This window comes from Paenibacillus sp. FSL R5-0636 (assembly GCF_037974255.1).
GTDB classification, from domain to species: domain Bacteria; phylum Bacillota; class Bacilli; order Paenibacillales; family Paenibacillaceae; genus Paenibacillus_AQ; species Paenibacillus_AQ odorifer.
The window spans coordinates 5,017,414-5,075,084 of the sequence record NZ_CP150232.1 but is presented as its reverse complement, the minus strand read 5'-3'; the positions used below and the strand labels follow the sequence as shown (position 1 = coordinate 5,075,084).

At 43.9% G+C, this 57,671-nt stretch carries 56 protein-coding genes and 1 riboswitch (2 of these 57 only partly in view); of the genes, 41 read left to right on the top strand and 15 right to left on the bottom strand.

Annotation, left to right across the window (positions count from 1 at the left end; all coding sequences use genetic code 11):
• On the bottom strand, positions 1–1,144 hold the 5' portion of the coding sequence (locus MKX34_RS23160; RefSeq protein WP_038572605.1) for a coenzyme F420-0:L-glutamate ligase. 47 nt of this gene lie to the left of the window's left edge; only the first 1,144 of its 1,191 coding nucleotides appear in the window; the start codon lies at positions 1,142–1,144; the stop codon falls past the left edge of the window.
• Positions 1,145–1,291: 147 nt separating this feature from the next.
• Here MKX34_RS23160 and MKX34_RS23155 point away from each other — a divergent pair, with 147 nt between their 5' ends.
• From MKX34_RS23155 to MKX34_RS23145, 3 genes are all read left to right on the top strand, one after another.
• On the top strand, positions 1,292–2,488 hold the full coding sequence (locus MKX34_RS23155; RefSeq protein ID WP_076296301.1) for a macrolide family glycosyltransferase: 1,197 nt from the start codon (positions 1,292–1,294) through the stop codon (positions 2,486–2,488).
• Positions 2,485–3,432, top strand: coding sequence for a YafY family protein (locus MKX34_RS23150; protein ID WP_076104346.1), 948 nt, complete (start codon positions 2,485–2,487; stop codon positions 3,430–3,432). The genes MKX34_RS23155 and MKX34_RS23150 overlap by 4 nt, the downstream gene beginning before the upstream one ends.
• Positions 3,433–3,499: 67 nt before the next feature.
• Entirely contained in the window at positions 3,500–4,033 is a 534-nt protein-coding gene (locus tag MKX34_RS23145) for a DinB family protein (RefSeq protein WP_076104476.1), read from the top strand.
• 101 nt (positions 4,034–4,134) lie between these two features.
• On the opposite strand, the gene MKX34_RS23140 is transcribed toward MKX34_RS23145, so the two are convergent.
• On the bottom strand, positions 4,135–5,742 hold the full coding sequence (locus MKX34_RS23140; protein WP_339203522.1) for a response regulator: 1,608 nt from the start codon (positions 5,740–5,742) through the stop codon (positions 4,135–4,137).
• Positions 5,743–5,755: 13 nt separating this feature from the next.
• A complete protein-coding gene (locus tag MKX34_RS23135) occupies positions 5,756–7,495 on the bottom strand; it encodes a sensor histidine kinase (protein WP_036683043.1) in 1,740 nt (579 codons plus the stop codon).
• A 347-nt stretch (positions 7,496–7,842) separates the two neighbouring features.
• Between MKX34_RS23135 and MKX34_RS23130 the strand changes: the two genes are divergently transcribed.
• The 4 genes from MKX34_RS23130 (at position 7,843) to gnpA (ending at position 13,400) form a co-directional block, all read left to right on the top strand.
• The gene (locus tag MKX34_RS23130) at positions 7,843–9,318 is read left to right on the top strand and encodes a carbohydrate ABC transporter substrate-binding protein (RefSeq protein ID WP_038572598.1); all 1,476 of its coding nucleotides are present in this window, start codon (positions 7,843–7,845) and stop codon (positions 9,316–9,318) included.
• Positions 9,319–9,408: 90 nt separating this feature from the next.
• Positions 9,409–10,350, top strand: coding sequence for a sugar ABC transporter permease (locus MKX34_RS23125; protein ID WP_235219487.1), 942 nt, complete (start codon positions 9,409–9,411; stop codon positions 10,348–10,350).
• A 9-nt stretch (positions 10,351–10,359) separates the two neighbouring features.
• A complete protein-coding gene (locus MKX34_RS23120; RefSeq protein ID WP_076134560.1) occupies positions 10,360–11,214 on the top strand; it encodes a carbohydrate ABC transporter permease in 855 nt (284 codons plus the stop codon).
• Positions 11,215–11,240: 26 nt separating this feature from the next.
• On the top strand, positions 11,241–13,400 hold the full coding sequence (gene gnpA, locus MKX34_RS23115) for a 1,3-beta-galactosyl-N-acetylhexosamine phosphorylase (RefSeq protein ID WP_218642111.1): 2,160 nt from the start codon (positions 11,241–11,243) through the stop codon (positions 13,398–13,400).
• A gap of 417 nt (positions 13,401–13,817) precedes the next feature.
• Here the strand turns inward: gnpA and MKX34_RS23110 are convergent, their stop codons facing one another.
• A complete protein-coding gene (locus tag MKX34_RS23110) occupies positions 13,818–14,723 on the bottom strand; it encodes an AraC family transcriptional regulator (protein WP_076296304.1) in 906 nt (301 codons plus the stop codon).
• A 182-nt stretch (positions 14,724–14,905) separates the two neighbouring features.
• On the opposite strand from MKX34_RS23110, the gene MKX34_RS23105 reads away from it, so the two are divergent.
• Genes MKX34_RS23105 through MKX34_RS23095 form a run of 3 tightly spaced genes read left to right on the top strand, consistent with a single transcriptional unit; the run spans position 14,906 to position 17,833 of the window.
• The gene (locus MKX34_RS23105) at positions 14,906–15,754 is read left to right on the top strand and encodes a sugar phosphate isomerase/epimerase family protein (RefSeq protein WP_076296305.1); all 849 of its coding nucleotides are present in this window, start codon (positions 14,906–14,908) and stop codon (positions 15,752–15,754) included.
• A gap of 20 nt (positions 15,755–15,774) precedes the next feature.
• Positions 15,775–16,788: a Gfo/Idh/MocA family oxidoreductase gene (locus tag MKX34_RS23100; RefSeq protein ID WP_076275081.1), complete on the top strand. Its 1,014-nt coding sequence runs from the start codon at positions 15,775–15,777 to the stop codon at positions 16,786–16,788.
• Positions 16,789–16,819: 31 nt separating this feature from the next.
• On the top strand, positions 16,820–17,833 hold the full coding sequence (locus MKX34_RS23095; RefSeq protein ID WP_076104354.1) for a Gfo/Idh/MocA family oxidoreductase: 1,014 nt from the start codon (positions 16,820–16,822) through the stop codon (positions 17,831–17,833).
• A 77-nt stretch (positions 17,834–17,910) separates the two neighbouring features.
• Here MKX34_RS23095 and MKX34_RS23090 read toward each other — a convergent pair whose 3' ends face one another.
• Positions 17,911–18,120: a hypothetical protein gene (locus MKX34_RS23090; protein ID WP_036683023.1), complete on the bottom strand. Its 210-nt coding sequence runs from the start codon at positions 18,118–18,120 to the stop codon at positions 17,911–17,913.
• 205 nt (positions 18,121–18,325) lie between these two features.
• Between MKX34_RS23090 and MKX34_RS23085 the strand changes: the two genes are divergently transcribed.
• The 4 genes from MKX34_RS23085 to MKX34_RS23070 all read left to right on the top strand — a co-directional run bounded on the left by MKX34_RS23085 (position 18,326) and on the right by MKX34_RS23070 (position 21,079).
• The gene (locus MKX34_RS23085) at positions 18,326–18,640 is read left to right on the top strand and encodes a hypothetical protein (protein ID WP_076273031.1); all 315 of its coding nucleotides are present in this window, start codon (positions 18,326–18,328) and stop codon (positions 18,638–18,640) included.
• A gap of 120 nt (positions 18,641–18,760) precedes the next feature.
• On the top strand, positions 18,761–19,294 hold the full coding sequence (locus MKX34_RS23080) for a hypothetical protein (protein ID WP_036683019.1): 534 nt from the start codon (positions 18,761–18,763) through the stop codon (positions 19,292–19,294).
• A 97-nt stretch (positions 19,295–19,391) separates the two neighbouring features.
• The gene (locus tag MKX34_RS23075) at positions 19,392–20,510 is read left to right on the top strand and encodes a hypothetical protein (RefSeq protein WP_036683017.1); all 1,119 of its coding nucleotides are present in this window, start codon (positions 19,392–19,394) and stop codon (positions 20,508–20,510) included.
• Positions 20,507–21,079: a type 1 glutamine amidotransferase family protein gene (locus tag MKX34_RS23070; protein ID WP_038572592.1), complete on the top strand. Its 573-nt coding sequence runs from the start codon at positions 20,507–20,509 to the stop codon at positions 21,077–21,079. Before MKX34_RS23075 ends, MKX34_RS23070 begins: the two co-directional genes overlap by 4 nt.
• Before the next feature lie 65 nt (positions 21,080–21,144).
• On the opposite strand, the gene MKX34_RS23065 is transcribed toward MKX34_RS23070, so the two are convergent.
• Complete coding sequence (locus MKX34_RS23065) at positions 21,145–21,738, bottom strand: hypothetical protein (protein WP_036683014.1); 594 nt, start codon at positions 21,736–21,738, stop codon at positions 21,145–21,147.
• A gap of 208 nt (positions 21,739–21,946) precedes the next feature.
• On the opposite strand from MKX34_RS23065, the gene MKX34_RS23060 reads away from it, so the two are divergent.
• The 3 genes from MKX34_RS23060 to MKX34_RS23050 are packed head-to-tail and all read left to right on the top strand — an operon-like array spanning position 21,947 to position 23,750.
• Entirely contained in the window at positions 21,947–22,603 is a 657-nt protein-coding gene (locus MKX34_RS23060; protein ID WP_038572590.1) for a ribonuclease H family protein, read from the top strand.
• A gap of 43 nt (positions 22,604–22,646) precedes the next feature.
• The gene (gene ung, locus MKX34_RS23055; RefSeq protein ID WP_036683009.1) at positions 22,647–23,315 is read left to right on the top strand and encodes a uracil-DNA glycosylase; all 669 of its coding nucleotides are present in this window, start codon (positions 22,647–22,649) and stop codon (positions 23,313–23,315) included.
• Positions 23,316–23,345: 30 nt separating this feature from the next.
• A complete protein-coding gene (locus MKX34_RS23050; RefSeq protein ID WP_036683006.1) occupies positions 23,346–23,750 on the top strand; it encodes a hypothetical protein in 405 nt (134 codons plus the stop codon).
• A gap of 110 nt (positions 23,751–23,860) precedes the next feature.
• On the opposite strand, the gene MKX34_RS23045 is transcribed toward MKX34_RS23050, so the two are convergent.
• Positions 23,861–24,970, bottom strand: coding sequence for an AI-2E family transporter (locus tag MKX34_RS23045; protein ID WP_036683003.1), 1,110 nt, complete (start codon positions 24,968–24,970; stop codon positions 23,861–23,863).
• Between the two features lie 191 nt (positions 24,971–25,161).
• Entirely contained in the window at positions 25,162–25,434 is a 273-nt protein-coding gene (locus tag MKX34_RS23040) for a hypothetical protein (RefSeq protein WP_036683002.1), read from the bottom strand.
• Positions 25,435–25,685: 251 nt separating this feature from the next.
• On the opposite strand from MKX34_RS23040, the gene MKX34_RS23035 reads away from it, so the two are divergent.
• From MKX34_RS23035 to MKX34_RS23015, 5 genes are all read left to right on the top strand, one after another.
• Entirely contained in the window at positions 25,686–26,450 is a 765-nt protein-coding gene (locus MKX34_RS23035; protein WP_305953507.1) for a DeoR/GlpR family DNA-binding transcription regulator, read from the top strand.
• Between the two features lie 117 nt (positions 26,451–26,567).
• Complete coding sequence (pfkB, locus tag MKX34_RS23030; protein ID WP_076104357.1) at positions 26,568–27,479, top strand: 1-phosphofructokinase; 912 nt, start codon at positions 26,568–26,570, stop codon at positions 27,477–27,479.
• 38 nt (positions 27,480–27,517) lie between these two features.
• Entirely contained in the window at positions 27,518–29,446 is a 1,929-nt protein-coding gene (locus MKX34_RS23025) for a fructose-specific PTS transporter subunit EIIC (RefSeq protein ID WP_038572586.1), read from the top strand.
• A 176-nt stretch (positions 29,447–29,622) separates the two neighbouring features.
• On the top strand, positions 29,623–30,123 hold the full coding sequence (locus MKX34_RS23020) for a Crp/Fnr family transcriptional regulator (RefSeq protein ID WP_036682996.1): 501 nt from the start codon (positions 29,623–29,625) through the stop codon (positions 30,121–30,123).
• A gap of 315 nt (positions 30,124–30,438) precedes the next feature.
• Positions 30,439–31,110, top strand: coding sequence for a YitT family protein (locus MKX34_RS23015; RefSeq protein ID WP_036682994.1), 672 nt, complete (start codon positions 30,439–30,441; stop codon positions 31,108–31,110).
• A gap of 252 nt (positions 31,111–31,362) precedes the next feature.
• On the opposite strand, the gene MKX34_RS23010 is transcribed toward MKX34_RS23015, so the two are convergent.
• Positions 31,363–32,259, bottom strand: a complete 897-nt coding sequence (locus MKX34_RS23010; protein WP_036682991.1) for a rhodanese-related sulfurtransferase — start codon at positions 32,257–32,259, stop codon at positions 31,363–31,365.
• A gap of 302 nt (positions 32,260–32,561) precedes the next feature.
• Here MKX34_RS23010 and MKX34_RS23005 point away from each other — a divergent pair, with 302 nt between their 5' ends.
• Positions 32,562–33,356, top strand: a complete 795-nt coding sequence (locus tag MKX34_RS23005; protein ID WP_038572584.1) for a TIGR00266 family protein — start codon at positions 32,562–32,564, stop codon at positions 33,354–33,356.
• A 515-nt stretch (positions 33,357–33,871) separates the two neighbouring features.
• Here the strand turns inward: MKX34_RS23005 and MKX34_RS23000 are convergent.
• Together MKX34_RS23000 and MKX34_RS22995 are read right to left on the bottom strand one after the other, a co-directional pair.
• Positions 33,872–34,741 carry a hypothetical protein gene (locus MKX34_RS23000; RefSeq protein ID WP_339203504.1) on the bottom strand — a complete coding sequence of 290 codons (870 nt, stop codon included), beginning with the start codon at positions 34,739–34,741 and terminating at the stop codon, positions 33,872–33,874.
• Positions 34,687–35,043, bottom strand: a complete 357-nt coding sequence (locus tag MKX34_RS22995; RefSeq protein WP_339203501.1) for a hypothetical protein — start codon at positions 35,041–35,043, stop codon at positions 34,687–34,689. Before MKX34_RS22995 ends, MKX34_RS23000 begins: the two co-directional genes overlap by 55 nt.
• A 223-nt stretch (positions 35,044–35,266) precedes the next feature.
• On the opposite strand from MKX34_RS22995, the gene MKX34_RS22990 reads away from it, so the two are divergent.
• From MKX34_RS22990 to metE, 8 genes are all read left to right on the top strand, one after another.
• Positions 35,267–35,677, top strand: coding sequence for an NlpC/P60 family protein (locus tag MKX34_RS22990; RefSeq protein WP_076297329.1), 411 nt, complete (start codon positions 35,267–35,269; stop codon positions 35,675–35,677).
• Between the two features lie 198 nt (positions 35,678–35,875).
• On the top strand, positions 35,876–36,577 hold the full coding sequence (locus MKX34_RS22985; protein WP_036682984.1) for a response regulator transcription factor: 702 nt from the start codon (positions 35,876–35,878) through the stop codon (positions 36,575–36,577).
• A complete protein-coding gene (locus MKX34_RS22980) occupies positions 36,574–37,581 on the top strand; it encodes a sensor histidine kinase (protein ID WP_036682982.1) in 1,008 nt (335 codons plus the stop codon). Before MKX34_RS22985 ends, MKX34_RS22980 begins: the two co-directional genes overlap by 4 nt.
• Before the next feature lie 85 nt (positions 37,582–37,666).
• Positions 37,667–38,437, top strand: coding sequence for an ABC transporter ATP-binding protein (locus tag MKX34_RS22975; protein WP_036682980.1), 771 nt, complete (start codon positions 37,667–37,669; stop codon positions 38,435–38,437).
• Positions 38,412–40,361 carry an FtsX-like permease family protein gene (locus MKX34_RS22970; RefSeq protein ID WP_036682977.1) on the top strand — a complete coding sequence of 650 codons (1,950 nt, stop codon included), beginning with the start codon at positions 38,412–38,414 and terminating at the stop codon, positions 40,359–40,361. The genes MKX34_RS22975 and MKX34_RS22970 overlap by 26 nt, the downstream gene beginning before the upstream one ends.
• 18 nt (positions 40,362–40,379) lie before the next feature.
• Positions 40,380–41,003 carry a DedA family protein gene (locus MKX34_RS22965; protein ID WP_036682974.1) on the top strand — a complete coding sequence of 208 codons (624 nt, stop codon included), beginning with the start codon at positions 40,380–40,382 and terminating at the stop codon, positions 41,001–41,003.
• Positions 41,004–41,053: 50 nt separating this feature from the next.
• The gene (locus MKX34_RS22960) at positions 41,054–41,914 is read left to right on the top strand and encodes an undecaprenyl-diphosphate phosphatase (protein WP_036682972.1); all 861 of its coding nucleotides are present in this window, start codon (positions 41,054–41,056) and stop codon (positions 41,912–41,914) included.
• Between the two features lie 99 nt (positions 41,915–42,013).
• A riboswitch (cobalamin riboswitch) is annotated at positions 42,014–42,220 on the top strand.
• A gap of 154 nt (positions 42,221–42,374) precedes the next feature.
• Positions 42,375–44,678: a 5-methyltetrahydropteroyltriglutamate--homocysteine S-methyltransferase gene (gene metE, locus MKX34_RS22955; protein ID WP_076146761.1), complete on the top strand. Its 2,304-nt coding sequence runs from the start codon at positions 42,375–42,377 to the stop codon at positions 44,676–44,678.
• Between the two features lie 146 nt (positions 44,679–44,824).
• On the opposite strand, the gene MKX34_RS22950 is transcribed toward metE, so the two are convergent.
• On the bottom strand, positions 44,825–44,977 hold the full coding sequence (locus tag MKX34_RS22950) for a DUF1540 domain-containing protein (RefSeq protein ID WP_076098619.1): 153 nt from the start codon (positions 44,975–44,977) through the stop codon (positions 44,825–44,827).
• Positions 44,978–45,405: 428 nt separating this feature from the next.
• Here MKX34_RS22950 and MKX34_RS22945 point away from each other — a divergent pair, with 428 nt between their 5' ends.
• A complete protein-coding gene (locus tag MKX34_RS22945; protein ID WP_076146763.1) occupies positions 45,406–46,521 on the top strand; it encodes a DUF4349 domain-containing protein in 1,116 nt (371 codons plus the stop codon).
• 91 nt (positions 46,522–46,612) lie between these two features.
• On the opposite strand, the gene msrA is transcribed toward MKX34_RS22945, so the two are convergent.
• Both msrA and MKX34_RS22935 read right to left on the bottom strand, forming a co-directional pair.
• Positions 46,613–47,599: a peptide-methionine (S)-S-oxide reductase MsrA gene (msrA, locus tag MKX34_RS22940; protein ID WP_036682967.1), complete on the bottom strand. Its 987-nt coding sequence runs from the start codon at positions 47,597–47,599 to the stop codon at positions 46,613–46,615.
• A gap of 102 nt (positions 47,600–47,701) precedes the next feature.
• Positions 47,702–48,319 carry a VTT domain-containing protein gene (locus tag MKX34_RS22935; protein ID WP_036682965.1) on the bottom strand — a complete coding sequence of 206 codons (618 nt, stop codon included), beginning with the start codon at positions 48,317–48,319 and terminating at the stop codon, positions 47,702–47,704.
• A 163-nt stretch (positions 48,320–48,482) separates the two neighbouring features.
• Between MKX34_RS22935 and MKX34_RS22930 the strand changes: the two genes are divergently transcribed.
• The 9 genes from MKX34_RS22930 to MKX34_RS22890 all read left to right on the top strand — a co-directional run bounded on the left by MKX34_RS22930 (position 48,483) and on the right by MKX34_RS22890 (position 56,850).
• The gene (locus MKX34_RS22930; protein ID WP_036682963.1) at positions 48,483–49,418 is read left to right on the top strand and encodes a Gfo/Idh/MocA family oxidoreductase; all 936 of its coding nucleotides are present in this window, start codon (positions 48,483–48,485) and stop codon (positions 49,416–49,418) included.
• A gap of 23 nt (positions 49,419–49,441) precedes the next feature.
• A complete protein-coding gene (locus tag MKX34_RS22925; protein ID WP_036682960.1) occupies positions 49,442–49,765 on the top strand; it encodes a hypothetical protein in 324 nt (107 codons plus the stop codon).
• 124 nt (positions 49,766–49,889) lie between these two features.
• Positions 49,890–50,207, top strand: a complete 318-nt coding sequence (locus tag MKX34_RS22920; protein ID WP_036682958.1) for a helix-turn-helix domain-containing protein — start codon at positions 49,890–49,892, stop codon at positions 50,205–50,207.
• 211 nt (positions 50,208–50,418) lie between these two features.
• Positions 50,419–51,144 (top strand): hypothetical protein, encoded by a 726-nt coding sequence (locus MKX34_RS22915; protein WP_076098623.1) that lies wholly within the window; start codon positions 50,419–50,421, stop codon positions 51,142–51,144.
• Between the two features lie 297 nt (positions 51,145–51,441).
• Positions 51,442–52,137 carry an iron-sulfur cluster repair di-iron protein gene (gene ric, locus MKX34_RS22910; protein ID WP_076297330.1) on the top strand — a complete coding sequence of 232 codons (696 nt, stop codon included), beginning with the start codon at positions 51,442–51,444 and terminating at the stop codon, positions 52,135–52,137.
• Positions 52,138–52,302: 165 nt separating this feature from the next.
• On the top strand, positions 52,303–52,998 hold the full coding sequence (locus MKX34_RS22905) for a hypothetical protein (protein ID WP_339203491.1): 696 nt from the start codon (positions 52,303–52,305) through the stop codon (positions 52,996–52,998).
• 231 nt (positions 52,999–53,229) lie between these two features.
• Positions 53,230–55,653, top strand: coding sequence for a nitrite reductase large subunit NirB (nirB, locus tag MKX34_RS22900; RefSeq protein WP_076297327.1), 2,424 nt, complete (start codon positions 53,230–53,232; stop codon positions 55,651–55,653).
• Between the two features lie 32 nt (positions 55,654–55,685).
• Positions 55,686–56,006 (top strand): nitrite reductase small subunit NirD, encoded by a 321-nt coding sequence (nirD, locus tag MKX34_RS22895; protein ID WP_076104367.1) that lies wholly within the window; start codon positions 55,686–55,688, stop codon positions 56,004–56,006.
• A 52-nt stretch (positions 56,007–56,058) separates the two neighbouring features.
• Positions 56,059–56,850: a formate/nitrite transporter family protein gene (locus tag MKX34_RS22890; protein WP_036682946.1), complete on the top strand. Its 792-nt coding sequence runs from the start codon at positions 56,059–56,061 to the stop codon at positions 56,848–56,850.
• A 178-nt stretch (positions 56,851–57,028) separates the two neighbouring features.
• Here the strand turns inward: MKX34_RS22890 and MKX34_RS22885 are convergent, their stop codons facing one another.
• Positions 57,029–57,671 carry the 3' portion of a Crp/Fnr family transcriptional regulator gene (locus MKX34_RS22885; protein ID WP_036682945.1) on the bottom strand. Its footprint extends 83 nt past the window's final position, so the window shows 643 of its 726 coding nt (coding positions 84–726); its start codon lies beyond the right edge, outside the window; it ends in the stop codon at positions 57,029–57,031.

The following is a 57,671-nucleotide window of genomic DNA, read 5'->3' as shown; positions in this document are numbered from 1 at the left end:
TTCCTTTATCGCCACTACCAGAAGTCAAATCAGATAATGATCCAATCAGGTCAGTTAATCTACGAGGTGTAGTCCCTTGGGCTTCCATCGCACCAACTAGATCATCATTTTTATTCTGGATGTATTTAGAAATGGCTTGTTTTAACTCTTCGCCACGAAGATGAGAGAAGTTGTTATCGGCCAAGTATTTCAATTTTACTTCATTTGGGGTTCCATCAAGTCCGGCGGTGTAAGCAGGGGAGACAACTGGATCTGCCAGCTCCCAGATTTTTCCGACTGGATCTTTGAATGCTCCATCGCCATAAACCATAACTTCTACAGTTTTACCTGTCATTTCTTTGATTTTTGCTTGGATACCATCCACGATAGGCTGGCAGTTATTTGGAAATAGCTTTACACTTTCTTCTGTTGCTTTATTTGATCCTAGCAGACCATAGGCTTCGTTAAAGCCGCTGCCATCGATTGATTGTGTAAGAATATCATCCAAGCCAAATACTTTTTCAGCACCGTTGTTTGTGAGAATACGTTTGGTTCTGAAGCGAGTGTGAATATCGCAAGTTAATACATTTTTTGTATAGTTTAAAATGGTTTTTGGGTTGTTGGAGAAGATGACTTCACAAGCCACACCTTCAGCTTCAATTAAACCTTTATAATATTCAATATAGTCAACCCCTGTGAATGGGTGCTTAATATAGCCGAAAAACTCACGGAACTGAGCTTCTGTTAATACATCCGTCCATGGATTGATACCTTTAGCATCTAGTTCGTCGATGTCTACAAGGTGGTTGCCTACTTCATCAGCTGGATAGCTTAACATTAGGACTACTTTTTGTGCCCCTTTGGCAATACCGCGTAAGCAGTTAGCAAACCGGTTACGGCTAAGGATTGGAAAAATAACACCTACGGTTTCTTCGCCGAATTTCCCCTTTATATCAGCAGCAATATTGTCAATCGTCGCATAGTTTCCTTGTGCCCGAGCAACAATGGATTCAGTTACGGTCACAATGTCACGATCTTCGATCGAAAAACCCTCGACTGTTGCTGCATTCAATACCGTCTGAACTACGATTTCTTCAATGTTATCCCCATTGTTAATGATAGGTCCGCGAAGTCCACGTACAACTGTTCCAACTACTCTTTCCAATATGATCTCTCCTCTAATAAGGGTATACTCTATATTATTAAAATGGTTTTAAAGCCTATATTACTATACCCTTTTAGAGCGATATAAGTAAAATTAATGTTTATAATATCTAATATAAAAATGATTTATAGTTAAGGAGGATTACAATTGGCGCGTGTGTTATTTATTAATGGTGGATCAGAGGGACATATCAATCCCACGATTGGCGTTGTGGAAGAGCTTATTTCGCGTGGCGAAGAGGTAGTGTACTTTTGTATAGAAGCTTACAGAGAGCGTATGGAAATGACGGGGGCTACAGTACGAACATTTGACGATCAGAAATTTATACAAGCTTTTATCTCAGGTGGAAGAAATTATGTACTGGAAAGAATCAACGGCCTTTTACTTACGGCAGATATAGTTATTCCAAGCGTTCTTGAACAGATCAAAGGGGAGCATTTTGATTACATCGTCCATGATTCTATGTTTGGTTGTGGACGTTTGCTAGCTCAAATTCTTAAGCTTCCGGCCATTAGCTCCTGTACTTCTTTTGCGCAGACAAAAGCAGCATTCGATGACATGTTAGAACGATTTTATACTACAGTCCCTGCAGAAGTAACTAATCCTATAAAGGATAAATTCCAAAGCTTGACGCAAATGGTGAAGGGCAAATATGATGTGGACATCCAATCCCCTTATGAAGTGTTTTGTAATCCTGCCCCACTTACTATCGTTTATACAACTAGGGAGTTTCAACCTGAGGGAGAAGCTTTTGACCCGTCTTATATCTTTGTAGGACCCTCCATCTCTTCAACATTAGCTCCAGAAAAATTCGATCTCATGGCAATTAAGGGGAAAAGTCTAATTTACATTTCACTCGGCACAGTTTTTAACCAAGCCATTGAATACTATAAACTTTGTTTTGAAGCATTGGGGAACACGGAGCACACTATTGTGATGTCAATTGGAGATAAAGTCCAAATCACTGATTTAGGGGAAATTCCGCAAAACTTTTTCGTGAAAAATTATGTTCCACAAACGGATATACTGCAATACACAAAGTTATTTATTACACATGGTGGAATGAACAGTATCAATGAAGGGCTTTATTACGGGGTTCCGCTAATTGTAATTCCACAAAGTGCGGATCAGCCAATAATTGCGAAGCAAGTCGTCCATGTCGGAGCAGGCATTAAGTTACAAATGCAAAGTTTAACTGCAAATCACCTACGAGAAGCCGTAGATCATGTATTAAGCGATTTATCTTATAAAAAAGCTGTCTCCAATATCAGTGAATCGTTTCGGAACTCGGGTGGGTATCGACGAGCTGTTGATGAGATTGTTCGGGGAGGGGGAGTCGTATGAACAAAATGGACCGGTTGTTAGCTATAGTGCTTGAACTGCAGCGTAACAAAATGTTGCGGGCGGAGGATTTGGCTGCTAGGTTTGAAACGAGCGTAAGAACGATCTATCGGGATATTCAGGCACTGAGTGAAGCGGGCGTATCCATTATAGGAGCGCCAGGGCAGGGTTACTCCTTAATCGAGGGGTATTTCCTGCCACCCGTTAGTTTCACGCTGGATGAAGCAGTGACATTGCTTATCGGAACTGATTTTATCGAGCAGCGGTTTGATGCACACTATGGTAATAAGGCTAGAAGTTCTAAAGCAAAGATAGAAGCTATCCTGCCGGAAGCTATCCGCAGTGAAGCATCACAGATTCGCAAAAGTTTTCGTTTATTTGCATCCGTAGAAGATATAGCACCCATACAAGAGAAGGCATGTTTGGAAGCCATTCGTGGAGCGATATTGGAGGGAAGGAAAATAAGATTTCGTTATTCCAAAAGAATCGCCGAAGCCGATGGGAACCGTCAAAGTATTCGTACGGTTGCTCCTTATGGACTTGTACTTCATCACGGGTCATGGGTACTCATCGCCTGGTGTGAATTACGTCAAGACATCCGTCATTTCCGGTTATCCCGAATGAGGGAGCTTATTAATCTGGAAGATGAATTTATACTGCCAGCAGATTTTCATCTGGAGGTATACCAACCTCCTGATGATCGCAACGTTCATGTGCTTATCTTAGTCCAAGCTGACATAGCCGATAAGGTAAGGGAATCAAATAATTTCTATATGGAAACTATTGAGGAGCATGCGGAGGGGTTACTTGTTACTTTTCGCGTTCGCGAGCCAGGGGAATTGCTGCAATGGGTGCTTGGCTGGGGAGGCGGTATGGTTGTGCTGGAGCCCGAATCTTTCCGTGATCAGGTTAGAAATGAAATAGAAATAATGTTAAAACGCTACTGACATAACGCTGTCAGTAGCGTTTTTGTATACTTGGATAATCAATGACTACAGGAGCTGATATATGATGATTACAACAAAAGAAGCCTTACAACGATTTGAAGAAACTGCGACATACTATATTCAAGAATTGGAGCGATTCAATCTGGAGCAGTTGAAGCAAAAGCCGAGTGAAAACGAGTGGTCCATCGGACAGATGTTTCAGCATCTCATTAACTCGGCGCTGTATATGCAGCTTCGTAATATTGATCAATGCCTTGTGCTCGACCAAGATCCCTTAGTAGCTCATGTGGGGAAAACTGAGGATGGTGCGGCTATATTTGCGCGAGGAAGCTTTCCGCCCATTCGTATTCAGGTTCCGCCTTCCGCCCAATATACGCCGGAGCAGCCGGAGAGCAAAGAACAATTAATTCAAGGGTTACGTACAGTCATCCAAAGAATGAGAGAGATCGAACCCTCTCTTGAAAAAGCGTCCAAACAAAATACCGTATCTCACCCGCGATTCGGTGGACTATGCGCGGAGGAATGGTTCCTACTTATTGAAATGCACTATCGTCATCATCTTCTGCAGCTGGAGCGGTTAAACAAAAGAATTGTTGTTTAATTCCATATTTGCACCTAAAGAAGGGTTCATTAATAACATCCAGGTTGTAAAAGGATCATAAAATCAGGAACCGCGTTCCAATAAAAAGAGTTGGAATGGTCTTAATTTCCTGAGCCAAGCGTGACCTGAACGTGATTCTTATATTCACTAGGATTAACACCAAAGTGTTTTTTGAATAACCGGGTGAAATAAAATTGATCGTGTATACCGATTTGCGTGGAAATTTCTTTAATGTATGGATTCCCTTTAAGTATTAAATCTGCGGCTTTTTCCATTTTCACAGTATTAATGTAGTGAATGATGCTTTGCCCCACTTCTTCTTTGAAGATTCTGGACAGATAGTTCTCACTTAAGTTGACATGCTTGGCAATCAGAGATAAGGTCAGCTTCTTCTGATAATGTGTGTTGATATAGTCAATCGCTTGTTTAACATCTCTATTGTGTGTAGTTACGATCTGTTGCTTTTGATGGGAGAATAATTGGAACACAAGCTCCATTATAGATAGAACGTCAGTGGTACGTTTACTGCTGGCGATATTTTCTATATAGTTCTTCAAAAGCTTTGGATCCTCGACAATGAGATGGGCATCGCATAAGGGAAGATAATGCAGACAATTTACAATGAACTTTTTGGTTTCAGCAGGATTAATTTGCTTGGATTTACAGATGTCAAGAAATTGCTGAGTTGCTTGAGTAACGGCTTCAACCCCTGAAAGCTTCCAGTTCTGAATTAATTGCGTTGAGAAATCATGTACATCCTCGAAGTCCAGCGTATCCTTTAAATGGACATCCTTTGGATCTATAATCGTTATTTCGTTGTAAAATTGAATTAGCAAGGATTCTTTACATCGTTCTAGGGTTCGTTTTGCTTCAGCATATCCCCGTACAGGATCAGAAAAAACAATGGTAGGGGTGATAGAAATATACATTTTGATTAACCGAATGACCCTCTGGATAAAGTCTGTGCGGATAATTTGATGATCGTCTAAGGTATCACAGGAGATTAGAAGCAGCAGCCCATTAGATTCAAGCTGAATAATTTCCAACTGATCTACGGTCTCCAAGATATCTAAGATGATGTTTTCAATAAAGGATACGGAGATGTGATTTTGTCTTTCGTTATGGGTGGCGTTATTCTGCTCAAAAGTAATGTAGAATAAATAACAGCTGCTTTCGCTGAAAGCAAACGTTATAGCCTCATGTTGATCAAGCTGCTGCACATCGTAATAAGGATCGGTGAAATAATCTTTTAGAAGCGCATTTTTCACGCTTTTTAAGTTATGTTGTAATAACTGTGTTTGGGTCTCCTGCTGCTGCCTAGATTGAAGCTGCTCTTGAATTAGCTTCGTAGATTTCTCCAGCAAATGGATCAAATCCCCCGTTTTCATACTAATCTTCAGCATATAATCTACAGCACCAAGCACTAGGGCTTCACGAACTAACTCATACTCCCCGTGGTTGCTCGCCACCAGAATTTTTCCTGCAAACCCTCTGTTATTCAGTTCTTTTATCAGCTGCAGACCATCCATATTAGGCATTTTGAGATCTGTAATGATGATATGGGGATTAAACTTGTCTACAAGTGTTAAGGCTTCAACTCCGTCAGAGGCAGTAGCACAGATCATGTATCCAAGCTCTTCCCATGGAATCATGGTTCTGAGCGCAACTTTAACAATAGGTTCGTCATCCACTAGCATTACATTATACATAGGATACATAGTATCACCCCTTAAGTTCGTATGTTTGTATAGGGATAATCAGGCGGCAGCAGGTTCCATGACCCATTGAGCTTGTGATGAACAGCCCGTAACTCTCACCGTATTGAAGTTTAATGCGATCGGCCACATTTGAAATTCCGATACCCGACAGATTGTCAGCCTTTTCTGATTTGGTGGTGTCAAACCCTTTTCCGTTATCGATGATTTCAATAATAAGGGTATATTCATTTTTTGCGTATACCTTAATTTGGATTAGAACTTTTCCTCCTATATCTGTAACCCCATGAAGAATCGCGTTCTCTGCGATCGGCTGCAGGATGAGCTTGGGGATCATGCTCTGTAATAAAGACTCATCCAAGTCATATTCAATGTCAAACCTGTCGGCATAACGTATTTTTTGAATGGCAAAATAATGATCCAGATTGTTCAGCTCCTGCTTGATGGTGATTTGCTCATCTTGATCGATAATGGTACTACGCAGCAATTCAGCTAGTGAGGAGATGCCGTCGCTAAGGACGGGAACCTGGTTAATCATCGCCAGCCATCGTAAGGAGTTAAGTGTATTAAAAAGAAAGTGAGGATTAATTTGCGATTGCAGCATTTGCAATTCGAGCGAACGTCTTCTTTTCAGATCTTTCTTTTGATCCTTCATCAGCTGTTCCATTCTACTGACCATGCTGTTAATTCTATTGGCCAACACGCCCATTTCATCGTTGCTGTGATCTTCGATCCGACTCGATAGATCACCATAAAAAATTTGGTTGCAGAAGACGATGATTTGTTTGATTGGTTTCAGGATGCTTTTATACAATACGATAATAATTAGAATACACACGACTACAATGATGCTGACAACAATAAGTAGTCCAGTGGTGATTTTACTTGTCTCTGAATTGATATAAGAGAAGGGGACGGTAGAAATCATGTACCAGCCTAATTGATTATTGTTAATATAAGAGATTTGCTGCATTTTTCCATTGACCATGCCTTGGAAGGAATGGTTTTTCTTTGCCTCTTGTGTCTTGATTTGCTTAAAAAGCTCATCTTTATAATAGGGTTCTCCTAGCGGAGTATCCTTTTGATTCGAGGACATTACTTTTCCCTCCCTATTCATAATAAGGAGACTGGAACCTGTACCTAAATCCACACTGGAAAGAATGACTTTTGAAAATAACTCCCCACCAATAAAAACAAACACATGACCTAAGGGAACGCCAATGTCATCTTGATCAAAAATTTTCCGGCCCAGGACAATGGTATTGTAAGCGCGATAGCTTTTTACGTAGTTAAGACTGTCATAAGGGGCATTCAGCTCTACTTGTTTCATAATTTCTTCATACTTAGGATTGGGGATGCCGTCGTAGCCTAATTCATAGATAGGTTGGTTCTTGGCGTCGATGACCCGAACGTTCTGGACATATCCGGGGTAGATGGTTCTATATAAATTGTCCATGGCATGATTAATGGCAGCATTGCTAGGAGCGGGTTCATTTGGTGCTGCCGATAAACGCTCCTGAATAATACTATTGGTAGAAACAGAGCCTGCAAGATATTGATAGTTGTTAAGTTCACTTAACATCGTTCGATTAAGCAGCGTTAAAGCCTGAAATGTGGATTTACTTAATTTATTGTTAATGGATTTGGAGTAAATGGTGTAGGAGTAGAAACCTATAAAGATGATTGGGATCACAGAAACGATTAAGAAAATGACGGTTAAGCGATTTTGAATTTTAACCTTGCGCATGATTTGCGGAGGATTAGGAAAATGCAGCTTCCCTTTACGTCGACTCAGGTGGATGACCTCCCATTCACTATCTTTTACTTACAAGTTAACATAAAAAGAACAATGGAATATATATGCAGCGGCGAAAAGTGAGAATAATCTATGGAATGGATAATATTATCCATTCCGTTAACGGCTAAGTTTACAGGTTATGTGACCCTGATGAATAAGCTTATACGAGCTTGCATTGGAAGATGGATAAGATAATACATAGGTAGGTTTGTATTGTAAATGTAAATATAGCGTAAATCCTTTTATACTTAAATTATTAAAAAAGCGTTTACAAGAATATCTTAAGGAGGGCGTTTATGAAAAAGACTATGAGTACATTATTAGCAGTAATGCTGCTAGGTGTGGGGTTGCTCGGCTGCGGGAACAGCAATAATAAACCTGCTGCCTCTAATGAATCGGATCCAACGAAAGCTGCGAGCACAGCGCAAGCTACAAGTACAACGAACGCCGAGAATACTAAAGAAGAACCTGCTAAAGATTTTGATAACAAGGAACTTAGTATTGCTGTATTCCAAGGGGGATATGGTGCGGATTATTGGAATGAAATTGTCAGCAAATTCGAAAGTACTTATCCAGGTGTGAAAGTGAACATGACGATTAATCCAAAAGTTGGTGAAGTAATCCGGCCGCAGATTGTTGCGGGTAATCCTCCCGACTTCCTGTCTGTTACAGATACAGAGCAAAGTGGTATCGTGCTTTCATTAATTAAAGAAAAAGGACTGCTAGATATCAGCGATGTATTTGAAAGCAAAGCGCTTGATAAAGAGGAGACAATTAAGGACATGATTCTTCCGGGGATGCTGGACAGTACAAGATTTCAGCCCTATCAAGATGGAAAGACGTATCTCGCACCTTTTAATGCTGGACCGATGGGCTTGATTTACAATAAAACACTGTTCGCAGAAAAAGGCTGGAGTGTTCCTGAGACTTGGGAGGAGTTCTTTGCTTTAGGTGATGAGCTGAACAAAGAGGAGAACTACCTGGTTAATGCAGATGGAACTAAAACGAAGCGGGCTTTATTCACTTATCAAGGCATCTATCCGGATTATTTGGAGGAAATTCTCTACCCGGCCATTGCCAGTGCGGGGGGAAAAGAAACGCTGGATAAAGTCTTTGCATATGAAGAAGGTTCATTTAAGAACGACACGATCAAAAAAGTACTGGATATCTTCTATAAAATCTCTAAAGACGGTTATCTGATGGATGGCACGGTTGCCTTGAACCATACACAGTCGCAGACCGATATGATGATGGGTAAAGCTTTGTTTATCGTAAACGGCAACTGGATGGAAAATGAAATGAAGGATTCACCTAGAGAAAATGGGTTTGAATTTGGGATGACAACAGTACCTGTGTTCAATAAAGGCGATCAGAAGTATGTGCTTTCCAGCTACGAGCAATTCTCCATCCCTGCTAAGGCTAAAAATCCTGAGCTCGCTAAGGAATTCTTGAAGTTCCTATATACCGATGAGTCTGTGAAACTATTCGCGGAAAAAGCGAATGGGGCGTATGCGCTTAACGATGCGAAGGAGCTGTCTAAGCCATTTTTGACTAAAGGTGTCTATGACATGTTTGAGGCTTATAATGGTTCCATTTCTATTCTACAGGGCTGGCAATCGTTACCGAAGGGTTCCAAGGTTAGTGTAGTCACTGAAATGTTCAAGAATACGGTCACACCAGTGATGACAGGCCAGATGACCACGGATCAATGGATGGATAATGTGGAAAAAGCTTTTGCACAGATTCGTAAAGAGAAAGCAGCTAGTAAATAATCTATAGTATCTCATGCAAATGCATCCTGTTAGGAATGGATAAGGTTATCTATGAACGGGATGCATTTTGTATGAAGAGGAGTGAGAAAGATGTCTGAAATGCAGCTGGCAGAAGTAGCTCCTAGACAGAGAAAATCAAAGATTAGGACAGCGAAAACCAGAAATCCTAAGCTATTCATAGCGGTATGCACGATTCCTACGCTCTTGTTAACCCTCGTATTTATGATTATTCCAACCTTTCGGGCATTTTTTATGTCTTTTACGGATGCCACCGGGATGAGTGATGAGAACAAGTTTATCTTTTTGGATAACTATAAATATATGTTTCAAGATGAGATGTTCCTCAAAGCTCTGAGCAATACATTTAAACTGATGCTGGTTGTGCCAGTAATTACATTGATTTTTGGGCTGGTGCTTGCTTTTCTATTAACGCAGACGAAGCTGAAGGAAAGAGGATTTTACCGAACCGTATTCTTTTTCCCAAGTATCATCTCTTTGACGGTAGTCGGAATTATCTGGTCCTTTGTGTTTCATCCCAACATGGGCATTTTGAATAATATTCTGGAGAGCATCGGATTAGATCAACTGAGCAGACCTTGGCTTGGAGATAGCCGAACAGCATTGTGGTGTGTAGCCGTTACACTGATCTGGCAAGCGGTTGGTTATTATATGGTCATGTACATCGCTGCGATTGATGGGATTTCTGCGGATGTGTTTGAATCGGCGACTATTGATGGTGCGGGATATTTCCGGAAGCTTACCAGTATTACGATCCCTCTGCTAAAAGATATTATTGGCATTACGTTTGTGTTGTCCCTGGCAGGTACGATCAATTTAAGTTTTATAGTTGTAACTGTAATGACTGGCGGTGGTCCGGCAGGTGGAACTACTGTTTTACTCCACTACATGTACACGCAGGCCTTCCAGAATGCGAACTTTGGTTATGCCATGGCCATAGCTATATTTACGCTGGTGTTCGCCTTTGTGCTTTCTTTTCTGTCCAGACTACTTACAAATCGAGCAGAAGGGTAGGGGAGAAGGATGACGAGCAATCAACAAAGTCTTCTAAAAATGAATATTGCCAACTGGATCACACGGCTGTTTCTGATTGTAGCCACCATTGTTTTGTTATATCCGTTTGTATGGAATCTCTTAGCTTCATTTAAAAGCAATACGGAATTTCTGACCGACCCCTTCTCCTTTCCACAAGCCTTACACTTTGATAACTATGTACGCGCTTTTCAGAAATCCAAGATGGGGAGTTATTTCCTGAACTCTATCTTTCTTGTGGTGTTATCCACGGCGATTTTAGTTATTTTTGTGGTTCCTATGGCTTATGTCTTAACGAGATTTAAGTTTTGGGGCTCCAAACTAATCCTTAACCTTTATATGGCCTGTATCTTTCTGCAAGCCTCCTACATTATGGTTCCTTTATTTCTGCAGGTGAATTCATTCGGGATGTTGGACAATCGCGGGATGCTCAGTTTGATCTACGCTGTTCTGCAGTTTCCCTTTGCCATCTTTGTATTAAGTGGATTTCTGAGGTCCGTCCCTAGAGATTATGAAGAAGCCGCTAAGATTGACGGTTGTGGCAACACAGGAGTGCTCGTCAGAATTGTTGCGCCGCTTGCTAAACCGGGGATTGTGACGGTCTGTATGCTGGCAGCGATGGGCTTTTGGAATGAGTATCCGCTGGCATTGGTCTTAATTCAAAGTGATAGCAAAAAAACATTGCCAGTAGGTTTAGCCAATCTTTTTGAGGTTCAACGTTATGCTACAGATTGGAGTGCACTATTTGCCGCGCTGATCCTAGTGCTGATTCCAACAATTCTTTTATATGTGATAGGACAAAAGCAATTGCTCCAAGGAATAAGCGCAGGCGGAATTAAGGGCTGAACAACAAAGACATGGAGGGAATTTACGTGGACAAAGGAAGATTTACACTGCCTGGTGAAACAGGGATGGAAGAGGTCATAGGTGATCTCGTCGAAAGATGGGGTGTAGATGCCGTACGTGACAGTGATGGCACGAATCTATCGCAGGACATTCTCGACATGGGTCTGCAAATTTATTCAACGCTTTGTCTCGTCCGTGAGGACAACGAGTGGGCGAAGCAGCATCCGCAATATAGACAGCAGATTTATCTGATGTCTGCTCCAGTAATAGTAACTTCAAAGGTGAAGACCATCGATATTATGGCTGATTATTTTGCCGATCAATTTAGTCCTAACACAGATGTGGATATAAAAAAATATTGGCAGGTTGTAAACCGGACTACAGGAGAAGTATTACCTTCTGAATGTTGGAGTTATGCAGAGGGGATTGTCACACTTGAGCAGGCGGTACAATTTCACAAATATACGGTCAGTTTCTTGGCCTACCAGAAATGGGAGCCAGTCTCCATGTACAATCACATCACGAATGATTGGGATGAGGAGCATCGTTTACCGTTGGATATTCGTTATCCCGAGGCTCAAGAGCATGTTTTGAAGGTGCTGGAAGATTGGCTGAAGAAACATCCCAAGACTGATATCGTTCGTTTTACGACCTTCTTTTATAATTTTGATTTGATATTTAACAAGGAAGGTAAGGAGAAACAGGTAAATTGGTTTGGCTATCTGAGTTGTGTAAGTCCACTTGCGTTAGAGCAATTCGAACAAGCTTATGGGTACCGATTGACTGCAGAAGATTTTGTGGATCAGGGGCGATATAACACACCATTTAAGAACCCGACCCAAAGATATCTGGACTGGATGGACTTCAATCAGAAATTCATCGCAGGTTATGCCAAACAATGTGTAGATATGGTGCATGATTTCGGGAAGAAAGCGATTATGTTTTTTGGAGATCACTGGGCTGGCACAGAACCTTATGGCAAATATTTTCCGGAGATCGGGCTCGACGCAGTGGTTGGGGCAGCAGGAGATGGCGTTACAACCCGTATGATTGCGGATATACCTATTAAGGATACCGAGGCACGTTTCTATCCTTATTTCTTTCCAGATGTCTTTTTTGAAGGGGGAGACCCTGTCGGAGAGTCCATGCCGATCTGGATCAAATGCCGGCGTGCGCTCATGCGCAAACCAGTTGGCAGGATGGGGTATGGCGGATATTTGAGTCTAGCGCATCAATTCCCGGATTTTATAGATCATGTGACAGAGATTGCGACGCAGTTCAAAGGGATTCATGCTAATGCAGAAGGGACACAGCCTTTTAAAGCTCCTTTTAAAGTAGCGGTTCTGAATACCTGGGGTTCCCTTCGAAGCTGGCAGACACATCAAGTGGCTCATTCTTTATGGAATCAAAGATGTTATTCCTACATAGGGGCATTAGAGTCATTGGCGGGCTTGCCGTTCGACATTGAGTTTATAAGCTTTGATGACATCAGGTTAAGTGGGATTGATCCTAGTATCGGTGTGATTATTAACGCGGGTGATGTCCATACCTCTTGGAGCGGTGGAGATCAATGGAGCGATCCGCAAGTTGTGGCAACACTCCGTGAGTGGGTGGATCAAGGGGGCGGTTTTATTGGGATTGGTGATCCATCAGCTTATGAACATCAAGGGGTTCTTTTTCAACTAGCGGATATTCTAGGGGTTCAGAAGGAGATTGGATTTACAGCAAGCATCAATAAGGCCAAGGTAACGCCTGTGCAGGATCATTTCATAACGGAAGATCTGGAAGGTGAGATCGATTATGGTGAAGGGATGACCATGGTTTATCAAGCGGAGGCCGGAGCAGAAATATTGGATGTGCACCAAGGCAGCTGCAATCTTGCCGTGAATTCATTTGGTCAGGGTCGGGGCGTTTATATCGCTGGACTTCCGTACAGTATTCAGAATACCAGACTACTCAGCCGAGCGATCTTTTGGGCTGCACATCAAGAGGAGCAGTTGTATTCATGGTTCTCAGTGAATCCGAATGTTGAATGTCATGCGTATCCTGAGACGGGTCGATATTGTGCCGTAAATAACACTTCCGAGATCCAAAAGACGACGATCCTGATGGATAACGCTGTGATCCAAGAAATAGAGTTGGGTGGGATGGAAAGTGTGTGGTTTCAATTTGAGATCACACACTAAGAGTCAGCCGTAACTACGGCGAATAATTAGACTTCCGGCTGCTGTTATCTCCAACTTTCCTGAATTGTACCGCTTCGATGGAGTGATTGGGAAAATCTCCCTAAAGTTTAGCTGATTTGATAGCAATTATAGAAATTCCTCTTATTATTAGGGAGGAATTCCCTGATTTCGTTCATTTAGAGCGAATATTGATTATTTTCAGGGAGTTTTTCCCTAATTAGTTTTAGAGCCGTCCCCGCATACTGCATTAACGCAGAAAACACGAACGTTCGCCGCCCCGCATATTGCACATCTCACCGTACAATGTATATTGTTTATCGGCCCCCACAGGTATCATACAAAGCAGATGATCCATCCCCCTCAATGTTTTTGGCAGGTTTTTCTCACTTGGATTGAGATATTTTGAGTTTTCCGTATCTAGAGTATCCGGGACATTTTGCGATAAGCCCGCGGAGAAATCCCCTCATTCGCAGTAAATACCCTGCTGAAATAATGGATATCAGGATAACCAACGTTATCACCGACCTGTTCAATCGGCCAATCCGTTTCGCGCAGCAGCTTGCGTGCTTCCCGATGCCGGATGGAACGGAGATATTCACCAGGAGGCATGCCAGCCACCTCACGAAATAGCTTGGAGAAATGGTCTTCATGCATATTCATGGCACCAGCCATGAATTTATTACTCCAGCGGTCAGCTAGCTTTGAATCCATCTCGTCGATTAAAGCTCTGATCCGCCCGGTATGAACGGAAGATTTGGCTGCATTTCGGGAGCTTTGTGTTCGGAGCAGCGAGGTTAGAATGCCGAGCAGTAACCCCCGACAGACCCATTCATAACCGGCAGGCCGCATCGTAAATTCATGCACGAGCTGTTCCATCGCATGAATACATTCGGGTGGCGGGGTATAAATGGGCTCCTGTGACAATGGCATAAAAGGAGCGGTCACAGCTTCCAAGGCAAACTTCTCGGCCATAACCTCCTCCTCATTGACCAGCATGTCTTCATCGCTTGTAATAATCGATTCCCCAAAAAAATCAAAATGGATCCCAATGAGTTTGGTTTCCGAATCTGACACAATCGCATTCTGATGATATACCCCGGAAGAAAGGAATATCAGTTGTCCTGAATTCAGGATATATTCCTCCGTATCCATTTTTGTTGATAATTTCCCCTGGCGAACGTATAGCAGCTCGAAATCATACAATCTTCTTCTTGGAAAGAGGCAAGGTGAGAGGGTTTGGAATTGTGCGTAGTGAATGCCAGGTGACCACTCCCGGGAAGGGACCTGTTTTCTCAGGGGATAACGGGGTTCTTTTTCAGCCACGAATAAACCTCCCATACAGTATAAAATGATTTACTAAATAGACCGGAATCGTGCAAAAAATCTCTTGTTCACCTAAATAAATCTAACTTACAATCTATTATAATATAAATAAATCAAGGATATAAGGGTATTTAGGGCAGGATCTTAAAAGACGGAAAATAACAAATTTGAGGAGGATTTAGATGAAAAAGGGAATAAACATTTGGTCGTTTCGCGAAGGTACTGAGATCGAAGAATGTGCACGTCTGGCTAAAGCGGCGGGGTTCGATGGAATTGAATTGTCTTTGAATGAATCAGGTGAACTTGGCCTGCAAACCACTGAGAAAGAAGCTATTAAGATCAGAAATTCCATTCAGGAGATGGGGTTAGAAATTGCAGGACTGGCGACAGGACTATATTGGTCATATGCCATGACAAGTGAATCCGCGGCGAACCGGACGAAGGCTATCGATGTATGTAAAAAACAATTGGAGCTGGCCGCAACACTTGGCGTAGATACGATTCTTGTCATTCCTGGTGCGGTTGGTGTCGATTTTATTGAGGGCTGTGAAGTAGTCGATTATGAAAAAGCTTATGATCGAGCCTTGAAGGCGATCAGTGATCTAGCTCAGGATGCAAAAATGGCGGGTGTTTCTATTGGGATTGAAAATGTGTGGAATAAATTCCTGCTGTCTCCGCTCGAATTACGTTCTTTTATAGATGCTGTAGGCTCCAATTATGTAGGTTCCTATCTGGATGTAGGGAATATCGTTCATTCTGGTTATCCAGAGCAGTGGATACGGATTCTAGGCCATAGAATCAAGAAGGTGCATTTCAAAGATTACCGCCGGGCAGCGGGAGGACTTCATGGATTTGTTGATCTACTTGCTGGGGATGTGGATTATCCTGCTGTCATGGAAGCACTGCAAGAGATCGGCTACAGCAATTATGTTACTGGAGAAATGATACCGCCATACACGCATTATTCGGAGCAACTCATTTTTAATACTTCTGCAGCGATGGATGCTATTTTAGGACGCACTAGTTACTAAGTTTAAGAGAGGTGAAGGCTGTGCTCAGAGTGGGGCTGGTGGGCTTTGGATTTATGGGCCGAATGAACTTTGATCAGTATGTTCAATTGCAGGAAGACGGCCATCCGATTTCTCTGGTTGCCATTTGTGACCCCCAGATTGAAGTCCTTAAACATACTAAATCCGCGGGAAATATGAACACGGCCCACGAGGTATATGATTTATCCCCTTACAACCTTTATGAGAATTTGGAGCATATGCTCGAAAAAGAAGAACTAGATGCTATTAGCCTTGCAGTACCTACGTACTTGCATGCTGAAATGGCTTGTTCGCTGCTGGAACGAGGGTATCATGTGTTCTGTGAAAAGCCGATGGCGAGACATTCCGCAGAAGCTTGGAAGATGGTAGCGGCGGCGCAAAGCAGCGGAAAAAAATTGCTGATTGGCCATTGTCTTCGCTTCTGGCCGGGATATGAATATTTGAAGGGGATCATAGCTAGCGGTGAGTTCGGTGAAGTGACAGAGGCTTATTTTTACCGGGGTTCCGGTGCTCCTAAAGGGTGGCTGGTCAATGATGAGCTAAGTGGTGGCTGTATGCTGGATATGCATGTACACGATACGGACATCATCCATCACTTATTCGGAAAACCGGATAAAGTATCAACGCTTGGGCGGAAGGTTTTACCGGGAAGTGGCTATGATATCGTCTCCACTCATTATTTTTATCAGGATGGAAAAGTAGTCAATGCCCAAGCGGACTGGACACTGGAAGGCGACTTTGGTTTTTACATGGGCTATCGGATTAATTTTGAACGGGGGAATGTAGTCTTCGATGGCGCGGAAGTTAAGGTGAATCCTAATTGTCAACCGGGGTTCATTGCGAAGCTTTCTTCGCATACCGGATATTACAGAGAGTTGGTATATTTCTTAAAAGTCATTCAGAACGATGAGCCAGTGACCCTATGTATGCCTGAAAGTGCGGCTCAGTCCATAGAAATCATTGAGGCTGAAATCCAATCGGCTGATCAGGAAGGTACCTGGATACGGATACTTTAAGTGCCATATTTTTAGTAAAGGAGACTTCACGATGTTGAAAATAGGTTTGATCGGTTTTGGATTTATGGGCCGGATGCATTTTGATAATTATGTGCGCTTAACGGAAGAGGGGCAGCCCATTGCCCTTAAAGCCATCTGTGATTTGCGAATTGAGGAATTAAAGGATGGAAAAGCAGCCGGGAATATGAGCACTGCCCAGGAAGTCTATGATTTGTCAGCTTACAATCTATACGATGATCTGGAGAAAATGATAGCCAGTGAGGAACTGGATATGATCGACATTGCGGTTCCTACTTATCTGCATGCGGAAATGACTTGTTCGCTGCTGGAACGTGGATATCATGTATTTTGTGAGAAACCGATGGCCAGAACTTCCGCACAAGCGCTGAAAATGGTGGAGACGGCAGTCCGCTGTGGGAAAAAACTGATGATCGGACATTGTCTCCGTTTTTGGCCGGGGTATGAGTATTTAAAAGAAGTGATAGAGAGCGGGCAGTTCGGTCAGGTCACGGAAGGGTATTTTTACAGGGGATCTGGTGCTCCTAAGGATTGGTTTCTTGATGAGACACTAAGCGGTGGAGGCATTATGGATATGCATATTCACGATACGGATATGATTAACTATCTGTTCGGCAGACCGGATAAAGTATCATCCTTAGGACGTAATGTCCTTCCGGGAAGCGGATATGATATCGCATCGACTCACTATTTTTATAAGGATGCAAAAGTAATTAATGCTCAGGTGGATTGGACGCTGGAAGGTGATTTTGGGTTTTACATGGGGTATCGGGTTAATTTTGAACGAGGAAATATAGTGTTTGACGGCAGCGAGGTCAAGGTCAATCCGAACGACGGGGCAGGCTATTTAGCGGAACTTTCGCCGGATGTTGGCTACTATAGGGAGCTTGTATATTTTCTGGATGTCATTATTCAGGATAAGCCTATCATTATTTGTACACCAGAGAGTACAGCGGAGTCTCTAAGAATCGTGGAAGCAGAAATGAAGTCAGCGGATGCTGAAGGCGAATGGATCGTGCTAGATTAGTTGTGTGCAGAGTGAGTAAGGACGTGAGCTGGAAGAGGATCATTCACAATGACCTTTTTCCAGTTCACGTCCTTTTGTCATCGCTGAAATTTGGTGTTGTCTCTTGCATAATGGGATACTGATCCGTCATATCTTCTCAGCCGTACTTGTTCATCAGAGAACAGTTCAACAATTCCTGAAGCAACCTCTGAATACATTCCATCAGGATCAAGCTGTAGCGCAGAAATATAGGTTTGGGATAAGGCAGCTATAAAAAAATCAATGTTTTTCACTAGTGTTTGTGGCATGTTATTCCCTCCGGTGACATCTTGTACATGATGATATATTAAACCATAGGAGTTATTTTACCATGATTTATCGTTGAGTTTTAGGAAGAATTCTTTGGTAAAAGTCGAAAATATGAGAAATTTGGTTGAAAATGTATTTAAGATCATCTTTAATGAAACAAAGAGGGTAATTTTACCACTCTAAATAAATTAAGGGGATTACATAATGAAAGACTATGAAGTGCTGGAAATTAACAAAAAGAGTTTTTTTAAAACGACTATCTATTTTATGATCATTCCTACACTGCTATTGTTTATAGTAGGTTTAGGGATGGTGGTGGTCGGGCTTATCATTAAAGAGACGTTTATGGTTGTTATGGGTATCCCTTATTTGATTATGCCGGTTATTTTGATACTCATTTATGGTTTGGTGGGTATGCTGGTAGCGCTGGTATATAACAAGCTGGCGAAGAGATTCGGAGGACTAGAACTGAAAATAGTGGAGAAAACCCCTCCGGTTGAAGCAAACTATTTACCATAACCCGAAGTTATTAAAGGGCAGGTATTGCGATGATTTCGCTACCTGTCCTTTTTTATCTTTTTAATTTGAAAAGAAACCGGGGAATGGATATGATTTGGATAATGAAAGGATGATTGCCAGATGACGGAACAGACACAAAGAGCCAAGGAGCTGTACATTCAGTTTTTGGGTCATTTTTTAAATATGCATAAAGCAGGAGTGCTTAAGGAGTACAAGAGTTTTGAAATTCCAAGAGAAGTGGAGCTGGAATGGCTGCAGGAATGGGCCACGGAGCACGTCAAGCAGTTGTCGATACGGGACTGGGATGCGATTACGATACTGGAATCCATCTCGCGGAATTATCAGGATAGCTGGATTGTGGAAAAAGTGGCTTCTTTTGCTTCGCGGAATATTATGAGCGCCGATAGTTTGGTTAGACTGATTTATGCGGAAAAAATGCTTGAAATCATTCGTTCTCATAATCAAGTGATCACAAAAGAACTGTTATTTCAAGGATGTAAGGTTGCTGTTCAAATCCTCGAGGATGTAATCTCACAGCCGCTGGTCATTGATCCTGGACACGAACTTAAAGAACATAACCTTAAAGATAAACGTGCGTTAAACAGTCGAGCCCAACAAGGGATTGAAGAGGTAAAGGTACTAATTAATTCTTAGCTGCCAAAGTTGACATACTGTTGTCAAATTGGGTGTGCTACGATTTCCTGACAGAATCACGTTTGCTGATCTAAAGATGAAAATGAGGGATTATCGAATGGCTGAACCTTTAAAAGCAATGTACAATGAACAATTTCTGCGTGAGTTCGGCGAAAAGATTCGTGGCGTACATAGTGTCTTCGATACTGAGGCATTTGTAAGCTCAGCCATGACTGAACCGTGGGATACGCTTGAGCTGAAGGCAAGAATGCGGCGGATCACCGAGACGTTGGGCAGCCACTTACAGCTTCCTTATGAGGAAGCGCTGGCTATCCTATTCGCCATTGCTGAGGAATGTGTAGGATTTCCGTATTTAATTTTTCCGGATTTCGTTGAGGTATATGGCCAAGGAGACGAACATTGGGCGTTGTCTATGCAGGCGCTGGAAAGATTCACAGCGAAATCATCGGCTGAATTTGCAGTTAGGCCGTTTCTTTTGCGGGAACCAGAGCGGATGATGGCTCAAATGCAGATATGGGCGAAGCACCCTGATGAGCATGTACGTAGGCTGGCTAGTGAAGGCTGTCGGCCTCGTTTGCCTTGGGGACAGGCGCTCCCCATGTTCAAGCTTGACCCGGCTCCGGTATTACCTGTACTTGAGCAGCTTAAGGCGGATACATCCCTGTATGTGCGTAAAAGTGTCGCTAATAATTTGAATGATATTGCGAAGGATCATCCGGAAGTGGTGCTCGATACCGCTCGGCGCTGGAAGGGAACACATCCCGATACAGACTGGATTGTGCGGCACGGCTGCCGTTCTTTGATTCGTAAAGCTGAGCCAGAGATTATGGCTTTATTCGGATACGCAGAGCAGACAGACGAAGCTACTCCACTTATAACGAGTGCTTCAATTCTATTGGAACCTTCTATCCTGACCATTGGCGAGAGCTCTGAATTACAGTATAAGCTTCAAGTTCGTGAGGGAGCTCCGGCACGGATTCGGATTGAATACGGAATCTATTTCGTGAAAGCGGCAGGTCGAACCTCTCGTAAATCTTTTTTGTTATCGGATAAGACCGTACCTGGAGGTAGAATTCTGTCAGGTAAACGGACACATCGTTGGGCTGATTTAACAACTCGGCGTCATTATCCAGGAGAGCACCGGATTGTGCTGCTGGTAAATGGGCGAGAAGTGGCGGAAGTGACGTTAGAACTTAAAGGGAGTGCTAATATATGAAAAAAGAAGTTTTGATGTTTCTATCCAATGGCTACGCTGATTGGGAAAGCGGATATATTAGTGCCGAACTAAATAAGCCGGAGAGTGAATTTAAAGTAAGCACAGTTGCTTTAACTAGCGACAATGTCAAATCTATGGGTGGATTTACTGTTGTACCTGACTATACTTTAGACAGTTTACCTGTTCAGTATGAAATGTTAATTTTAATCGGTGGCACAGGCTGGAAAGATAATTCAGCTATTACTCCAGTGATTGAAAAATGTTTGCAGGAGAGTGTACCTATTGCCGCTATATGTGACGCTACAACTTTTTTGGCTGAACATGGCTATTTAGACAACATACCGCATACCGGAAATTCATTGGATTATTTAAAACAAAACGCTCCTAATTATAAAGGAGATGCAAATTATATAGAAAAACAGGCAGTTTCGAGTGAACATATCATTACTGCTAATGGTACGGCTGCTTTAGAATTTGCAAGGGAAGTTATGAAGAAGTTAGAGGGTTTCCCAATCGAAACCGTCGAGGGATGGTACAATTTTTTCAAAGATGGTTTTTATCAAGAATAAGGGTGTATATAAAAAAGGTGGTCTCAAGTCTTAACGACTTCAGATCACCTTTTTGGGGTTGAATCTTATTTTTTCACTTCTGTAACACCAGTTACTTTTCCTTGATCGGATGAATTAAAGGTGGATTTATATTGATCGTTTGCGAAGTAGACATTGCCTTCAACGGTTGCGTTCACCAGGGTAAAACCATCCGCTTCTACGTATACATCTCCAATAAAAGTGCCGCCTTGAATACGGGCGTTTTTACTCTTGATGGTCAATTTTGGAGCAGTCAGTTTGAAGGAGTTGGTGATGTTGTGATCCGCATCTTGTGTGTATAGAGCAATTTTTCTGGCGGGTTCCTCTTTATTCATGAATTCTCCATCCACGACGAGATCTTCGGTGAAGGTTAAGTCTTTAAGTGTGGCAGCAATCCAGGTTCCCTCTGGACTGATGGCGCGTTTGAAGGCTTCTTCATTATCTACTACGGAAGCTGAGGTTACAGCATCTGTGGTGTTATTTTGATTATTAGCGGTGCCTGCATTATTAGTGGTACCCGCGTTATTTGTGTTCTCAGGAGTGCTTGTTGCAGTAGCATTATTAGCATTATCTGTTGCATTTCCACATCCGACCATTAACACAAAAGCAAATACCGCAGCAACACTTGCTATCTTTCTCATCTGTATAACCTCCCTAAGTAATTGTACCGATATCCTTCGAGCTTACTATAGAGTGATTAGTTAGTAATTTACCAATCAATCTACAAATGGTAATATAGGCCTGGACATCTCTGGCGTATAGTATGACCTGAAAAATGTGATTTATCCGATGAATTCACGAGCAATATGGATTACAATAAGTACAGGCAGTAGAAAAGGAGCATTATCCATGGCCAAGCAGAAATATTATGTAGTCTGGGAAGGTAAACAACCGGGAGTCTATAGCACTTGGGCAGAATGCCAGGCACAGACAGATCATTATACCGGTGCAAAATATAAATCCTATGAATCCAAAGCAGCAGCTGATGCGGCATATAAAGCTGGCTGGAAGGGGAATTGGGGAACAGGGGCAGCTGGTGCAGCAAAGTCTAAGGGGACAAGTTCTTTTAAACGCAGTGCTACAGTAGAGACCTCTGAGGAGATTGATTACAACAGTATTTCAGTAGATGTGGGGACTCGTGGTAATCCGGGGCCTGTTGAATATAAGGGTGTAGATACACAAACGGGAGATATCATTTTCTCCTGTGGTCCGATCAAAAAGGGCACTAATAATTTAGGTGAATTTTTAGCGATTGTCCATGCCTTGGCGTTGTTGAAGAAAGAGGGAAGCGATAAAACGGTTTACAGTGATTCTGTAAATGCAATGAAGTGGGTGAAGCAGAAGAAGGTGGCAACAACCTTGCCGCGCGATTCTTCAACAGAGGAAATTTGGGTGCTTATTGATCGGGCAGAGCGTTGGTTGCAAACCAATACATATGACAATAAGGTGCTCAAGTGGCACACAAAAGAGTGGGGCGAAATCAAAGCGGATTATGGTCGGAAATAAAAAACTATATCGCTATGGTTTCGGTTAAAGGAGGAGTTTGGGGATGTTTGGCAACGATTGGGATGAGGTATTGCAGGATGAAATGCAAAAGCCCTATTTTTTAAAATTAATGGATGTACTAACAGAAGAATATAAGGAACATACCGTTTATCCGCCAAAAGAATTATTGTTCACAGCATTAAAACTAACGCCTTATAAGGAGACTCGTGTAGTTATTTTAGGTCAAGATCCTTATCATGGTCCCGGACAAGCTCACGGACTAAGCTTCTCTGTCAATCCGGGGGTACGTATCCCTCCGTCACTGCGCAATATTTATGCAGAGCTGAAGGAGGACGTCGGTGTGCCTGTTCCGAACCACGGCTCTTTATTGCACTTAGCAGAGCAGGGAGTGTTGTTGCTGAACACCGTACTGACGGTACGTGAGGGTGAGGCGGGTTCACATAAAGGTCTGGGCTGGGAGACATTCACAGACACCATAATGCAAAAGCTGAATGAAAGAACTACGCCCATGGTATTTATATTATGGGGGAGTCATGCGCAGAAAAAAGGTGCTTTCATCGACCAAAGCCGGCATAAGGTGCTGCAATCACCTCATCCAAGCCCTCTCTCGTCGCATCGTGGATTCTTTGGCAGTCGTCCGTTCTCGAAGGCCAATCAATTTCTAGAGTCGCAGGGTATGGAAGGAATAGATTGGTTCATTCCGGACTTATAATTTATGGAGTGATGCGAAGGGGAGGTAGCTATGAAGCATTGGGTAGGTAAACCCGTTATAATGTACTGCGGAGAGAAACCTTATACCATTATGAAGGGAATCCTGCGCAAATGGGACCTTTCCGCATCGGTGGCGGTCATTGGCCATCAGGAAATTGCTGTGCCGTTTCGGGATATTGTTGTTATTAAGGCTCTGGCTCCAAAAGAAAGAGCGCTGCCTCCAGTTCTCCATTCCGTGGGTTATGTGATGAGGGATCGGCAGCAATTTGACAATGCAGTGTATTTTAAATCGGCGGTCAGCGTCTGGAAAGAGGATCAGCTTATTGCCTTTAATACGATTATTACCTCACATACGAAAGGTTCAGTTACACTTCAGAACGGCCAAAACCTGATGAAGGGCAATCACATCTTTGTAGTTCGTTCTTTACGAGGGTGATTTCAGGAACCTGTAAAGAATAAAAAAGGGTACGACTCCGAGTGATTGGAGACGTACCCTTTTTTATTTTATAGTTAAGCTCCGCCCGTTCACGAAGTAGATCACAACCGTTATAGCTCCTCTTTTTTGATAGGCTCAGCTTCATCTTTACGGTCTGCAATAATAATCTCATACACGCGCAGGAAAACAATTTTTATAATCATATAAACAGGGAGCGCAATAAGAACTCCGATAATACCGTAGAAGTCTCCACCTATAAGGACAAGGATGACCGTAGTCAGTGGATGAACATCCAATGATTTTCCGTAAATAATCGGTGAGAGTACATTATCCTGGATCTGCTGGGCAATGAAAATTATGACTAGAGACCATATGGCCATCGTCGGTGATTCAATGAAACCTACTATTATTACCGGAATCGCTGCTAAGAATGAACCCACATATGGAATGAAGTTAAGAGGCACTGAAATTACGGCGAGTAACAGGGAGTAAGGCAGTCCGATGATAAGGAATCCTATATATAACATAATACCGAGTACGACATTTAGCACCACACGTGTGACGATGAAGCTGCTTAATGCGCTGTCGATATCTCCAAGCATCTCTTGGCCTTCCTTCCGATATTTTCTCGGAATTAAGCCTTGAAGTTTAGGCGATAGCTTATAGTCATCTTTTAGCATGTAGTACAGAATGATGGGCAAAGTGGCGATTAACACTACAATGCTGGAAACAACGCCAATCAAATTGGACATGGAATTGGTAACCCAGGTAATAGTATCGCTAAGAAATTCTGATAAACGGGCCGCGACGTCAGAATCCCCTTTGAAAAAACGTGACAGTGTCGGATTCTCCCTCAATGCATTGAACTGATCCTGCAAACCTTGCACGAGGTAGGGAGTGTTATCAATAAAGTTCTGAATTTGTTCTTGCAGTGTCGGCCAGACTAGAATCCAGAAGAGAACGAACAAGCCCGCAATCAGAAAATAAATGAGCAGGATGGAGAACGCCCGGTTTAATTTTCTTTTCTCTAGGATTCTTACTAACGGACGCAGCAGGTAGTACATAAACCCTGATAACATCATGGGAACAAGTAATAATTTGAAAATGGCACCTAGTGGCGCGAAGAGAAACATTACTTTGGAGCCTAAGTACAAAATCAGTAAAAAGGCGATAATAGCAAGGCTTGTCCGAAAATACTTCTGTTGTGGCAATAAAAACATCCCCCAAAATTCAAATTTATATCTATGTAGTTTAATAACCCTAATTTACAAGTATTGATTCAAAAGCGGGTAATTCCTTATAGGTAGTTCTTGGCATACCCATATAGAGGTTCTAGTTACAAAGGTTACGCCAAGTAAAAAGATCGCAATATAACAAGGGTATATCACTACTTCGCTGCTTTTTTCGTGGATTATCTTGATTTTCGTTTATGAGATTTTCTAGTGGATAAAGTGAAGATTTCAGGAACTACCTCCTCGCCTCCAGTTTCTTTGGTAACTTGTCTTGCTTTAACAAGAGATAAAAAGGAAAAAATCTCACCTAATGCTACAAGTCCAGCTGCGATGATCTCATAATCCTCAGCGCTAAGTTCTGCGGATTCCACTGGATTAGTGTTATTGGTGGTCCCATTCTTATTAGCATTGCTGTTACCGTTATTTCTCCCACGGTTTCTTCCATTGGCCATTTCTGATCACCCGCTTTTCCCGGTATGTATTATTAATATGTTATAAATGCCGTATATGAGATAGGCAATTGGGATGTAATTTTGCACTGTCTCTTTTTAGCACTTTACATAGGATGAAAACGCTGTTAAAATCATAAACGAGCACAAACGATCAATAACGGTCACATATAATCAATTAACGGTCAAGAAAATTCATAGATGAGCGCAAGGAATTGTACAGGTCGCGCTCTCACATAAAGGAGCGAGCCACGATGATGTTTGAGGAAGAGAGAAAACAAAAAATCGTGCTTTTTGTGGAAAAAAACTCAAGAGCTTCTGTACAGGAGCTAAGTCAGGAAATGGGCGTATCCGAGTCTACTGTGCGCCGTGATCTGAAGGAGCTGGAAGAAGCCAAGCTATTAAAGCGTACTCATGGCGGAGCAGTTTCCTTGCAGAGTGTCAATTTTGAGGCGGCTTATCCTGATAAGGAAGATCATTTATTGGATGAGAAGCAACGGATTGCCCGCAAAGCAGTGGAGATGATTCAGGAGGGTGACGCTATACTGCTTGATGCAGGAACAACAACACTGCAGATTGCCAGAGAGCTGAAGAACTTTTCGAATATCAAAGTCATTACGAACTCGATTATGGCGCTGAATGAGCTGCGGGATTGCCGCAATATCGAAGTCTCAATTACAGGTGGTATGCTTCGCCCGGATACGATGGCTTTTGTTGGACCGATGACAGAACGTTCCTTAGATATGGTGAGAGTGGATAAAACTTTTCTTGCTACTAATGGACTGGATTTGCGGGAAGGCATCACAACCCCGAACATGTTAGAGGCAGCTACAAAACGCAAAATGATCGCAGTCGCCAAGCAAGTTATTCTACTGGCAGATCACAGTAAGCTGGGGCAGGTATCCTTTAGCAAGGTTGCTGATGTGACGGAAATGGATCATTGCATTATAGATTCAGGAGCGTCTGACAAATTCATCCGTGAGATCACGCAATTGGGTGTGGATTTCACGCTGGTATAAATTCTATATAGGATAAGCAATTATGAATTACCGTGTGATCGTTTGGAGAAATTACAGATGCCGTATTTTTGATCGGTAATCTATGGCTTAGAAAACCAACATAATTGAGGGATAATCATGATCTATACTGTAACGCTTAATCCTTCCATTGATTATATCGTGGAAGTGGAAGATTTGAGACTGGGTGACTTGAACCGGATGAAACGTGATTTGAAGCTTCCCGGAGGGAAGGGGATTAACGTATCCCGAGTGCTTAAACAGCTTGGGGTTCAGAATAAGGCTATGGGATTCCTTGGCGGCTTCACCGGCCGATATATTGAGGATTGGTTACACGAAGAATCAATTTCAAGCGATTTCGTGTTTGTTTCTGATGATACGCGGATTAACATCAAGCTCAAGCATGGAGAAGAAACGGAGATTAACGGTGTTGGACCCGCCATTCTTGATCCGGAAGCCGATGCACTATTACAAAAGCTGGCTGCTCTGAACGCGGAGGATGTAGTGATTTTGTCGGGAAGCGTTCCCCCATCACTGGGTGCAGATTTCTATGACAAGCTTATATCTGTGTGCAAACAGAGTGGAGCGGAATTCGTCATTGACACTACTGGTGCTGCACTTCAAAAAGCGCTGGCGTATCAGCCATTGCTGGTTAAACCGAACCATCATGAGCTTGCAGAGCTATTCGGCGTAACAATAGACACGAGGGAAGAGATTGTTACTTATGGACGCAAGCTGCTGGATGCAGGAGCGAAACATGTACTGGTTTCCATGGCGGGTGAAGGGGCTTTGTTCATTACGGAGCAAGGGGTATACCACGCCAACGCACCAAAAGGTAAAGTAAAAAATTCTGTAGGTGCAGGGGATTCCATGATCGCTGGTTTTGTAGGGACACTGTCTTTGACAGGAGACTTGTTGGAGGCGTTCCGTGCAGGCGTTGCCTCGGGCAGTGCAACCGCATTCTCTGATGATTTAGCGGATAGAGAATTCATTGAACAGCTGAGACCGCTGATCCAAATCTCAGAAGTGTAAGCCGACAGCATTCAAAGTACTTAAGGGAGTTGAACATGATGAAAATAACGGATTTAATGATAAAAGAAACTATGATCATGGATCTAAAAGCTACAACTAAGGAAGCTGCAATTGATGAATTGATTGCAAGTCTTGCTGCTAGTGGCCGAATTAATGATCCGATCCTTTTTAAAGAGATGATTTTGAAGCGCGAAGAGCAATCCAGTACTGGGATTGGTGGCGGTATCGCGATGCCGCACGCTAAGACTAAAGCGGTAAATGAAGCGACGGTTGTATTTGCTAAGAGCGCAAAGGGAGTGGAGTTTGAATCCCTTGATGATGAGCCAGCACGTATCTTCTTTATGATTGCCGCTCCAGAAGGAGCAGGCAATATGCATCTTCGTACACTGGCCTCATTGTCCAGACTACTGATCGATAGCGAGTTCATTGAACAGCTTATGAATACTCAGACTCCGGATGAGGTATCAGCTTTGTTTGATGCCAAGCAGGCGGAAGGCGAAGCTAAGGAGAAAGAGAACGAAGCCGCTGAAACTGCCGCAAAGTCAGAGCCTGAACGTGTAATCGTGGGCAACCCGGATTCCCAAGCTTTTGTCGTAGCTGTAACTGCTTGTCCTACAGGCATTGCGCACACTTTTATGGCTGAAGATGCCCTTAAGAAAAAAGCTCTAGAAATGGGAGTTAATATCCGTGTAGAGACGAATGGTTCAGAAGGGGCCAAAAACGTACTCACCCCTGATGAGATTCGGCGTGCAAGCGGTGTAATTGTTGCAGCTGATAAAAAGGTGGAAATGGCCCGTTTTGACGGTAAACCTGTACTGCAAAGACCGGTAAGTGATGGCATCCGTAAGTCGGAAGAGCTTATTCGTAAAGCTATGAATGGGGAAGCGCCGATCTATCACAATGAAGGTCGCGGTGGCAATGACGAAGGGTCTAAAGAGAAATCTGGCAGTATCGGCAGTAAAATATATAAGGACTTAATGAATGGGATCTCCCACATGCTTCCGTTTGTAGTCGGTGGCGGTATTCTGCTAGCAATCTCCTTCCTGATTGAACAAGTAGGTGGAGCAGATCATCCGCTGTTCCAGTTACTGCAGACAATCGGTGGCGGAGATGGTGCCTTCCATTTCCTAATTCCAGTCCTTGCTGGATTTATAGCGCTTAGCATTGGTGATCGTCCGGCTCTGATGCCAGGTATGGTTGGGGGCTACATGGCCTTGAATTCCAATGCTGGGTTCCTCGGCGGGCTGGCTGCTGGTTTCTTGGCGGGTTATGTAATTATCGGACTACGTAAAGTATTTGCAGGTCTGCCTAAAACACTTGACGGACTGAAGCCGATCCTGTTATACCCGGTATTCGGGCTTCTAATTACCGGTGGATTGATGTATTACCTGTTCGATCCGGTCTTTAGCTGGATCAATGTCGGACTGATCGATTGGCTTAATGATCTTGGAACTGTTAATGCTGTTATTCTGGGCCTGGTTCTCGGTGGCATGATGGCCATAGATATGGGTGGACCTTTCAATAAAGCTGCTTATACTTTTGCCATCGGTGTATTCACTACCAGTGGCAATACCAACGGCTTCATGATGGCTGCTGTAATGGCGGGGGGGATGGTACCTCCACTTGCAATAGCACTGGCTTCTACTTTCTTTAAGAATAAATTCACGGAAGAAGAACGTAAATCAGGCTTAACGAACTATGTGCTGGGCTTATCGTTCATTACAGAAGGGGCCATTCCATTCGCCGCAGCCGATCCGCTTCGTGTCCTAACCTCTTGTATTCTTGGTTCGGCCGTTGCTGGAGGTCTTACACAACTTTGGAATATCAACGTGCCGGCTCCGCATGGCGGGATCTTTGTAGCTGCCCTTTCAAGCCACGCGCTGTTGTTCCTGTTGGCTGTTCTGATCGGTTCGGTCATCTCCGGATTGATGCTCGGATTATGGAAGAAACCGCTTGAAGCAAAGTAACTTTATAAGTAAATTGAACTGCTGGGTGCCAGAATTTTCATTCTGGTGTCCAGCAGTTTTTGCATGGACTTTAATCTACCCCTTTCCTCGCCCATAGGTAGATTTATCTCCATAAATGAGGTTTAATTTTATATAATTGAAAATATATATAATCAGAAGGAAAAGGAGCGAGCGAGATGATATTACATAAGGGGGAAGTCTTGTTCCGCCAAGGAGACAGCTGTGATTTTTTATTTAAGGTAAAAAGCGGGCTGTTCAAGGTCACAAGACTTCATGAGAATGGGAACATGGTGTTATTTAACATCCTGTATCCTGGTGAGATGGTTCCCCATCATTCACTCATTTCGCCAAAGGAGGCGCATGGAACGGCAGTTGCGATGATGAAGAGCGAGGTGGAGGCAGTTCCATCAGCAGAATGGTATCAACAGCTGCGGGATGATCCTGGTCAAGCGATGGAAATCGCCAGACTGCTTCAGGAGAAGGTACGGTTTATGCAAACACGGCTGGATCATCTTACTGTAGGTACACCTGCAGAACGTATGGAATTGCTAACCCGCTGGTTTAATGACTATTCTCATGGCGCAGCGCTAACAGAGTTATTGACCCAGGAAGAAATAGGGCAATTGATCGGTGTAAGACGTGAAACAATCAACCGTTTGCTGCGGAGTACAGAGTGATTCCTGCTTTTTTCTGGCAAACTGTTTAGAGTAGGGTGGCTCCGTGGTATAATGTAAACAGAACTTATAAAATTAGAGAAAGGATCAGGATACCATGTGTCCCCGAAGGACGATTCCCCAAAGGACGATTTGGAAACGTTATGATCTGTCTTATACTTAGCTTCCCTGTAGAAGGTGCGTAAACCGTTGTTACTTGACGAACCGCCTCTGCGAGGGGAAGGAGTATATATATGCGAAGGAGCAATACCTCCGGTTTTACCCGTCGTAGAGGTTGGTGGGACGTCTAGCCGCCATATACGATAAGGGGAGACCTGTATGAGGAACCACAATTACGGAGTGAATGTACTGCTCCGATTGACAGTCATTTTGTTTGGAACATTTTTGCTTGCATTTACTTATTATCACATCAATTTTCAGAATCATTTGTCAGAGGGCGGATTCGTAGGATTATCGCTGCTTGGCAAATATGTATTAGGAATTTCACCTTCGATTTCAACTCTGCTTCTAGACGTTCCAGTACTCTTGATAGCATGGATGTTCAAAGGGAAAGCGTTCGTGTGCAACACTTTTGTTTCTGTAGGAGCTTTTACAATCTTCTATGGTCTCATGGAACGTTATTCCGGTTTGGTCATCAACTTGCAGGACAATTTGGCATTAGCAGCTCTTTTGTCCGGCGTACTGACAGGTTTAGGAGCGGGAATTATCCTGCGGAGTGGCGGGGCTAGCGGTGGAGACGATATTTTGTCGCTGCTGGTTAGTGAATGGAAGGGAATCAAAGTAGGTACGGTATTCATCATGATGGATGTAATCGTTCTGGCACTATCACTCTTTTATATGCCTGTTAAAGAAACGATGTATACAGTGATGGCTGTAGTCGTAGCTGGCTATGTAATCACTTTTACAACCTCTTTAGGCAAACCAAAGCTAGTGAAGTCGCCAAAGATTCAATCTACTTTGCGTAAACCTCATGATGGTACGGTAATGTGAATAAGGCTGTATAAACAGCTTATTTGGGGATATACTACATTTAAGGTCAGCCAGAATTTCTGGTTGACTTTTTTTTGTTGGATATGACGTATTTTAAAGGGTGCAGTCCTAGGGGCGTTGTTCGGACGTTTCGCTCATAACAAAAGATGGCGTACAGTGAAAATCCTGCACGCCACCTTTTAGTTAACTTAAGACTCACTTGTGCTCGTCTTTGAATCGTGTAGAGACATTTGCGACCAGCTTGTCTTTTATTTAGCCCACGGTATTCGTGATAGCTTCGCATTCGTCCGAACAATGACCACTGTGCTGTGTTTCACAGTCCTCACAGCAAATATGCTGAAGATGACAAGCATCATTGGCGCAATTGATAAATTGGTCAGCTGGCTGACCGCAGTGATGGCAACGTCCGACAACGATATCCTCGTCGGTATGATTAATCTGTACGGAGATCCGCTCATCGAAGACATAACATTTTCCATCAAACAGTTGGCCCTGTACCTCAGGGTCTTTACCATAAGTCACAATGCCGCCATCCAACTGGTACACCTGCTCAAAGCCTTCCTTCATCATAAACCCGCTTAATTTCTCGCAGCGGATCCCGCCTGTACAGTAGGTCAGGATTGGTTTATCCTTAAGGTCGCTCATATTCTCGCGAATCCAGTCCGGGAATTCTTTGAAGCTGTCTACTTCGGGGCGGATGGAGCCGCGGAAATGACCAAGATCGAATTCGTAGCCGGTACGACCATCCAGAATCACCACATCGTCGCGCTGCATCATTTCGTAGAAATCTTTAGGCGCCAGATGCTCTCCGGTAATCACGTTAGGGTCCAGTTCATCCTCGACCCGGAACGTCACGAGTTCCTTTTTATAACGAACGAAGATCTTTTTGAAGGCATGAGCATCAGCCTCATCGATCTTGAAGACGATATCGCTAAACAGAGGGTTTGCGCGCAAATCCTTCATGTATTGCTCGGTTTGGGCAACCGTACCTGATAGTGTTCCGTTAATGCCTTCATCAGAAATGAGAATTCGTCCCTTTACATCAAGCTCTTTGCAGTAAGCCAAATGCTCCTGGGCGAATAGTTCTGCATCCGGCACTTTTACAAATTTATAGTATAGCAGAATTGCATATTCCGATTGTGGATTCATTCATTTCACCTTTATCATTAGAATTAGACTACTAAATAAACATTTAAGTATAAAAAGTATTGTAACATATTATCAAGTATTGACAAGAGATGTGGTACAGTAACCTGAAGAAAGCTGGTATAAATATCATTTTTCAGGGATACCAGGATTAAGGTCAGCCAGAACCTCTGGTTGATTTTTTCTGCAGGATATAGGCGGTTTTCATGGATAGTTATGATTAGCGAAACCGTGAATCGCAACGCACGTATATATTTTCATTCATAAGTCACATGATGACTTTAATTATAAGGAGGAACTGCGGGATGAGTGCTCATGAGATTGATTATGCCATTATGGGTGAGGAAATACAGTGTGTAGAGGTGCAGCTTGACCCAGGAGAGAGTGTAATTGCCGAAGCCGGGAGCTTCATGATGATGGATCAGGAAATAACAATGGAGACGATATTTGGTGACGGCAGCGGAGGCTCGCGTGGAAGTGGCTTGATGGGGAAGCTGATGGGCGCGGGCAAACGTCTGTTGACAGGTGAAAGCTTGTTTATGACCGTCTTCACACACAGTGGTTCTTATGGGCGTAAAAGTGTTACCTTTGCTGCTCCGTATCCAGGCAAAATCATCCCGCTCGACTTGCAGCAATACGGTGGAAAAATCATCTGTCAAAAGGATTCGTTCCTTTGCGCGGCAAAGGGCGTTTCAATCGGTATTGAATTTCAGCGTAAGCTGGGTACTGGCTTTTTTGGTGGGGAAGGTTTTATTATGCAAAAGCTGGAGGGTGATGGACTTTCATTTGTACACTCTGGCGGTTATGTTATGGAACGCACACTTCAACCGGGAGAGACGCTTAAGCTGGACACTGGCTGTCTAGTCGCTATGACGTCTTCGGTGGATTACAATATTGAGTTTGTAAAAGGGGTCAAAACCGCGCTGTTCGGCGGTGAAGGCCTGTTCTTCGCAACGTTGCGCGGACCCGGCAAGGTGTGGGTACAATCGCTGCCATTCAGCCGAATGGCCGATCGCATCCTGTCCGCTGCCGGCAACAGCGGTCGGAAAGAAGAAGGAAGCGTGCTTGGTGGGCTTGGTAATTTGCTGGATGGCAGATAAGTCTGCGTGAGCGCATTGCATAGTGTGGAAGTAGAGGATATATGGAATGTGGAGTGAGCGTGGAATTGCTGAGCATATGAGGCAAAGAGCTTATGAGATGTGGAGTGAGCGTGGAAATACTGAGCATATGAGGCAAAGAGCGTGCGAAATGTGGAGTGAGCGTTGAAATACTGAGCATATGAAGCAAAGAGCGTACGAAATGTGGAGCATACGAGGTATACAACATTACAAGAGGACGCATCGTTTCAGCGGTGGTTCTATATTGGGATGGTGAAACAAGGGCAGAAATGCCCTTGTTTTGCTGTAAAGGTTTAGTATCGCGCGAAAGAAGGGCGAAAGTACCTTTGATTTGCTCGAATGAGCTAGTGTGACGCGAAAGAAGGGTAAAACTGCCTTTGATTTACTCGAATGAGCTAGTGTGACGCGAAAGAAGGGTAAAAGTGCCTTTGATTTACTCGAATTAGCTAGAGGGACGCGAAAGAAGGACAAAAGTACCTTTGATTTACTCGAATGAGCTAGTGTGACGCGAAAGAAGGACAAAAGTACCTTTGATTTGCTTGATACTGCAAATGAACGGTATAAATCCCGTAGAATAGAGCCGATCGAGCGTATACGGTCAGATGAGCGGTATATATCCCGCAGAATGAAGCGTATGGAGCAGTTGCGACCAAATGAGCGGCACAAATCCCGTAGAATGGAGCTGACGGAGCACCTATAGCCAAATGAACGGTATAAATCCCGTAGAATAGAGCCGATGGAGCATATATAGCCAAATGAACGGTATAAATCCCGTAGAATGGAGCCGACGGAGCACATATAGCCAAATGAACGGTATAAATCCCGTAGAATGGAGCCGATGGAGCGTATATGGCCAAATGAACGGTATAAATCCCGTAGAATGGAGCCGATGGAGCGTATACGGTCAGATGTACGGTATAAATCCCGTAGAATGGAGCCGATGGAGCGTATACGGTCAAATGAACGGTATAAATCCCGTAGAATGGAGTCGATGGAGCGTATATGGCCAAATGAACGGTATAAATCCCGCAGAATGGTGCCACTCGAGTCACTGTGGTCAAATGAACGGTATAAATCCCGTAGAATGGAGCCGACGGAGCACATATAGCCAAATGTACGGTGTATGTCCCGCAGAATGGTGCCACTCGAGTCACTGTGGTCAAATGTACGGTATAAATCCCGTAGAATGGAGCCGACGGAGCACCTATAGCCAAATGAACGGTATAAATCCCGTAGAATGGGGCCGACGGAGCACATATAGCCAAATGTACGGTATAAATCCCGTAGAATAGAGCCAATCGAGCGTATACGGTCAAATGAACGGTATAAATCCCGTAGAATGGAGTCGATGGAGCGTATATGGCCAAATGAACGGTATAAATCCCGCAGAATGGAGCGGATGGAGTAGTTGCGGCCAAAGGAGCGGTATAATCCCGTAGAATAGAGCCGATCGAGCGTATACATCTCTATAAGCGCTATATATCCACAGATAAGTTACTTCAACAAGCAATAAGTTACTTATGTTCGATGGGATATCACCGTTCGGCGTCTGCAATATCAACTCTAAATTGTCCTCCACTATCGTTATCGCTACCACTGCTGCCACTGCTGCCACCACCACTGCTGCCACTGCTGCCACCACCACTGCTACCACCACTGCTACCACCACTACTGTATTCTTAAACCAATTTATAGTTTGTTAAAGCCGTAATGGGCTATGCTCATTTACGGTTTTTTATGTTTTTGTAAGTAATGGTTGGCTGAAGTAGATGACCACTCAGGTAGGATTGGGATAGTTTAATTAATAACTATATAATACCAGTTCATGAGTAGCTGGTTCAGGTATGATGTGTTCAACACTAAATCGTACTTTGGAGGAATGTATATTGGTAATGGACGTGGAATTTGGCAAGGAAATTGAGAATGCTATTAGTTGGGCTAAAGAGCGGCTGGGGTCGCAGGAGTATCCGCTGCGTTGTCTTGCTTTTGTTGAAGATGCATATGAAAGAAGCAATGGGATCGAAATGTGGGGAGGCAGCGATGCACGTGAATCCGCTGAGCTGTACGATGCGCACAAGAACACCGGGGCTCCGCCAGCTGGCGCGTTTGTTTTTTATACTTGCTCAGGTTTGGTGGACGGTGAGCTTAAGGATTGGGGGCATGTAGCTTTGGCCCTTGGGAATGGCGAGGCCATTCATGCCTGGGATAAAGTAAGGATAGATCACTACATGGAAATTTGCCATCTGCAAGTTGCTCCAGGCTGGAGCCAACCAGAACTTATCGGCTGGGCACCTGTAGAGTGAGTTCTTGTCGGGATTCAGAAGAAACAATGGGACTAGTTGATATCCTCAAACCTAACTTATCCAAGAACCTAGAAGGTGCCGTAAATAGGTGCTACATGGGTTCTTTTTTCTTCCTTCTGATTTGACTAACCCTATGCACGGTGTATATATTATTTGGCAGACCCCCTTATATTGTTAAGGCTGGACCGGAGGTATGATATGTTTAAAATATTTATTATAGAAGATGACCGTGGACTTGTGGCTTTGCTGCAGGATTATTTACATAAGTTTGGATATGATACGCAGGCGGTGAGTGATTTTGAGCGGGTCCGCACTCAGTTTGAGGCGTTCGCGCCACATCTGGTGCTCCTTGATGTTAATTTGCCAAAATACGATGGTTATTACTGGTGCCGCCAAATTCGCGGAATTTCAACCTGCCCTATTCTTTTTATATCTGCCCGCGATGGCAAAATGGACCAAGTAATGGCGCTGGAAAATGGAGCCGACGATTATATCACTAAGCCTTTTGATTACGAAATCGCGATGGCCAAAATCAAAAGTCAGCTGCGGCGCGCCTACGGCACCTATGCCGGAGGGAATAATGAACGCACACTGAACGTTGCGGGAATGACGCTGGATGTAGAGCGGCTAATCCTTACCCGAGGCGAAGCTAAAGTGGACTTAAGCCACACGGAAGCCAAAATACTAGATGAGCTGATGCAAAAGTCCGGAGTCATCGTTACCCGGGACAGGCTGCTCGAAAAAATCTGGGATGATCAAGCCTTCGTGGATGAAAATACATTAAATGTATATGTTACCCGTGTACGCAAAAAACTTGCTGCTCTCGCTATCACAGATGGACTACAAACCGTGCGCGGTCAAGGCTACCGTTTGATTCCGAATTGGGGGGATGAGGAATGAAGTTGTTTTTAAGGGAACAGTTCCCCCTGATCGTGGTTTATCTAGCCCAGCTAGTCCTGATCACATTAGTGTATCGGCTGGATGGAGGCAGCGGTCTGAATGTAAGTTTATATGCCGCGCTGCTCAGCACTTGTCTACTGATTGGCTACCTCGCTTACCGTTATGTCACCAATCGCACGTTCTATGAACGTTTGGAGACTACGCCCTCCTCTCTCGATGAGGCAGGTGGCCCTGCACAGGATTCTCCGCTAGCCGTAAGCTTGCGAGGTTTACTGGGGTCGCAATTCCGCCTCTACAAAAATGATTTGCACAGCTACCGCCACAAATTAGAAGAACATATTCACTTTATTAATCAATGGGTACATGGCATGAAGACGCCGTTGTCTGTCATTCATCTGATCATTCAGGATAAGGATGGCCCTCCTTTTACGGCAATTGGTGATGAACTGGATCGTCTGAAAAAAGGACTGGATACCGTGCTTTATACGGCCCGTCTGGATACTTTTGAACACGATTTCTATGTGGAACGGCTGAATTTGGAGACAATCGTGCGTGGTGTGACCTCTGAGCAGAAGCGGCTTTTTATTCGAAAAAGAGTTTTTCCAGCTATACAAATAGATGAGCAGATTACCGTAACTACGGATGAAAAATGGCTCACTTTTGTCCTTACGCAGCTGATTACGAACGCTGTACGTTATACGACTGAAGAGGGCAAACATGTTTTTTTCCAAGGGATGGTCACGGAAGATAAGCAGACTGTGCTTGAGATCCGGGATGAAGGAGTGGGCATACCAGCAGGAGATCTGCCGCGCGTGTTCGATGCATATTTTACCGGGGTGAATGGACGAACCTTCCAGGAATCTACGGGGATGGGTTTATATCTCGTGAAGCAGATCTGCGGCAAGCTTGGACATGAGGTGAGTATCCGTTCCGAAGAAGGAAGCGGGACCACCGTGCGGATTGTATTTAGGGAGCAGCATATAACAAACCTTACAAATGTGTAAGGGCATTGTAAGTTTCAGAAATAGCAGCCCATGTGTACACTTTGTATAATGAAGGCAATCCAGTCGAAAGAAGGAGAGGTAACACTTGCCCATTCTAGATGTTCATAATTTATCAAAAATATATGAGGGTAAAGTGTCCACTCAGGCGCTGAATCATATCCGCTTTTCTGTAGAAAAGGGGGAGTTCGTTGGCATAATGGGCCCATCAGGGAGTGGGAAAACTACGCTGCTCAACACGATTGCCACCATCGACCAACCGACCTCCGGTCAGATTCTGATCAACGGCCGAGATCCAAATCTGCTTAGCAGAAAAGAAAAGGCACTTTTTCGCCGTCATGAGCTAGGCTTCGTCTTTCAGCATTTTAATCTACTGGATACGCTCACTGTAGAGGAGAACATCGTATTACCTTTAACGCTTGCAGGTGCCCGTGTCCCAGAGATGGAGAGCAGGCTAAAAGAGGTCACTACCTTGCTTGGTATCGAACATTTACTGAAGAAGCGCACGTATGAGGTCTCAGGCGGACAAATGCAGCGGGCGGCTATCGCCCGGGCGATGATTCATCGTCCAGCGTTAATTTTGGCGGATGAGCCCACAGGCAATCTGGATTCCAAAGCCTCAGGGGAAGTCATGAATATGTTGACAGAGGTGAATAAGGAAGAAGGAGCTACGGTGCTGATGGTCACGCATGATGCAGTGGCTGCGAGCTTTTGCAACCGGGTCATCTTTATTAAAGACGGACGTTTCTATAGTGAAATGTACAAAGGGAGTAATAGAGGCGCTTTCTTCCAAAGTATTATTGATATGCTGTCTCTGCTTGGGGGAACCAGCCATGACCTTTCGGCAATTCGCTTATAGGAATGTAACACGTAATAAACGCAAATATGCCGCTTATTTTGTCGTCAGTGCTTTTTCGGTGATGATCTTTTTCGTGTGCGCTTTGTTTATTTACCATCCGGATATTTCAAAGAGCTTAATTTATAGTACGGCGGCTCATACGATGATGGTGGCAGAGGCAATTATTTATGTCTTTTGTTCTTTGTTCGTGCTCGTATCCGTTGGATCCTTCCTGCAGTCGCGGAAGATGGAGTTCGGAATTTTATTGATGCATGGAATGACGAAGAGACAGCTAAACACCATGGTTTTTCTGGAAAATATGATGATCGGCACCTCTGCCATCCTGACGGGTACCCTTCTCGGGTTACTTCTGGGCAAATTATTCCTGATGATCGGATCCACTTTTTTGGGAATTCCCCTGTTAACCTTTCATCTCCCATGGCAGGCACTTGTGCTTACGATCTGCAGCTTCGTGTTATTGTTTTTTCTGATATCGCTTTGCACCTTTGTTTTTATTGGCAATGAGTCACTGATGCGTCTGTTTCAGGGAGAACGTAAGGCAGAAGAAGAACCCAAAGTATCGTTTATATTGTCATTTATCTCTGCTGTACTGCTGATCAGTGGTTATTATATGGCGGCTACTGCAAAAGCTGCTTCCGTAGAGAAAGTCATGTTTCCGGTCGTTGCGATTACGGTTATCGGGACGTATCTCTTTTATACCCAGCTAAGTATTTGTGTGGTTAAGCTGCTTAAGGACATTCGGCGCTTGTATTGGCATCGTACGAATATCATCACTTTATCGGGCTTGTCCTACCGCTGGAAAGAGAATGGCCGAATGTTTTTTATGGTGACGATTGTATCCGCAGTCTCCTTCACTTCAGTAGGGGTATTTGCATCGATACATACACTTTCCAGAGAGCTGAAATTGGATTATCCTGCAGCAGTGGGTTATGTAGCTAAAGGAAATCAGGCGGATGTACCCTTTGATCAGCATCTGAACGAAATTAAGAAAGAGCTCAAGACGCACGGACTCCCTTATGAAGCGCTTAGTATCCCGATTAAATATGCTGAGGTCGAAGCTCAGACTGGACCCGATCGCACTTTACGCCTTCCCTTGATTGCTTTTAGTGATTATAATCTCGCCCTGCAACGTGCAGGTTTCACAACGGCTGAGCGTGCTCTGGTGGGCAACGAAGGTCTGGTGATGATTGGTTCACAGCGGGATCGCAGTTTAACAGAAGGCAGAGTAAAAGTGGTCTATTCCTTGCAGCAAGGACTTGCCATTAAAGAAATAGGTTATACCGCGCAAGTCCCCATTGCTGAATATTTATTGCCGGAGCTGGATGGTAGAGATGGCGGGGATTTTAGTGGTGTCGTGATCAGTGATGAGCTCTACAGCGCTATTGATCCCGTGCAGACGGATCTTTATACAGGTTTTTATGTAGAGGATTTTCCACAGACGGTAGGTATCGCAGATGATCTTGCCCATAAAGGCAAACAGTCCTATGAAAGTGATTCTCCGTATGCGATTGTGATCAGCGGCACGCTGTTTGAACTTCAGAAAACATTGTATAACACAATGCTTTTTGCTTCATTGCTGGTGGGTACTGTCTTTTTTATCGCGGCAGGCAGCTTTCTTTACTTCCGGTTATATACCGATCTTGATCATGATCGCAATCAATATTCCACTTTGTCCAAGATGGGGCTTACGGATAAAGAACTCAATCGAATAGTCACAGTTCAGCTCGCTCTATTGTTTTTTGTGCCGGTCGGAATAGCTATTTTACACAGTGTGTTTGCCTTTATTGCGCTTCAACGGTTGTTCTACTTATCTATCGCAACGGAGACAGGCGCGGTGTTACTCGGATATTTGGCTGTTCAAGGACTATACTTCTTTTTTATTCGCAGCCGCTATTTACGCAACCTGAAGAAGAACTTGATATGAGAAATGGGGGTAACAAGAATGCAAGCATGGATTACAGACTTTATGGAGCAGTTTGGTTACTTCGGTATTTTTCTGATGCTGGCCTTTGAAAATATATTTCCACCAATTCCTTCAGAAGTGATCCTTCCCTTTGGAGGGTTTATGACCACTACGACGAGCTTAACTATACCTGGTGTAATCATTGCTGCCACGGCTGGATCACTACTGGGTGCAGTAATTCTCTATTATATTGGCCGATTATTGGATGTGAGCCGGTTAGAGAAACTGGTTGAACGCTGGGGGGGCCTAATTCGCGTTACTAAAAAAGATATCCACAAGGCTGACGCCTGGTTTGATAAATATGGCTATTGGACTGTATTGTTTTGTCGGATGGTTCCGCTGGTCCGCAGTCTGATTTCGATTCCGGCGGGAATGTCAGGTATGAAATTTGGAGTATTTATGATCTTCACAACGATTGGCACATTGGGATGGAATTTGCTGCTTGTGCTTATTGGCGCGGCTTTGGGCGAATCCTGGGAAGACATTGCCATGTACATGGATGTGTACTCCAATGTGGTCTATGTACTAATTGCTGGCGGATTAGTTATTCTTGGGTTTCTGTACTTCCGCAAACGCAGCCGGAGAATGAACACTGAGGGCTAAGCGGGTGGAGGACTGATAATAGAAATGACTATTAAAAAGGAGGGAAACACATGGAGCTATTAACGATTATTAAAGCCATTATTTTGGGGCTTGTTGAAGGTTTAACCGAATTTGCTCCAGTATCCTCCACGGGTCATATGATTATTGTTGATGATATGTGGCTGAAATCACAGGAGTTATTTGGACAATATACGGCAAATACCTTCAAAATAGTTATTCAACTGGGTTCTATATTAGCGGTTGTTGTGATTTTTAGAAATCGATTCATTGATCTGTTGGGCTTAAGGCGTTTCAGCCGTAAGCAGTTGGATCCTGTAACAGAGAAGCTACCGCAGTTAGAGCAGGGCGGGCACCTCAAGCTGACACAGGTTCTGGTAGGGTTAGTGCCTGCAGGTGTGTTAGGTGTTCTGTTTAATGATTATATTGATGAGCATTTATTCTCTACCTCAACGGTGTTAATTGGTCTAGTGATCGGGGCTATATTAATGATTATTGCGGATCTGTTTGGGCCGAAGAAGATCAGAACTGAGAGTGTAGATCAGATTACATACAAACAGGCACTTGGTGTAGGTCTTGTACAGTGTTTTTCGTTATGGCCTGGATTTTCACGCTCGGGCTCGACGATTTCTGGTGGCGTAATCCTCGGGATGAGCCATCGTGCCGCTGCTGATTTTACGTTTATTATGGCAGTACCCATCATGGCAGGTGCCAGTCTGTTGTCACTGATGAAGAACTGGCAATATTTCACCATGGACGCGCTGCCGTTTTTTATTGCAGGCTTTATTAGTGCCTTCCTATTTGCGCTGTTATCGATGCGTTTCTTCTTAAAACTGATCAATCGTATCAAGCTCTTACCGTTTGCTATATACCGTATAATTCTTGCTGCTGTAGTATATTTCGTATTTTTCTAAGTCCGTTATAAGGAATCGATATAACAGAAGCCCCAGTAATCTATTGCAGATTGCTGGGGCTTTCACGTATGATGACATCAGATTAAGACACTCAAATGATGAATGATATCGGAGACAGGTGCTGACCGGAAAATAGTAATTCGGTAGGCTTAATAGGGAAATTCGGTTCGAAGCCGATGCGGTCCCGCCACTGTAACGGAAGAATCTCGAGCAACAGAGGTCACTGGCAATTTACTACTGCTGGGAAGACTGCTCAAGATGTTGACGCCGCTAGCCAGGAGACCTGCCTGTTTCAACAGCACTGCTTCACCTACGGAAGATAGGGAGGTGTTAGACGTTAACCATGGGTATATCATGGGCGTCTTTCCCTTTGACTTTTTTAGGGAAGGGCGCTCTTTTTTATAGGAAAGCAAGTAGTTTTGGAGTTTGAAATAAGAGATTGAAGAGGGAGTGTATCGAAATGACGAATAAGGTAAAAGTAAGCAATCTTGGATATCCGAGAATCGGAAAGAACCGCGAATGGAAAAAGGCACTGGAGGCATTCTGGCAGGGGAAAATAAATGAGGAGCAATTCCGCTCCGAAATGGCAGCAATCCAGCTGCAGCATTTGAAGACCCAGCAAGAAGCAGGAATTGAGCTTATTCCGGTAAATGATTTTACATTTTATGATCATGTGTTGGATGCGGCTGTTATGTTTGGAATCGTACCTCCACGGTATGCGTATGATGGCGGCGACATCGGGCTTGATCTTTATTTTGCAATGGCCCGTGGTAATGCTGAGGCTACTGCCTGCGAGATGACCAAATGGTTCAATACGAACTATCACTATATCGTTCCAGAGATCGGCACACAAACACCACGCCTGACTGAAAACAAACCTCTAGCGGCTTATCGTTTTGCTAAATCGCAGGCAGGGATTGAAGGTAAACCGGTACTTTTAGGTCTGTATTCCTTCCTTAAGCTGTCCAAAGGTTACGCAGCGGCAGATATCGCCAAGATTGCTGCACGTTTTGTTCCAGTCTATGTTCAACTGCTACAGGAACTGAAGCAAGAAGGGGTAAGCTGGGTACAAATCGATGAGCCAGCGATTGTTACAGGCATAAGTAAAGAAGAATTAACACTGCTTAACTCGATATACACAGACATTGCCGGCTCCGTGCCGGGCTTGAATATTATTTTACAGACGTATTTTGAAGCTGCTGAGCCGCTGGAGGCACTGCTAGAGCTGCCTGTTCAAGGCTTGGGTCTTGACTTTGTGCACGATGGTGGAACGAATCTGGCTTCCATCGAACGTCTTGGCTGGCCGAAGGACAAATGGCTGGGTGCCGGAATTATTGATGGACGGAACATTTGGCGTTCCGATTTAGACGCCAAGCTGCAACTGGTAGAAAAGCTCAGCGTTCATGTACCGCTTGATCGTCTTATTCTTCAGCCTTCTTGCAGTCTGCTGCATGTCCCAGTCACCGTTCAAGGTGAAGTGAAGCTGAAGGCGACAGTTAAGAATGCGTTAGCCTTTGCCGATGAGAAGCTTAAAGAGCTTAGTCTGCTCGGAGCAGCCATCGCAGATAAAGGAGAAGCTTCTCAAGCAGCGCTGGCCGCTAGTCGTGAAGCTATTGCAGCGTTCCGCGCACTACCTGAGCGTGGCCGTAAGGATGTGGCGGAGCAAGTGCTTGCACTTGCAGCTCTACCAGACCAACGCAGTCTGCCTTTTGCTGAGCGCTTAAAGGTGCAGCAAGAGAAATGGCAGCTTCCACTTCTGCCAACCACTACAATTGGTAGCTTTCCGCAGACAGTCGAAGTGCGCCAGGCGAGATTGAAATGGCGTAAAGGGGTCTGGAATCAGGAGCGTTATGATGGATTTGTTCGTGAGCAGATCGCGGATGCAATTACCTTCCAAGAAAAGCTAGGTCTGGATGTTCTGGTCCACGGCGAGTTCGAGCGTACAGATATGGTGGAGTTTTTCGGAGAAAAGCTGGATGGATACTTGTTTACTAGTAATGGCTGGGTTCAATCCTACGGTTCCCGTTGCGTTAAGCCGCCGGTGATCTACGCGGATATTGCATTTATACAGCCTATGACTGTTAAAGAAAGCGTCTATGCACAATCGTTGACGAAGCTTCCGGTTAAAGGAATGTTGACGGGCCCTGTTACTATCCTCAATTGGTCATTTGTACGTGATGATCTCAGCCGGGAAGAGGTAGCCAATCAAATTGCTCTTGCCCTTCGCCATGAAGTAAAAGCGTTGGAAGATGCAGGCATCGAAATGATTCAAGTGGATGAGCCGGCTATTCGTGAAGGACTTCCGCTAAAGGCAGAAGACCGTGAGCATTACCTGAACTGGGCAGTGAAGTCGTTCCGTGTTGCCACGAACCATGTGAAGGCTACGACACAAATTCATACGCATATGTGCTATAGCGAATTTAATGACATGATCGATTCAATATCGGCTATGGATGCTGATGTAATCTCCATTGAGACTTCACGTAGCCATGGTGAGCTGATTATCAGCTTTGAGGAGCAGGCCTATGATAAAGGAATCGGTCTTGGAGTGTACGACATCCATAGCCCGCGGGTTCCAGCTGTCGAAGAAATGACTGCGAATATCGATCGTGCGCTGCGGGTGCTTGACCCTGAACAGTTCTGGATTAATCCGGATTGCGGTCTGAAAACGCGTGGCTGGCAGGAGACAGAGGATGCACTACGTAACATGGTAAGAGCTGCTGCTATTGCGAGGGAAAAGACAGGGGTTATTGCTTCTAAATAGACTTAAATAAATTAGAGCCAGGGTAATTTACCCTGGCTTTTTAGTTCAATTATTTTTTTGTAATCAGCTACTTGATAATAATTCTCAATCTTGTTAGAATGAAAAAGAAAAAGAAGGAACCGTGGAGGGTCCCTTTAGGCATTTACTTATTTACTTTCGAAAGTTTTGCAATCTGTTTCTTCTGCGCGTTTTGGTTCTTGGGAGCTGTGGAAAGCTACGAAGATCGATTCAGCGCTGCATTTGTTCTCTTCTGCCCAGTGGGTGCAGGAGTTAACTTCACAAACTACGTCTTTTGCCATGAGGGTTCACCTCCCCTTTTAGTAATTGACAGTATCATTCAAAGAACGGCTCTGTTCAGCAAGGTGGAGCTTGTCTCAGCAAAGCCGTGTCACGCCCTCATTCATTATGAATAGAGGGTATTTGGATTTTTTTACTAGGTTAGACGTGGTAATTGTACCAAATAATGAGTTTGTAAGCAAATGAGTTCTTTAACTTTCAGGACCCCTCCCACATAAAAAACATGTCCAATAAGAGCCGCAGAAATGCGGCTTTTTGTGTATTTAAACAAGAAAAACCAAAAGAAATTTACCGAAATTCCATATTCCAGTGCAACCTTCCAAGTTTTGGGGCGTCAAAGAAATGAGAGACGGAAGAGATCTGTATAGAACATGACATTCCGTAACGTTACAATGCTAGGGATTACCACTACATTTTTGGAGGAATGAGAATGCGCAAATGGGGTCTGCATTACTTATGTTTATTAATTCTTGCGGTGGTATTGGCAGGTTGTGGCTCGGGTGATAACAATTCGGCAGCTGACAAATTAGCTAGTGACGGCGGAAATACGAGTAATTCTGCTGCAGCAACAACTGAGCAATCTTCAAAAGCTACATTAGCGGATAAGAACACCTCAGCAGAGGCTGAGACAGCAGCGGGAGGCAACGAAGCCCCAGTTGAAAAAGGTTTGACATCAGAGAACACGGATCAAGCAAACGCGGGATTCACGGGCAGTGATGTCGTGGAAGGATTGAACAAGAAGCTTATCTATCATGCCAATCTGACTATGGAAGTAGAAGACTACGGTAAAGCTCAGACTGAAATTCGAAACATGGTAACGATGGCTAAAGGATATATTATAGAGTTTAACGAGAACATGTCGCAATATGAGCAAGGGGGGACGTTTATCCTTAAGGTGCCAGCCTCCGGATTCTCTCCTTTTCTGAATAATTTGGAAAAAGTAAAACACGAATCGCTACAGCGCAGCATTCAAGGTCAGGATGTCTCGGAGGAGTATGTTGATCTAGAGTCGCGTCTGAAGGCAAAGCAGTTAATGGAAGCTCAATATACTGAGTTTATGAAAAAAGCAACGAAATCAAGTGATCTGGTCGCCTTTGCAAACGAGCTTGGTTCGATTCAAGAAACGATTGAGCAGATCAAAGGCAGAATGCGATATATAGATCAGAACGTATCCTTTTCAACGGTAGAGCTTAGAGTGTATCAGACGGATGAGAGTTTAGCGGTGAAGGAAAAGGCAGAGCAAGGTCCATTGCTGGAACGCGCATCAGATGCTTTAAAAGGAAGCCTGAACGCACTATCTGTTATGTTTCAGTGGATTTTTGTAATTCTTGCAGGCGCATTGCCGATTCTAATCGGTGTGGGCATTATTTTAGCCATCGTTTGGTTTGCCCGCAAAAATATCCGCGTACGACGGGAGCAGCAGACCCAGCGGATACGGCAGGGAAATCGGGAGCTGAACAAGGAGGTACTCCCTGCACCAGCAGAGCCAAAGGTGACAACCTCAATAAAGGATAAGAAAGCGAACGAGGACGAGAATAAAGAATAAGCTCCTATGAATTAAAAAGCCTCCAATTCATGGTATACCGTGAATTGGAGGCTTTTCTATAAGACAGTACAGTTTCGCACGTTATCGAAGATTAGGCAGGCTGGAAGAGTACACGATACTCGCCATAGCCCTCTTTCTCCAGATCCTCTTTCGGTATAAATCGCAGTGCCGCTGAATTAATGCAGTAGCGCAGGCCGTTTTCCCCTGGACCATCGTCGAAGACATGACCTAGATGGGAATCTGCTACTTTGCTGCGCACTTCTGTGCGAACCATCAAATGGCTGAGGTCCGTCTTTTCCTTCACGGCGTAATCGCGGATTGGACGTGTAAAGCTGGGCCAGCCACAACCGGAATCGTATTTATCCTGCGAACTGAATAATGCTTCACCAGATACGATATCTACATAAATGCCTTCTCCGTGGTGATCCCAAAAATCATTTCGGAAAGGTGACTCTGTAGCGCTATTCTGAGTGACTTCATATTGAAGTGGCGTCAGACGTTCTTTCAAGCTTAGTTTATCTTCTTTATGTGTCCAGTGGGTTTCGATAAAATCCTCTCGGCCGGAACCCTTACGGTAACGTTTGTAGTGGCCCGGGTTCTTACGATGGTAGCCCTGATGATATTCTTCGGCAGGATAGAAGGTTGCTGCCGGGAGGATCGGGGTAACAATCGGGTTAGCGAATCGTCCGCTTTCTTGCAAAGCTGCCTTGGAAGCCTCTGCTTGTTGCTTTTGCTCTTCAGAATGGGTGAAGATAGCCGTTCCGTAAGAGGTGCCGCGATCATGGAATTGTCCACCCGCATCGGTTGGGTCAATTTGCTGCCAGAATAACTCAAGCAGCTTGCTATAAGGGAAAATTTCTGGGTTGAACGTAATTTGTACCGCTTCAACATGTCCTGTGGTTTCGGAGCATACCTCTTCATAGGTAGGATTCACTGTATGCCCGCCAGTATAGCCGGAGACGACACTAATAATGCCTGGCAATTCCTCGAACGGCGAGACCATGCACCAGAAGCATCCACCTGCAAAGGTTGCTTTTTCCGCCTTGGAATTTATATGGTTAGTCTGATGTTCACTCATTAATATCCCTCCATTCATGTAATGCAATTAAATAGATCACAATCTAATTATAAAGCAAATAACCACAGCCTGCCAGCTTCCGCCAAATAAGCTCTCTGTTACCTAGTGTTTTTTTACTTCCTGTGAACTGTAACGAAAGCTTAGTCCGGCTATAATAAGCACAATGGCATAAACAACGATGGCTATAATCGCATTTCCAGGGTTCTGGAACAGTTGATCCCCAAGGAAGGCATACAAGGCGATGCCTGGGATTTTTCCAATAGCTGAGGCAGCTAGATAACTCCAGAAGGGCAGCCCGGCTGCTCCGGCATAGATGTTAACTGCGGTCTGCGGGATAATCGGCAAGAGACGTGCTAAGACAATAGAAGCAAAGGGCCGCCGTTCTATGCCTTTTGTGAATTTTTCAAGTAGGGGAATAGAAGTCAGATAAGCTCTCGCTTGATCTTGAAATAAGAACTTCACTACGCCGAAAAGGAATGCGGCAGCAAGGGTTGTAGCTACCCAGCAAATTAAAGCACCAGCCAAACTTCCGTATGCATAACCAAAAAATCCGATGACCGCTTTGTACGGTACAACTGGAAAGAGAGCCAGTAAAGTTGCGATCCCTATAGAGCCAAAAAGATTATGATCCTCTTTCATCCAGCTAAGGATGTCATATCTGTAGATAAACGCAAGGATTGTGCCCGAAACATAAAGAATAATCGAGAACCATTTTCTCATAGCTAATATACCCTTTCTTCCACTCATTCATCTCATCATACGGGATAAAAAGTAAATATTGAAGTGAAGATCATTGTCGGCGAACGCCAAGCAGGTATAATAGCATTTATAGAGAACAAAGAGAGAGATAAATTCTTGAATTATAAAGAGGGGAGTTAGATCAGTGATCGTTTCTGTACGCAAAAGAGTCGCCATCATCGGGATTGGCAATATCGCCCGCAAAGTATATTTGCCACTGCTCTCTCAGCATGGACAAGTTGAGGTAGTGGGGGTTCTCAGTCACTCATCCACAACAGTAGAGCAAGCTGTTAATGCCTATCGCTTTCCTAAAGGTACGACAAATTTAGACGAGCTGTTGTCTTGGGATCTGGATGCAGTATTTGTGCATAGCCCAACGACGACCCATTATGATATAGTAACAAAATGTCTCGAACAGGGGATTTCGGTGTATGTAGATAAGCCGCTGTCCTATGATCTGGAAGAATCCAGAAGGATGGCAGAGCTGGCAGAAAATAAAGGGCTGCTGCTAGGAGTGGGCTTTAATCGGCGTTTTGCCCCAATGTATGTCACCGCCAAGAGTTGGCTCGAGGAAGCTGGAGGCATTAGCCATTGTCACGCGATTAAACATCGCACGAAGCTGCAGTTAGGCAGCAGCCGTGAGACTGTACATGACGACTTGATTCATATGCTTGATCTGCTGTTATGGTTATGTGGAGATCAGTATGAGCTGCTTCGCAGTAATCTTCAATCCAATGGAGAGGGGCGACTTGTCCAGGCATCTGGAATGCTGGGTTGGGAGCAAGGCTCAGTGGGGATGTATAGTATGGTTCGTGAGGCTGGTGTTGATTTGGAGAAGCTGGAGCTGCACGGTAATGGCCGTTCGGTGGAAGTGGCAGATCTGGACCAAGCCATCCTATATGAAAAAAATGCTTTGCCACGGACCCAGAGCTTTGGAAGCTGGGATACGGTGCTGGATAGAAGAGGTTTCGGTGGAGTGGTAGATCATTTCCTGAACAATATAAATACACCAGAGTTATGCAGTATTGCTGCTTCAGCAGTTCTGCCTAGTCATAGATTGGCAGCTCAGCTTGCTGAATGAGGTCTCTAAGAAAGGAGTAAAATATGGAAGACAACCGTAAATTAGTGGAGGAACAAATCATCGAAAGCTATAAGCGGGAGGAAGAGATGATGATCCTTGTATTCGCCCAGTGGTGCGTGAATCAAGGACTCGACCCGCACAGTTTATATTTGCAGGCTTATCCACAGCAAGAAGGGAATGAAGCCTTGCGAAAAGCGCTTGCCCTAACGGTTTCTGCGGAGGAAGCAGGGGATATTTCCGATGACACAGTTCTCGGCGTACTCTCCTTATTCGGAAATGATGACTTGGCGCAAATCGTGACAGAAGCGATTGCTCAAAGGGAATCTAAAGCACATACAGGGGATTGACAACGAGGATATAATGATAATGTCAGATGAACTTTTTTTAGTAAACGATGTTCATCAGGGATGAAATGTGTTAATATTATATATACTAACTAATAGTAAGTTTCGCTAGTGAGAGGTGAGAACAATGGAAGAACATCAAATTTCGATGTGTCCCAGATTTGAGACAGCCTTCTCTTTCTTAGGCAAACGTTGGAATGGACTTATTATTCAGACATTGATGAGTGGACCGAAGCGGTTTAAAGATATTTCCGGCCTCATTCCTTCAATGAGCGATAAGATGCTGTCCGAGCGGATGAAGGATTTGGAAGGTGAGGGTATCCTGGTTAGACATGTATACCCGGAAACACCTGTACGTATTGAATATGAACTAACAGACAAAGGCCGTGCTCTGGAGCCTGTTATGCAGCAGATTCAGTCTTGGGCTGAGAGCTGGGTAGAGTAGAAATCAAAGTCGTGTTGTGGCCCTTTTTCCTGAAGAACGGAGGAGGGCTTTTCAATTTTTAAATAAAAACCTTGCACAGATCGAAAAAATCTGTAATATAATAGAAAAAACGTTGTATGTTCCTTGAATGGAAACGCTTGCAATATTGGTTTTTGCTCAAATCTACTCAGCTGGAGTACAGGCATAGCAAAACTATTAGGAGGCGAGGGAGATGAAGACCACCCTGTTTTCCCGGGAAATAACGTATGGAAAAAAGGATGTTGCTGAGCTGGAGAACGCTTCGATCAAAGTACAGCTCATCTATGACAAGACGTTGTTCATGCTGCATAGCCATCTTCCAGATTCCTTATGGGATGCGTGGATTGGTGTGCCTTACAGCATTATCTCTTCACTCTACAAAGGCAACAATGATAGCGGAACTATTTTTCAAAAATGGATTCAAAGTCCTTCTGGCTGGAAATGTATCGGTTGTGAACGGCATTGCCTGGAGTCGACGGAACCTCTTCAAGAAGTGAATATGGCAGGTAATCAACGACAATATAAGTTTCATAATGGCATTCGCCAGAGCATGGTGCTACAAGCCTTAATTTGGTCCATGTACGAGAATACCGTATTATTTAAACCCTTTTTAGGGGATGAGCCTTTTTTTGATGAAGATGATTTGCATACGATATCCTCTTATTTCGTGCCAACTTATCTTAACGATCTACGTCTACTGGAGCAGTCTAAGCCTTGTAAAGAGTACAAAGATCAGAATATACAGATTTATCAGGAATGGATATCCGCCCCTGACCTTGTCCTCAAATGGAATGGTGGCCTGACAGAAGGCAGATGGATGACCGGTGTTTATATGGATCACTCCCGCTTTGCTGGTTTAGGACCTTATTTAAAGGACGCAAAGGGTAAGCGAACGTATATGCAGGCTTATGTTCAATAAAAGATACAGATTTGGTGTGACCGAATAGATAAATGTAAGACAAATAACATTACTGTTGCCCGTGTGGTAAACAAAAGACAGGTCGATTGTGGGGATTTATCTCCATGATTGACCTTTTTCGTTCAACAAAGAGATACAATTTTCGTGAGTACAATCACAAGTCAAAACTCCTTTCAGGGTTAAGGTGAACAGGTAGAAAAGATTTTTTCAGAACCTGATCACATATCCCGAGGAGGAACTATTATGGAAACTAAACAACCTAATGATAGAATTTCGGATTTACAGCATAAGCAATCGGTGCAACCTGGATTTACTCCAGATGCCCTGGTAAAAGATATTGTGCTGCAATTCCCAAAAGCTGCGGATTATTTCAAGTCTAAACGGATTGATTTCTGCTGTGGAGGCGCCAAACCTCTTGCTGAAGCAGCTGTAGAGCGTGGACTAGATCAAGAGATGATCATTAGTGATCTCAACAAGCTGTTCGAGGAATATCCGGTACCACAAGAAGAACTCGCATGGAACACAGCACCTTCTGCAGAGTTAATCGAGCATATCGTGAGTAAACATCACCATTACCTGCGGGAAGAGCTGCCCCTGATTAGCCAAAATGTAACTAAGGTATACCGGGTTCATGGCGGAGATTCACCTCATTTAGAAGAGTTATATAGCTTGTTTAATACACTTAAGGAAGATTTGCTTCAGCATACAGCTAAAGAAGAGGAAGACGAGTTTCCAAAATTATTAGCGTATGATGCCAATCCAAGTGAAGAAGGGCTGACCACACTTCGCGAGGCATTATTTGAACTTGAGAGTGAACATGACACAGCAGGCGATATATTGAGACAAATGCGCAAAATAACAGATGATTTCACCCCACCGGCTCATGCTTGTACAACCTATCGTTTGACTTATGCCCGGCTAGAGGAGCTGGAGAGCATGACTTTTGAACATGTTCATCTGGAGAATAATATATTGTTCCCTAGATTCCAGTAGAAAAAATGAGTTTTCAAAGAGTCCCTTAGGGGACTTTTTTTATATTTGAGAACAAAGCTTATTTACGTTATTCTTAAATAGACAGTATGCATAACTTACTACAAGCCTGAGACGCTGTGTGGTCATTAGGCGGGACAAGGCGGTGTCACTATGCCCACGAAATATATGTGGAGGTTGTTACTAGGATTAGTCATCGTACTCATAATGGGTGGATGTTCGACTCTTGCTGACGTTAATAATGAAGGGAATAATGGCTTAGCAGGATCAGACGGGCCTACGCTTTCGCTTATCGTTGCGGGAAATGACTTGCTGACCAACCCTTTGGACAAGCAGCTTAGCGAGAGCTACAGAAAAGGGATAACGATCTTTGACCTACTGAAAGGTAGTGGGAAGGCCACCTTTTCTGAGGATAACACAAGCATTCTAACGGTAAATAATATTTCACTCAGTCCAGGAATGAATTGGGAGCTGCAAATGGATGGGGAGACCATTGGATCTGAGGATTGGGGTCGAACCGTCGGGCATGAATCAAAATTAGTAATTACGGCGATGTCTAAGGAACAAGAGGAACCCCTTCAAATTGTGTTGTTGACCGTGAATGGCGGAAGTGAGCAAGTGAATTTGAATCATTCATATGTTATGGGATTTACTGAAGATTTAACAGTGAGAGGTTTGTTGAAGAACAGCAGTGTGGTGCAGTTGACCGAAGACAACAAAAAGGTGTTATCCATTGGTGATTATACTCCTCTTAGCAATGAAGTTTGGAAGATGAAGGTGAATGGGAAGCAACTGCTTGAGAATGGAATGGACATGAAGCTTAGAGTGCAGGATGAATTGGAGATTTTATTGGCTATACGTTAAAAAAAGTACATAAATGCCAGATCTACGGTTATTCAGAACCTGTGATCTGGCTTTTTTTATTAGAATTTAGAACCTAACAAAGTTGTCTTATTTTTTATGTGAAAATATTCACATTTAATGTGACTGTAATCACAATCTCTCTTAAATTTTGAAATGTATAATTTCATTATGTAGAAGATAAGTTGAAGCAAAGTTCAACAAGAACGGATAAGACTGAGGAGGCACCTAACTATGGCAGCGAAGAGAGAAAAATTAGTATTAGTCGGCAACGGTATGGCAGGCATAGGTACGCTAGAGCAAATATTGAAGCTAGGTGGAGCTTATGACATTACGGTCTTTGGAAGCGAACCTCACCCCAATTATAATCGGATCATGTTGTCCTATGTTCTCGAAGGCAGCAAAACCATCAATGATATCATCCTAAACGACTGGAACTGGTATGAAGATAACAACATTACCTTGCATACAGGAACAACAGTTACGCGAATTGACGAGCATTCCAAGCAAGTAATTGCGGATAACGGTATGGCTGTTTCTTACGATAAAGTGATTATTGCAACGGGTTCGAATTCATTTATTTTACCTGTACCTGGTTGTGATAAGGAAGGCGTAGTGGGTTTCCGGGATATTGCAGATTGTGATGCGATGCTAGCTGCGGCTAAACAATACAACAAAGCGGCGGTAATCGGCGGAGGCTTACTTGGATTGGAAGCGGCAAAGGGTCTTGTGAACCTTGGCATGGACGTTACTGTAGTGCATCTGATGGAAGATCTAATGGAGCGCCAGCTTGATCGTAATGCCTCCTCTATGTTGCAAGCTGAGCTAGAGCGTCAAGGCGTGAAATTTGCCATGGGCAAACAAACAGTAGAATTGACAGGGGAACAGAGAGTAAGTGGTTTACAATTTAGTGATGGCACTACACTTGCAGCTGATTTTGTAGTTATGGCTGTAGGCATCAAACCGAATATAACTGTGGCAAAAGAAAGCGGAATTGCTGTTAATCGTGGGATTGTAGTGGACGATTATTTGCAGACCTCTATGCAGAATGTATATTCCATTGGCGAATGTGCCGAACATCGCGGAGTTTGTTACGGATTAGTAGCGCCGCTCTTCGAGCAGGGTATGGTTCTAGCTAAACATCTCTGCGGAAGCGATACAAATCCATATGAAGGTTCTGTTGTCTCCACCAAATTAAAAATTTCCGGTGTGGATGTATTTTCTGCAGGTGAGTTTATGGATTCCCCTGAGCACACTGTAATCTCAAGCAAAGATGAATGGAAGCGAACCTATAAGAAAATTCTGCTCAAAGACAATGTCATTGTTGGTGCAGTCCTGTTCGGGGATGTGACGGAATCGGCTAACCTGCAAAAGTTAGTAAAACAAGGTGCTGTAATGACCGATGAGATTTATACAGAGGTCATGGGTACGGGCTGCTGCGGAAGCGGAGCCAAAAAGAGCACATCTGTAGAAGCTATGGCGGACGAAGAAATCGTTTGTGGCTGTAATGGGGTTACGAAAAAAGCGATTGTGGATGCGGTCATAGAAAATGGTTTTACTACTGTGGACGAGATCAAAGCATGTACAGGAGCGACGCGTTCTTGCGGAGGTTGTAAACCGGTTGTAGAACAAATTTTACAATTTGTCCTGGGTGATAGTTTTGAACAGTCTGCCAAGCAAGGTATCTGTAGCTGTACAACGCTTAGCCGGGATGAGATTGTTGCTGAGATTACAGCTAAAGGTCTTAGTACTACTAAAGAGGTTATGCATGTACTGGGTTGGAAACAAGAGGAAGGCTGCTCTATATGCCGTCCGGCGATTAACTATTATCTGGGGATGCTAAATCCGGATACACATCAAGATGAGAAGGAATCACGTTTTGTTAATGAACGTATGGGAGCCAATATTCAGAAAGACGGAACCTATACCGTTATTCCACGCATGTACGGCGGGGTAACGACACCAGAGGATTTGAAGAAAATCGCTGATGTCTCCCTTAAATATGATGTAAAAGTTGTGAAGGTGACTGGTGGGCAACGCCTGGATCTAATCGGGGTGAAAAAAGAGGATCTGCCGAAGGTATGGGAAGAGCTCGATATGCCATCAGGTTATGGTTATGCCAAATCGCTACGTACGGTTAAGACTTGTGTGGGTTCACAGTTCTGCCGTTTCGGTACACAGGATTCGCTGGGAATGGGCGCGCTCATAGAACGTAAGTATGAACGTCTTGATTTTCCTGCCAAGTTTAAAATAGCTGTCAACGGCTGCCCACGTAACTGTGCGGAATCCTGCACGAAGGATATTGGCATCGTCGGTAATGACGGCGGTTGGGAAGTGTTTATCGGTGGTAACGGTGGGATCAAACCACGGATTGCTGATTCCTTCTGCAAAATTAAGACCGATGAAGAGTTGATCGAAGTGTGCTCCGCTGTGATGCAATATTATCGTGAGACCGGTAATTATTTGGAGAGAACCTCCGAGTGGGTTGAGCGTATGGGACTTGAGCAGATTCAAATGGTCATTTTGAATAATGAAGATAACCGCAAAGAGCTGGCCGCACGGATTGACTTTGCTCTGACTCAGGTGACGGATCCTTGGAAAAAAATGCTCAATGACAGTAGCACTCGTACTGCGCTTTTTGAAGAAACAAGAGTCTAGCGGATATAACGCACACAGAAGGGGAGAGACCAATGAATAAGACCACACAAACGTATGCAATAGGCTCAGTACAGGATTTCCTGCTGCAGATTGGCCGTGTAGTGATTGCTGGAGATGTTGAACTGGCTGTATTTCGTGCCTCTGACGGAGCCATTTATGCAGTAGAGAATCGTAGTCCTCATCCTAAGGGTGGCCCGCTTGCGGAAGGGATCGTGTCAGGTCACTATCTGTACGATCCGCTGTACGATTGGAAAATCGATCTGCGCACGGGTGAGGTGCAGGCACCAGACCAAGGTAGTGTTGTGACTTATCCAGTCACACTGGACGGAGAGAAAGTTACAGTGAGCGTGTAGACACCGAAGAGTGTAGTAATAGATTTAATAGAAAACGGTGGGGTGGAGTATTATGTTTACGCAAAGTGTGGAGAGCATCGTAGAGACGGCAGTCAGTAAGCGGGACAAAATGAATGAAAGCTTGCCAAGATATTTTCTAGCAGCCCTGTTGGCAGGTGCTTATGTAGGCATTGGGATTATCCTTATTTTCTCTCTAGGAGCACCGCTAGCAGCTGCTAAATCTCCTTTCCAACCGCTTATTATGGGTACATCCTTCGGCATCGCCTTGACGCTTGTAGTATTTGCAGGCTCCGAGCTGTTTACCGGAAATAATATGTTTTTTACTGTAAGTACACTGGCAGGCAGAACCAGTATCTGGGATACCGTTAAGAACTGGATCCTTGTATTCATCGGGAATGTGGTGGGTGCAGTGATTTTAGCGCTTTTAATTCGTGGGACTGGGTTATTCAGTGCTGCGCCGCCAGAGCATTTGATCTTTACAGCCGCTGCTAAAAAAATGAGTCTCCCGTTCTCTGAGCTGTTTTTTCGTGGAATCCTATGTAACTGGCTGGTCTGTTTAGCGCTATGGATGTCCTCACGTGCTAAAAGTGAATCTGCTAAGCTAATTTTAATCTGGTGGTGTCTGTTCGCCTTTATCGCAAGCGGATATGAGCATAGTGTGGCTAATATGACTCTGCTTAGTGTTGCTGTGTTGCTTCCGAATCATCCGGAAACCATTACGATAGCTGGATGGCTGCATAATATGATCCCTGTAACTTTGGGGAATATCATTGGTGGGGGCGTATTTGTCGGCATGGCCTATTGGCTGATCTCACCAGTGCGTGGTACTCGCAATAACCGTTAAATCCATTTTTAATTAACTGTATTAGAGCTGAACCGATCTTGGGTTCAGCTCTTTTTTTGTTGAATATAAAAAAAAGACACCTACGTTAGGCGCCTTGGACCACTCTATTTTATATTATGCAGAATAATTGGGTCATGTATGTTTCATTGAGGTGAATAGAGGGTATATTATAACGGAATTAGATCCGGCAGATTTCGTTCGGACACAGTTCGCAGTGGCAAATTTCTTGCAGCATGCCAAGGTCCTTGATGACAATCATACCGTTCTCATACTCAACAGCATCTTTTTTACGCAGGTCGCTCAGCATCCGGTTAACACTTTCACGAGTGGCACCGATCATGTTGGACAAATCTGTATGCGTAATTTTTTTGTTGATAAGGATATTCTCACCATCGCTGCTCTTCTCACCATAGGTATTGCCAAGACGAATGAGCGTGGAGCATAGTGCACCAGGTTTGCCGTACATCATTAGATCACGGAATTTAGTTTGGGTGAGACGGTGATGAATACCCATCCATTTCATAAAGTCGATAGCAAAGTCACAATGTTGGCAGATGAGAATTTCTAGATCCTTTTGTTCGATGACGCCAACTTCACTTTCTTCAATCACTTCGGCTGTAAAGCTATGCTTAGTGCTGAAGAATGGATCTGCTTGACCTACCATATCGCCAGCTTGATACATATAAAGAATGAGTTCTTTACCTTCATCAGTAGATTTAGTTAATTTCACACGTCCACGTTTGATATAAAACAATTTATCCGAGTAGTCGCCTTCCCAGAATAGATGTGAACCCTCTGGAACTATGCGCTCTTTCATTGTA

Bases quoted from the DNA above. Each gene is read 5' to 3' on its own strand.
- MKX34_RS23150 (WP_076104346.1), top strand. From the start codon at position 2,485: ATGAACAAAATGGACCGGTTGTTAGCTATAGTGCTTGAACTGCAGCGT.
- MKX34_RS23140 (WP_339203522.1), bottom strand. From the start codon at position 5,742: ATGTATAATGTAATGCTAGTGGATGACGAACCTATTGTTAAAGTTGCG.
- MKX34_RS23135 (WP_036683043.1), bottom strand. From the start codon at position 7,495: ATGCGCAAGGTTAAAATTCAAAATCGCTTAACCGTCATTTTCTTAATC.
- MKX34_RS23130 (WP_038572598.1), top strand. From the start codon at position 7,843: ATGAAAAAGACTATGAGTACATTATTAGCAGTAATGCTGCTAGGTGTG.
- MKX34_RS23125 (WP_235219487.1), top strand. From the start codon at position 9,409: ATGTCTGAAATGCAGCTGGCAGAAGTAGCTCCTAGACAGAGAAAATCA.
- MKX34_RS23120 (WP_076134560.1), top strand. From the start codon at position 10,360: ATGACGAGCAATCAACAAAGTCTTCTAAAAATGAATATTGCCAACTGG.
- MKX34_RS23105 (WP_076296305.1), top strand. From the start codon at position 14,906: ATGAAAAAGGGAATAAACATTTGGTCGTTTCGCGAAGGTACTGAGATC.
- MKX34_RS23095 (WP_076104354.1), top strand. From the start codon at position 16,820: ATGTTGAAAATAGGTTTGATCGGTTTTGGATTTATGGGCCGGATGCAT.
- MKX34_RS23090 (WP_036683023.1), bottom strand. From the start codon at position 18,120: ATGCCACAAACACTAGTGAAAAACATTGATTTTTTTATAGCTGCCTTA.
- MKX34_RS23085 (WP_076273031.1), top strand. From the start codon at position 18,326: ATGAAAGACTATGAAGTGCTGGAAATTAACAAAAAGAGTTTTTTTAAA.
- MKX34_RS23080 (WP_036683019.1), top strand. From the start codon at position 18,761: ATGACGGAACAGACACAAAGAGCCAAGGAGCTGTACATTCAGTTTTTG.
- MKX34_RS23075 (WP_036683017.1), top strand. From the start codon at position 19,392: ATGGCTGAACCTTTAAAAGCAATGTACAATGAACAATTTCTGCGTGAG.
- MKX34_RS23070 (WP_038572592.1), top strand. From the start codon at position 20,507: ATGAAAAAAGAAGTTTTGATGTTTCTATCCAATGGCTACGCTGATTGG.
- MKX34_RS23065 (WP_036683014.1), bottom strand. From the start codon at position 21,738: ATGAGAAAGATAGCAAGTGTTGCTGCGGTATTTGCTTTTGTGTTAATG.
- MKX34_RS23060 (WP_038572590.1), top strand. From the start codon at position 21,947: ATGGCCAAGCAGAAATATTATGTAGTCTGGGAAGGTAAACAACCGGGA.
- ung (WP_036683009.1), top strand. From the start codon at position 22,647: ATGTTTGGCAACGATTGGGATGAGGTATTGCAGGATGAAATGCAAAAG.
- MKX34_RS23050 (WP_036683006.1), top strand. From the start codon at position 23,346: ATGAAGCATTGGGTAGGTAAACCCGTTATAATGTACTGCGGAGAGAAA.
- MKX34_RS23045 (WP_036683003.1), bottom strand. From the start codon at position 24,970: ATGTTTTTATTGCCACAACAGAAGTATTTTCGGACAAGCCTTGCTATT.
- MKX34_RS23040 (WP_036683002.1), bottom strand. From the start codon at position 25,434: ATGGCCAATGGAAGAAACCGTGGGAGAAATAACGGTAACAGCAATGCT.
- MKX34_RS23035 (WP_305953507.1), top strand. From the start codon at position 25,686: ATGATGTTTGAGGAAGAGAGAAAACAAAAAATCGTGCTTTTTGTGGAA.
- pfkB (WP_076104357.1), top strand. From the start codon at position 26,568: ATGATCTATACTGTAACGCTTAATCCTTCCATTGATTATATCGTGGAA.
- MKX34_RS23025 (WP_038572586.1), top strand. From the start codon at position 27,518: ATGAAAATAACGGATTTAATGATAAAAGAAACTATGATCATGGATCTA.
- MKX34_RS23020 (WP_036682996.1), top strand. From the start codon at position 29,623: ATGATATTACATAAGGGGGAAGTCTTGTTCCGCCAAGGAGACAGCTGT.
- MKX34_RS23015 (WP_036682994.1), top strand. From the start codon at position 30,439: ATGAGGAACCACAATTACGGAGTGAATGTACTGCTCCGATTGACAGTC.
- MKX34_RS23010 (WP_036682991.1), bottom strand. From the start codon at position 32,259: ATGAATCCACAATCGGAATATGCAATTCTGCTATACTATAAATTTGTA.
- MKX34_RS23005 (WP_038572584.1), top strand. From the start codon at position 32,562: ATGAGTGCTCATGAGATTGATTATGCCATTATGGGTGAGGAAATACAG.
- MKX34_RS22990 (WP_076297329.1), top strand. From the start codon at position 35,267: ATGGACGTGGAATTTGGCAAGGAAATTGAGAATGCTATTAGTTGGGCT.
- MKX34_RS22985 (WP_036682984.1), top strand. From the start codon at position 35,876: ATGTTTAAAATATTTATTATAGAAGATGACCGTGGACTTGTGGCTTTG.
- MKX34_RS22980 (WP_036682982.1), top strand. From the start codon at position 36,574: ATGAAGTTGTTTTTAAGGGAACAGTTCCCCCTGATCGTGGTTTATCTA.
- MKX34_RS22970 (WP_036682977.1), top strand. From the start codon at position 38,412: ATGACCTTTCGGCAATTCGCTTATAGGAATGTAACACGTAATAAACGC.
- MKX34_RS22965 (WP_036682974.1), top strand. From the start codon at position 40,380: ATGCAAGCATGGATTACAGACTTTATGGAGCAGTTTGGTTACTTCGGT.
- MKX34_RS22960 (WP_036682972.1), top strand. From the start codon at position 41,054: ATGGAGCTATTAACGATTATTAAAGCCATTATTTTGGGGCTTGTTGAA.
- metE (WP_076146761.1), top strand. From the start codon at position 42,375: ATGACGAATAAGGTAAAAGTAAGCAATCTTGGATATCCGAGAATCGGA.
- MKX34_RS22950 (WP_076098619.1), bottom strand. From the start codon at position 44,977: ATGGCAAAAGACGTAGTTTGTGAAGTTAACTCCTGCACCCACTGGGCA.
- MKX34_RS22945 (WP_076146763.1), top strand. From the start codon at position 45,406: ATGCGCAAATGGGGTCTGCATTACTTATGTTTATTAATTCTTGCGGTG.
- msrA (WP_036682967.1), bottom strand. From the start codon at position 47,599: ATGAGTGAACATCAGACTAACCATATAAATTCCAAGGCGGAAAAAGCA.
- MKX34_RS22935 (WP_036682965.1), bottom strand. From the start codon at position 48,319: ATGAGAAAATGGTTCTCGATTATTCTTTATGTTTCGGGCACAATCCTT.
- MKX34_RS22925 (WP_036682960.1), top strand. From the start codon at position 49,442: ATGGAAGACAACCGTAAATTAGTGGAGGAACAAATCATCGAAAGCTAT.
- MKX34_RS22920 (WP_036682958.1), top strand. From the start codon at position 49,890: ATGGAAGAACATCAAATTTCGATGTGTCCCAGATTTGAGACAGCCTTC.
- MKX34_RS22915 (WP_076098623.1), top strand. From the start codon at position 50,419: ATGAAGACCACCCTGTTTTCCCGGGAAATAACGTATGGAAAAAAGGAT.
- MKX34_RS22905 (WP_339203491.1), top strand. From the start codon at position 52,303: ATGTGGAGGTTGTTACTAGGATTAGTCATCGTACTCATAATGGGTGGA.
- nirB (WP_076297327.1), top strand. From the start codon at position 53,230: ATGGCAGCGAAGAGAGAAAAATTAGTATTAGTCGGCAACGGTATGGCA.
- nirD (WP_076104367.1), top strand. From the start codon at position 55,686: ATGAATAAGACCACACAAACGTATGCAATAGGCTCAGTACAGGATTTC.
- MKX34_RS22890 (WP_036682946.1), top strand. From the start codon at position 56,059: ATGTTTACGCAAAGTGTGGAGAGCATCGTAGAGACGGCAGTCAGTAAG.